Source organism: Pseudoalteromonas sp. McH1-42 (genome assembly GCF_022347845.1).
GTDB lineage: Bacteria > Pseudomonadota > Gammaproteobacteria > Enterobacterales > Alteromonadaceae > Pseudoalteromonas > Pseudoalteromonas rubra_D.
On the sequence record NZ_JAKRFU010000019.1, the window covers coordinates 115,343 to 167,262 of the forward strand.

44 protein-coding genes and 7 tRNA genes (1 of these 51 cut by a window edge) are annotated in these 51,920 nt (G+C 48.9%); 33 read left to right on the forward strand and 18 right to left on the reverse strand.

Annotation, left to right across the window (positions count from 1 at the left end):
• Positions 1-236, reverse strand: the 5' end (the start) of a protein-coding gene (locus tag MHN31_RS17310; protein WP_239444893.1) for a DUF5916 domain-containing protein. It extends 2,074 nt beyond the left edge of the window; 236 of the gene's 2,310 nt are visible here — the first part of the coding sequence; the start codon lies at positions 234-236; its stop codon lies off the left edge, out of view.
• A gap of 214 nt (positions 237-450) precedes the next feature.
• Between MHN31_RS17310 and MHN31_RS17315 the strand changes: the two genes are divergently transcribed.
• The 11 genes from MHN31_RS17315 (at position 451) to MHN31_RS17365 (ending at position 6,075) form a co-directional block, all read left to right on the forward strand.
• Positions 451-1,617, forward strand: coding sequence for a dicarboxylate/amino acid:cation symporter (locus tag MHN31_RS17315; protein ID WP_194866709.1), 1,167 nt, complete (start codon positions 451-453; stop codon positions 1,615-1,617).
• A 206-nt stretch (positions 1,618-1,823) separates the two neighbouring features.
• Positions 1,824-2,474 carry a UvrY/SirA/GacA family response regulator transcription factor gene (gene uvrY / locus MHN31_RS17320; protein ID WP_010385932.1) on the forward strand — a complete coding sequence of 217 codons (651 nt, stop codon included), beginning with the start codon at positions 1,824-1,826 and terminating at the stop codon, positions 2,472-2,474.
• Positions 2,475-2,512: 38 nt separating this feature from the next.
• Positions 2,513-4,336 carry an excinuclease ABC subunit UvrC gene (uvrC, locus tag MHN31_RS17325; RefSeq protein WP_239444894.1) on the forward strand — a complete coding sequence of 608 codons (1,824 nt, stop codon included), beginning with the start codon at positions 2,513-2,515 and terminating at the stop codon, positions 4,334-4,336.
• A 43-nt stretch (positions 4,337-4,379) separates the two neighbouring features.
• Positions 4,380-4,925 carry a CDP-diacylglycerol--glycerol-3-phosphate 3-phosphatidyltransferase gene (pgsA, locus tag MHN31_RS17330; RefSeq protein ID WP_125563265.1) on the forward strand — a complete coding sequence of 182 codons (546 nt, stop codon included), beginning with the start codon at positions 4,380-4,382 and terminating at the stop codon, positions 4,923-4,925.
• A gap of 264 nt (positions 4,926-5,189) precedes the next feature.
• Positions 5,190-5,265: transfer RNA gene (locus MHN31_RS17335), tRNA-Gly, on the forward strand.
• Positions 5,266-5,297: 32 nt separating this feature from the next.
• Positions 5,298-5,371 (forward strand) — tRNA-Cys (locus MHN31_RS17340).
• A gap of 36 nt (positions 5,372-5,407) precedes the next feature.
• Positions 5,408-5,494, forward strand: a tRNA-Leu gene (locus MHN31_RS17345).
• 21 nt (positions 5,495-5,515) lie between these two features.
• Positions 5,516-5,591: transfer RNA gene (locus MHN31_RS17350), tRNA-Gly, on the forward strand.
• A 32-nt stretch (positions 5,592-5,623) separates the two neighbouring features.
• Positions 5,624-5,710 (forward strand) — tRNA-Leu (locus MHN31_RS17355).
• 182 nt (positions 5,711-5,892) lie between these two features.
• Positions 5,893-5,968 (forward strand) — tRNA-Gly (locus MHN31_RS17360).
• 33 nt (positions 5,969-6,001) lie between these two features.
• Positions 6,002-6,075: transfer RNA gene (locus MHN31_RS17365), tRNA-Cys, on the forward strand.
• Positions 6,076-6,093: 18 nt separating this feature from the next.
• Here the strand turns inward: MHN31_RS17365 and MHN31_RS17370 are convergent.
• The 7 genes from MHN31_RS17370 to MHN31_RS17400 are packed head-to-tail and all read right to left on the reverse strand — an operon-like array spanning position 6,094 to position 14,502.
• Positions 6,094-7,191: a hypothetical protein gene (locus MHN31_RS17370; RefSeq protein WP_239444895.1), complete on the reverse strand. Its 1,098-nt coding sequence runs from the start codon at positions 7,189-7,191 to the stop codon at positions 6,094-6,096.
• Between the two features lie 17 nt (positions 7,192-7,208).
• On the reverse strand, positions 7,209-8,543 hold the full coding sequence (locus MHN31_RS17375; RefSeq protein WP_239444896.1) for an ATP-binding protein: 1,335 nt from the start codon (positions 8,541-8,543) through the stop codon (positions 7,209-7,211).
• On the reverse strand, positions 8,540-9,871 hold the full coding sequence (locus tag MHN31_RS17380; RefSeq protein WP_239444897.1) for a sigma-54 dependent transcriptional regulator: 1,332 nt from the start codon (positions 9,869-9,871) through the stop codon (positions 8,540-8,542). Before MHN31_RS17380 ends, MHN31_RS17375 begins: the two co-directional genes overlap by 4 nt.
• A 52-nt stretch (positions 9,872-9,923) precedes the next feature.
• On the reverse strand, positions 9,924-11,144 hold the full coding sequence (locus MHN31_RS17385; protein WP_239444898.1) for an FtsX-like permease family protein: 1,221 nt from the start codon (positions 11,142-11,144) through the stop codon (positions 9,924-9,926).
• Between the two features lie 4 nt (positions 11,145-11,148).
• On the reverse strand, positions 11,149-12,510 hold the full coding sequence (locus MHN31_RS17390) for an ABC transporter permease (RefSeq protein WP_239444899.1): 1,362 nt from the start codon (positions 12,508-12,510) through the stop codon (positions 11,149-11,151).
• A 9-nt stretch (positions 12,511-12,519) separates the two neighbouring features.
• On the reverse strand, positions 12,520-13,215 hold the full coding sequence (locus MHN31_RS17395; protein WP_010385947.1) for an ABC transporter ATP-binding protein: 696 nt from the start codon (positions 13,213-13,215) through the stop codon (positions 12,520-12,522).
• Positions 13,216-13,233: 18 nt separating this feature from the next.
• The gene (locus tag MHN31_RS17400) at positions 13,234-14,502 is read right to left on the reverse strand and encodes an efflux RND transporter periplasmic adaptor subunit (RefSeq protein ID WP_010385949.1); all 1,269 of its coding nucleotides are present in this window, start codon (positions 14,500-14,502) and stop codon (positions 13,234-13,236) included.
• Between the two features lie 278 nt (positions 14,503-14,780).
• On the opposite strand from MHN31_RS17400, the gene MHN31_RS17405 reads away from it, so the two are divergent.
• From MHN31_RS17405 to MHN31_RS17415, 3 genes are read left to right on the forward strand one after another with little or no spacing between them, the layout of a single operon-like run.
• Entirely contained in the window at positions 14,781-15,437 is a 657-nt protein-coding gene (locus tag MHN31_RS17405; protein ID WP_239444900.1) for an ABC transporter ATP-binding protein, read from the forward strand.
• Positions 15,430-17,844 (forward strand): ABC transporter permease, encoded by a 2,415-nt coding sequence (locus tag MHN31_RS17410; protein ID WP_239444901.1) that lies wholly within the window; start codon positions 15,430-15,432, stop codon positions 17,842-17,844. The genes MHN31_RS17405 and MHN31_RS17410 overlap by 8 nt, the downstream gene beginning before the upstream one ends.
• Before the next feature lie 10 nt (positions 17,845-17,854).
• Complete coding sequence (locus MHN31_RS17415; protein ID WP_239444902.1) at positions 17,855-18,931, forward strand: lipocalin-like domain-containing protein; 1,077 nt, start codon at positions 17,855-17,857, stop codon at positions 18,929-18,931.
• Between the two features lie 170 nt (positions 18,932-19,101).
• On the opposite strand, the gene MHN31_RS17420 is transcribed toward MHN31_RS17415, so the two are convergent.
• On the reverse strand, positions 19,102-20,034 hold the full coding sequence (locus tag MHN31_RS17420; protein ID WP_239444903.1) for an acetoacetate decarboxylase family protein: 933 nt from the start codon (positions 20,032-20,034) through the stop codon (positions 19,102-19,104).
• Positions 20,035-20,334: 300 nt separating this feature from the next.
• Between MHN31_RS17420 and MHN31_RS17425 the strand changes: the two genes are divergently transcribed.
• Together MHN31_RS17425 and MHN31_RS17430 are read left to right on the forward strand one after the other, a co-directional pair.
• Positions 20,335-20,706, forward strand: a complete 372-nt coding sequence (locus MHN31_RS17425; protein WP_125563240.1) for a hypothetical protein — start codon at positions 20,335-20,337, stop codon at positions 20,704-20,706.
• Positions 20,707-20,729: 23 nt separating this feature from the next.
• Positions 20,730-21,026, forward strand: coding sequence for a hypothetical protein (locus MHN31_RS17430; RefSeq protein ID WP_125563238.1), 297 nt, complete (start codon positions 20,730-20,732; stop codon positions 21,024-21,026).
• Between the two features lie 36 nt (positions 21,027-21,062).
• On the opposite strand, the gene feoB is transcribed toward MHN31_RS17430, so the two are convergent.
• Positions 21,063-23,147, reverse strand: coding sequence for a ferrous iron transport protein B (gene feoB, locus MHN31_RS17435; protein WP_239444904.1), 2,085 nt, complete (start codon positions 23,145-23,147; stop codon positions 21,063-21,065).
• Positions 23,148-23,166: 19 nt separating this feature from the next.
• Positions 23,167-23,391: a FeoA family protein gene (locus tag MHN31_RS17440; protein WP_125563233.1), complete on the reverse strand. Its 225-nt coding sequence runs from the start codon at positions 23,389-23,391 to the stop codon at positions 23,167-23,169.
• A 269-nt stretch (positions 23,392-23,660) separates the two neighbouring features.
• Here MHN31_RS17440 and MHN31_RS17445 point away from each other — a divergent pair, with 269 nt between their 5' ends.
• Positions 23,661-25,160: a YHYH protein gene (locus MHN31_RS17445; RefSeq protein ID WP_239444905.1), complete on the forward strand. Its 1,500-nt coding sequence runs from the start codon at positions 23,661-23,663 to the stop codon at positions 25,158-25,160.
• 10 nt (positions 25,161-25,170) lie between these two features.
• Entirely contained in the window at positions 25,171-25,656 is a 486-nt protein-coding gene (locus tag MHN31_RS17450; protein ID WP_239444906.1) for a hypothetical protein, read from the forward strand.
• Positions 25,657-25,690: 34 nt separating this feature from the next.
• On the opposite strand, the gene MHN31_RS17455 is transcribed toward MHN31_RS17450, so the two are convergent.
• The 3 genes from MHN31_RS17455 to MHN31_RS17465 form a co-directional block, all read right to left on the reverse strand.
• Positions 25,691-29,926: a DEAD/DEAH box helicase gene (locus MHN31_RS17455; RefSeq protein WP_239444907.1), complete on the reverse strand. Its 4,236-nt coding sequence runs from the start codon at positions 29,924-29,926 to the stop codon at positions 25,691-25,693.
• 87 nt (positions 29,927-30,013) lie between these two features.
• Positions 30,014-30,517 carry a GNAT family N-acetyltransferase gene (locus MHN31_RS17460; RefSeq protein WP_239444908.1) on the reverse strand — a complete coding sequence of 168 codons (504 nt, stop codon included), beginning with the start codon at positions 30,515-30,517 and terminating at the stop codon, positions 30,014-30,016.
• Positions 30,504-30,932 carry a hypothetical protein gene (locus MHN31_RS17465; protein ID WP_239444909.1) on the reverse strand — a complete coding sequence of 143 codons (429 nt, stop codon included), beginning with the start codon at positions 30,930-30,932 and terminating at the stop codon, positions 30,504-30,506. The genes MHN31_RS17460 and MHN31_RS17465 overlap by 14 nt, the downstream gene beginning before the upstream one ends.
• Before the next feature lie 122 nt (positions 30,933-31,054).
• Between MHN31_RS17465 and MHN31_RS17470 the strand changes: the two genes are divergently transcribed.
• Together MHN31_RS17470 and MHN31_RS17475 are read left to right on the forward strand one after the other, a co-directional pair.
• Positions 31,055-31,864 carry an AraC family transcriptional regulator gene (locus MHN31_RS17470; RefSeq protein WP_194866695.1) on the forward strand — a complete coding sequence of 270 codons (810 nt, stop codon included), beginning with the start codon at positions 31,055-31,057 and terminating at the stop codon, positions 31,862-31,864.
• Between the two features lie 215 nt (positions 31,865-32,079).
• Entirely contained in the window at positions 32,080-33,012 is a 933-nt protein-coding gene (locus tag MHN31_RS17475; RefSeq protein ID WP_125563219.1) for a diguanylate cyclase, read from the forward strand.
• 31 nt (positions 33,013-33,043) lie between these two features.
• Here the strand turns inward: MHN31_RS17475 and MHN31_RS17480 are convergent, their stop codons facing one another.
• A complete protein-coding gene (locus MHN31_RS17480) occupies positions 33,044-34,318 on the reverse strand; it encodes an aromatic amino acid transport family protein (protein WP_194866693.1) in 1,275 nt (424 codons plus the stop codon).
• Between the two features lie 324 nt (positions 34,319-34,642).
• Here MHN31_RS17480 and MHN31_RS17485 point away from each other — a divergent pair, with 324 nt between their 5' ends.
• The 3 genes from MHN31_RS17485 to MHN31_RS17495 all read left to right on the forward strand — a co-directional run bounded on the left by MHN31_RS17485 (position 34,643) and on the right by MHN31_RS17495 (position 36,912).
• Positions 34,643-35,113 carry a GNAT family N-acetyltransferase gene (locus MHN31_RS17485; RefSeq protein ID WP_194866692.1) on the forward strand — a complete coding sequence of 157 codons (471 nt, stop codon included), beginning with the start codon at positions 34,643-34,645 and terminating at the stop codon, positions 35,111-35,113.
• Positions 35,114-35,191: 78 nt separating this feature from the next.
• Entirely contained in the window at positions 35,192-36,415 is a 1,224-nt protein-coding gene (locus MHN31_RS17490; RefSeq protein WP_138537489.1) for a DEAD/DEAH box helicase, read from the forward strand.
• 41 nt (positions 36,416-36,456) lie between these two features.
• Positions 36,457-36,912 carry a GNAT family N-acetyltransferase gene (locus MHN31_RS17495; protein ID WP_239444910.1) on the forward strand — a complete coding sequence of 152 codons (456 nt, stop codon included), beginning with the start codon at positions 36,457-36,459 and terminating at the stop codon, positions 36,910-36,912.
• On the opposite strand, the gene MHN31_RS17500 is transcribed toward MHN31_RS17495, so the two are convergent.
• Positions 36,909-37,760 (reverse strand): EamA family transporter, encoded by an 852-nt coding sequence (locus MHN31_RS17500; RefSeq protein WP_239444911.1) that lies wholly within the window; start codon positions 37,758-37,760, stop codon positions 36,909-36,911. The two genes, MHN31_RS17495 and MHN31_RS17500, sit on opposite strands and share 4 nt — an antisense overlap.
• Positions 37,761-38,497: 737 nt before the next feature.
• On the opposite strand from MHN31_RS17500, the gene MHN31_RS17505 reads away from it, so the two are divergent.
• Both MHN31_RS17505 and MHN31_RS17510 read left to right on the forward strand, forming a co-directional pair.
• Complete coding sequence (locus tag MHN31_RS17505; RefSeq protein WP_010385986.1) at positions 38,498-39,061, forward strand: YSC84-related protein; 564 nt, start codon at positions 38,498-38,500, stop codon at positions 39,059-39,061.
• Positions 39,062-39,204: 143 nt separating this feature from the next.
• Positions 39,205-39,927 (forward strand): NAD(P)-binding oxidoreductase, encoded by a 723-nt coding sequence (locus MHN31_RS17510; RefSeq protein ID WP_239444912.1) that lies wholly within the window; start codon positions 39,205-39,207, stop codon positions 39,925-39,927.
• Here MHN31_RS17510 and MHN31_RS17515 read toward each other — a convergent pair.
• The gene (locus tag MHN31_RS17515; RefSeq protein ID WP_239444913.1) at positions 39,924-41,123 is read right to left on the reverse strand and encodes a porin; all 1,200 of its coding nucleotides are present in this window, start codon (positions 41,121-41,123) and stop codon (positions 39,924-39,926) included. The two genes, MHN31_RS17510 and MHN31_RS17515, sit on opposite strands and share 4 nt — an antisense overlap.
• A gap of 90 nt (positions 41,124-41,213) precedes the next feature.
• Between MHN31_RS17515 and MHN31_RS17520 the strand changes: the two genes are divergently transcribed.
• From MHN31_RS17520 to MHN31_RS17545, 6 genes are all read left to right on the forward strand, one after another.
• Entirely contained in the window at positions 41,214-43,097 is a 1,884-nt protein-coding gene (locus MHN31_RS17520; protein ID WP_010385991.1) for a methyl-accepting chemotaxis protein, read from the forward strand.
• 57 nt (positions 43,098-43,154) lie between these two features.
• Entirely contained in the window at positions 43,155-43,616 is a 462-nt protein-coding gene (locus tag MHN31_RS17525) for a YaiI/YqxD family protein (protein WP_228553093.1), read from the forward strand.
• A 228-nt stretch (positions 43,617-43,844) separates the two neighbouring features.
• Positions 43,845-44,327, forward strand: coding sequence for a GNAT family N-acetyltransferase (locus MHN31_RS17530; protein ID WP_239444914.1), 483 nt, complete (start codon positions 43,845-43,847; stop codon positions 44,325-44,327).
• 108 nt (positions 44,328-44,435) lie between these two features.
• On the forward strand, positions 44,436-44,789 hold the full coding sequence (locus MHN31_RS17535) for a hypothetical protein (RefSeq protein WP_239444915.1): 354 nt from the start codon (positions 44,436-44,438) through the stop codon (positions 44,787-44,789).
• A 178-nt stretch (positions 44,790-44,967) separates the two neighbouring features.
• Positions 44,968-46,134, forward strand: a complete 1,167-nt coding sequence (locus tag MHN31_RS17540) for an efflux RND transporter periplasmic adaptor subunit (protein WP_239444916.1) — start codon at positions 44,968-44,970, stop codon at positions 46,132-46,134.
• A gap of 11 nt (positions 46,135-46,145) precedes the next feature.
• On the forward strand, positions 46,146-49,289 hold the full coding sequence (locus MHN31_RS17545; protein WP_239444917.1) for a CusA/CzcA family heavy metal efflux RND transporter: 3,144 nt from the start codon (positions 46,146-46,148) through the stop codon (positions 49,287-49,289).
• A gap of 42 nt (positions 49,290-49,331) precedes the next feature.
• Here MHN31_RS17545 and MHN31_RS17550 read toward each other — a convergent pair whose 3' ends face one another.
• Complete coding sequence (locus MHN31_RS17550) at positions 49,332-50,255, reverse strand: DMT family transporter (protein WP_125563194.1); 924 nt, start codon at positions 50,253-50,255, stop codon at positions 49,332-49,334.
• A gap of 232 nt (positions 50,256-50,487) precedes the next feature.
• Here MHN31_RS17550 and MHN31_RS17555 point away from each other — a divergent pair, with 232 nt between their 5' ends.
• Both MHN31_RS17555 and MHN31_RS17560 read left to right on the forward strand, forming a co-directional pair.
• Positions 50,488-50,952 (forward strand): nuclear transport factor 2 family protein, encoded by a 465-nt coding sequence (locus MHN31_RS17555; RefSeq protein ID WP_125563192.1) that lies wholly within the window; start codon positions 50,488-50,490, stop codon positions 50,950-50,952.
• 94 nt (positions 50,953-51,046) lie between these two features.
• On the forward strand, positions 51,047-51,382 hold the full coding sequence (locus MHN31_RS17560) for a hypothetical protein (RefSeq protein ID WP_049865791.1): 336 nt from the start codon (positions 51,047-51,049) through the stop codon (positions 51,380-51,382).
• Positions 51,383-51,920: the final 538 nt, after the last annotated feature.

Sequence of the window (51,920 nt, forward strand, 5' to 3'; positions counted from 1 at the left end):
CCATTTTCGAACACACGTACGCTGGTTTGCACCGGGCTGGGTGTATTTTCGTACGGCCAGGTGACATTATTAATGGCAATCACTTTGGCTTGTTGCCAGATGCTCTCTTCTAGTTTCCCGTCGATGGTTACACTGGCGTTGATATGAGGAATAGCAGGCTCCGCTGCAAAGGCGGTGGCACTGAACCACAAAGAGGGAACAGCGAAGCACAGAGAACTTAAAACTTTATTTAACATTATTAGAGGGTTCGATAGCACAACTTTGATGGTGCATTAAATAACAGAGATACAGTGTGAACAATTGTTTATCGTTTAATAGCAAACTAGCGGGGTTAAGTGGTGTTTTATTTCTATTTTGTGAACAGTTAGTCAACTCGTATCGCACAACTATGTACCTGCATTGTCATTCCATGGTAAAAAGGCGCATCTGTTTTTTACTCAGGCGTGTTGTATGTCTCTTATTTTAAAACTTGTCGCTGGTATTTTCGCCGGTGTCCTGGCGGGCTTTTATCTGCCAATGCTGATGGTCGAACTGCTGTACACTGTAAAAGTGATTATTGGTCAGCTTATTTCCTTTACTATTCCGCTTATTATTTTGTTCTATATCGCGTCAGGTATTGCCGGCTTGCCGAAGGCATCAGGGCATTTACTTGGTAAAACAGTTGGCTTTGCCTACGGTTCTACTGTGATTGCAGGTACTTTGGCGGTGGTGCTGGTCAGTATGGTTGTGCCTATGTTTGATGGCAGTGTGGCTTATCAGGCCACAGAAGCAACAGAAATTGAGAGCCTTATTAAGCTTGAAGTACCGCCTCTGATGGGCGTGATGACAGCACTGGCGACTGCTTTTGTGTTTGGTATTGGGATCAGTCAGCTTCATCTGACGCAATTAAAGCAAGTTGTGGATCAGGGGCGTGATGTCATTGATGCATTACTTGCTAAGGTCATTATTCCTGCCTTGCCATTTTATATCGCTGGTGTGTTTGCAGAGATGGCGGTTGCGGGCACGGTGGCTGATACCCTGAGTACATTTGGCGTGGTGTTGCTTGCTGCAGTTGCAATGCACTGGCTGTGGTTGGCATTTTTGTATATTACTTCAGGTGTGTTGCTAAAGCGTAACCCCGTTGAATTGATTAAAAATATGCTGCCGGCTTATTTTACTGCAATCGGTACTATGTCCAGTGCAGCGACGATCCCGGTTTCCCTGCGAGCCAGCAAATCGAATAAAGTGAAAGAAGAGGTTGCTAACTTTACCGTACCTTTATGTGCAACTATCCACCTGTCTGGTTCTACAATTACCATCGTCACCTGTACTATGGCGGTGATGCTGCTGTCTCCGACGATGGCTTTGCCTTCGCTGGCTGAGATGCTGCCTTTCATCTTTATGCTGGGTATCGTCATGATTGCTGCACCGGGTGCGCCGGGTGGGGCGGTTATGTCTGCCCTTGGGTTACTCAGTACCATGCTGGGCTTCGATGAAAGCGCTGTTGCGCTAATGATCGCTTTGTATCTGGCACAGGACAGTTTCGGTACCGCTTGTAATGTAACGGGTGATGGTGTGATTGCTTTGTGGGTAGACCGTTTTTCGGAGCAAGATCTAAAATTGCACGGTAATTCTTAGTCTTACTATCATACTAAAGGCTGTTTTTACCTTAATTAGAAACTGGAATTGATTATGCTTTGCAATTTTCTGTGTTACTCTTGCAGAGCATAATCGCGTGCGGTCTGTGTGCAATAATGTGTGCATAATGCATTCATTATCAGACGATTATATAAATGACATTTGGCAGTTATTGCCATTACCAAGGCTAGTGTGAGGGTGACCCGTTGATTAACGTACTTTTAGTTGATGATCATGAACTTGTCAGAACCGGTATAAAGCGCATTCTGGATGACGTGCGCGGGTTTAAAGTGGTCGGAGAGGCTAAAACGGGTGAAGAGGCGGTCAGCTACTGTCGCCAAAGTGAACCTGATATCGTGCTAATGGATATGAATATGCCAGGTATTGGCGGTCTGGAAGCAACAAAGAAAATTTGTCGTTACTGCCCGGACGTGAAAGTGATTGTACTGACTGTGCATTGTGAAGATCCGTTTCCCAGCAAGGTCATGCAGATTGGTGCGCACGGTTATTTAACCAAAAGTGCAGGTCCGGATGAAATGATCAACGCGATCCGAGCTGTCAATGCGGGCCAGCGTTATATCGCCCCTGAGATTGCGCAGCAAATCGCGCTGGCGCAATTTAGTGGCAAAGTAGATGAAAACCCGTTTCAGTCTTTATCTGATCGCGAACTTCAAATCATGCTAATGATCACCAAAGGTGAAAAAGCGCAGGACATTGCGGACAGGCTCAACCTGAGCTCTAAAACGGTGAATAGCTATCGCTATCGTATGTTCGAGAAGCTGAACGTCAGTGGCGATGTTGAGCTAACACATCTGGCCATTCGCCATAAAATGATTGATATAGACAGCTCTCACTAAGTGAGTCAGTTGTTCTAAGTAAGAGACAAGTCTCAACCATGGCAGTGTTTGATAGTCAGGCGTTTCTCAGAACGCTGACCACGGAACCTGGTGTGTATCGTATGTATGACGAAGACCACCAGGTTATTTATGTCGGTAAAGCTAAAAACCTCAAAAAACGCGTCAGCAGCTACTTTCGCAGCAATATTCCAGATGCCAAGACTCGGGTCCTTGTGAGTAATATTCGTCATATCGAAGTGACCTTGACGAATACAGAGACCGAAGCATTATTGCTGGAAAATAACCTGATCAAAAAATATCAGCCCAGGTACAATATTCTCCTGCGCGATGACAAATCCTATCCATATATTTTACTGACCGATCATCGTCACCCTAGGCTTGCCTTTCATCGTGGCTCCAGAAAGAAAAAAGGCGAGTACTTTGGCCCTTTTCCCAGCAGTGCCGCAGTATCCGAAAGCTTACGTCTGATGCAGAAGATTTTTCCCGTCAGACAATGTGAAGATGCTTACTACCGGGCGCGCAGTCGTCCTTGTTTACAACATCAACTAAAGCGTTGTTCTGCGCCTTGCGTGGCAAAAGTCAGTGATGATGACTATGCTGAGCAGGTTGACATGGTGCGTCAGTTTCTTAGTGGTAAGTCACACCAGGTGATTGCTACTTTGGTCGGTAAAATGGAACAGGCGAGCATGGAACTCAACTTTGAAGCGGCAGCTAAGTATCGGGATCAAATTGCATTGTTACGGCAAATGCAGGAGCAGCAATCTGTGGCCGGTAACTTTGCCGAAATGGATGTGATAGGCTTTGCTCAATTGAATGGCTTATGTGCGGTTCATATGCTGATGATCCGGGAACATAAAGTTTTGGGGTCCAAAACGTTTTTCCCTAAAGTACCTAAAGACTCAGGGCGTGAAGAAATTCTAACCAGTTTTGTCGGCCAATATTACGTTTCCACGGGGAGTCACGGCCGGATTGCTAAAGACATTGTATTGCCGTTTGAGATTGCTGAGTTGGACGATTTGACCGCAGCGCTCACCCAGGTTGCCGAGCGTAAAGTACAATTGCGGGTAAACGTACGAGCCGAGCGTGCACAATATCTGGAACTGGCCAATAAAAATGCCCTAAACAGCATTATGGTCAAGCAAAATGCGCAGGATTCTATCGACAAACGATATGCCAGATTAAAAGCCGCGCTTGGCCTGTCGGATATCAATCGTATGGAATGTTTTGATATCAGTCATACCATGGGTGAAAACACCGTGGCATCCTGTGTGGTATTTGACGGTCAGGGGCCTAATAATCGTGAATATCGTCGCTATAATGTGACCGGGATTACACCGGGAGATGACTATGCGGCCATGGCGTTTGCACTGAACAAGCGCTACGGTAAAGTAACCGATCCTGATAAAGTGCCTGATATCATTTTCATTGACGGTGGTAAAGGCCAGCTCTCTAGAGCAGAATCTTTCTTCGAATCCTGGACGTTGGATAAGTTGCCTATGTTGATCGGCGTTGCGAAGGGCACCAGTCGTAAGCCCGGTTTGGAAACCTTACTCATCGATGGCGGCCGCAAAACCATTAACCTGGACAGCGACTCACCAGCATTGCATCTGATCCAGCATATCCGCGATGAATCTCATCGTTTTGCTATTGCGGGACACAGAAGCAAGCGTCAGAAACAACGTACTCAATCGGTTCTGGAAGAAATAGAAGGCGTTGGCCTGAAGCGACGCCAGGCACTACTTAAATACCTTGGAGGAATGCAGGGCGTAAAAGCCGCCAATATACAACAACTAAAACAAGTGCCCGGGATCAGCCCTCAGCTGGCTGAAAAGATATTTAACCATTTGCATGACAAAGCTTAAGCGTTCATGCGAACATAGTAAAAAAGAGTCTCTCTTAGTAGTTATGTGGAACATTCCAAACACGCTCACAACATTTAGGTTGTTACTTATTCCTGTTTTTGCAGTGATCTTTTACTTGCCTTATTCATGGGCTTTTTTTGCTGCCGCTTTTATCTTTTGGCTGGCATCAGTGACTGACATTCTCGATGGTTATCTGGCACGTAAGCTGGAGCAATCAACCCCATTTGGCGCTTTTCTGGATCCTGTGGCTGACAAAGTGATGGTCAGTGTGGCACTGGTCGTATTAGCAACGCATTATCAGAACATGTTTATGACGGTAGCCACCATTGTCATAATTAGTCGTGAAATTGTTATCTCTGCTTTGAGAGAATGGATGGCAGAGCAGGGCAAGCGAGGTCATGTGGCTGTATCTTCTTTAGGTAAGTTTAAAACGGCAGCACAAATGTTGGCCATTATTGGTCTGATCTGGCAGTTTGCTCCCTGGATGGTGACATTGAGTTATGCATTGTTAGCCATTGCAACTTTGCTAACTGTGGTGTCTATGGTGCAATATTTCTATGCTGCCCGTACGGAATTGATTAAATCTTAGTAAAGGTTGGCTGAATACGAAGCGTTTTAGATAAAAAATAAGCAAACGATTAAAAAGCTTCATTTTTTATGTTGACGCCTCCCGGAACTTCTGTAGAATGCGTCCGTGTTGAGAGGCAACAGCCTAACAAAAAGAGAAGTTCAAAACGCTTCAATTTACTGAAAGTATTGAACTTGTACGGAACGCGAGTATAACTCAGCTGGATTAAAGAATAGACGCAACCTTGCATCTTACCTATTCACTAAGTTAAAAAGCTTCTGGAGTGCGAGTATAGCTCAGCTGGTAGAGCGCAACCTTGCCAAGGTTGAGGTCACGAGTTCGAACCTCGTTACTCGCTCCAAATTCTCTTTTCTGACTTAGTCAGGTTAGTGCGGCGGAATGGCAGAGTGGCCATGCAGCGGATTGCAAATCCGTCTACCTCGGTTCGACTCCGGGTTCCGCCTCCATTTCTCAACAAACTCCACATGCGAAAGCAGCCCGATGCCCGGGTGGTGGAATTGGTAGACACAAGGGATTTAAAATCCCTCGCTGGTAACAGCGTGCCGGTTCAAGTCCGGCCCCGGGCACCATTGTTTAAAGCAATATGGAACGCGAGTATAGCTCAGCTGGTAGAGCGCAACCTTGCCAAGGTTGAGGTCACGAGTTCGAACCTCGTTACTCGCTCCAATTTAAACAATGAATGCTCTAGCAAACCCGATGCCCGGGTGGTGGAATTGGTAGACACAAGGGATTTAAAATCCCTCGCTGGTAACAGCGTGCCGGTTCAAGTCCGGCCCCGGGCACCATCGTTACTCACAGCTTAATCGCTTGATATGACAGTAAGATTAAGTTAAAGTAGCGAAAGTAAAATGTGTTTTTATTTTCTATAAAACACAATATGGAAGGCGAGTATAGCTCAGCTGGATGAAGAAAAAGACGCAACCTTGCTTCTTACATTTATCCACTAAGTTAAAAAGCAATATGGAACGCGAGTATAGCTCAGCTGGTAGAGCGCAACCTTGCCAAGGTTGAGGTCACGAGTTCGAACCTCGTTACTCGCTCCAATCTTTCTGATACACTAAGTATCAATACAATGCGGCGGAATGGCAGAGTGGCCATGCAGCGGATTGCAAATCCGTCTACCTCGGTTCGACTCCGGGTTCCGCCTCCATTCCCTTATCAATTATTCTTAATTCGTTATTTCCAATAACCAGACATAAATCACCGGCACATCATTTTTGTACTGAATTTTTAGGTCAATCAACTCACCGCTGACATGTTCGTTAATGGTAAACTCGCTGCTTTCGAGCAGGTAATGGCCTTTGTGTTGTGTTACTTCAACCTGTGTCTCTATCGTGATCCCTTTGTTCTTTGCAAGCTCGATCAACGCATCCTGAATGGCGAGTCTGATGGCTGTGCTGAGCAGGTTATCTGAGGTCATAGTGCCATCTTCACCAAAGGCCCCCAATACAAGCTTGCCCTGTTGCGTCATGTCGTTAATATCTGGCAGCACTGGCGCATTGAGTACAGCCTGGTCTACGGGCTTATACTGGCCTATCAGCGTTGAGCCATACTGACAGCTTTGATGTAAAGCCAGGTGCGTGGGCGTGCCCAGGGCATCGACTTCACCGCTGCGATTGTAGTTCACTTCATGATGTACGTTACCTTCATCACGGCTGACAGCCCGCTGTTTTAGGTATTCTGTGGCATTGACCTGGGCCTGTGTCAGAAAACTCGCGACGGTCATTGCGTTACGCTCACTCATCTGGAGCTGCTCATGCGGCGATGCGGTATAGTAACTGACACCCAGGACCTGTCTGTGTGTATCATTGTCGCACAGCCAGGCAGGCTTACACTGGACAAAATCGCATTGGCGAACAGCACAGGAGGCACTGGTTTTCAACGGCTCAAAGCTGACGTAACTGTATTGTGTATCTTCGGTGTTAAAGGGCGTTGAGTAATAAACAGTGTGGCCTGAGGATAATATCTGAGTAGATTGATCATGTGTGACGTTTTGCATGTCACGGCGCTGTAATTTGATATTGTGATAGGTCGCGAGTTTCTTCAGTGCCCGGGTGCGGCTGGCCAGCTCCGAGCCATTAGGGATAGCACTAAATGGAGCTGCGGTGCCAACAAAGCCAAGTTGATTGGCTTGTTTTGGAGACTGAACCCAGCAAGGCAAGGTGCTTACTTTCGGAGCTTGAGGTATCTGAGAGCGCGTTTTACAGCCACTGAGTATCAGGGTGCCAAGCAGCAGGCTACAAAGCAGAGGTGAGTGAACAGTCATTCCTTGTCCTATTTCAGTTAGTGGGTGTTTTCCCTTAAAGGTAAATCGAATTCTACCATCAGGCCACCTTTTTCTCGGTTGCGCAACCTTAACTGACCCTGGTGGGCCGTGATGATGTCATGACACAGGCTTAAACCCAGCCCGGTTCCCTGTGCTTTGGTTGAGTAAAAAGGCTGCAGTGCCTGATGTAAATTACCAGGCAGGATCCCAGAGCCTCGATCCACAACGGCAAACCTCAGGCGGGTTTGGGATTGGACTACTCTCACGGAGATATCGGCCCTGTCACTCCCTGATTCATGGGCATTTTTGAGCAAATTCAGTAAAACCTGTTCAACTTGCGCAACATCGAAGTAGCCGGTGTCCGCAGGGACCGTTCCCAGCAAAGTAAAAGGGTACAGAGCCTGCAGACGTTCGAGTAGCGGTGCAATCGCATGAGCAGCGCAACTGGGCGCAGGCAAGCGCGCATATTCGGCATAACGCTGAATAAATTCGCTGAGATTATGAGCGCGTTGTGACACGGTATCCAGCATGTCTGGGAGCAGCTCAAGGTGCTTGTGCTGGTTTAACATGGTTTGTGCCGAGCTGGTCAGTGACTGGATCGGTGCCAGCGAGTTATTTAATTCATGGCTGATCAGACGAATGGCATTTTTCCATAGCATGATCTCTTCGCGGTTCTGTTCTGCAGAGACGTTTTTGCAAATGATCAGGCTATGTGGTTGGTAATTCAACGTGACAGGTTCCACTCCGAGATAATAGGTATGTTTTTGTTCTTGTTGCTCGAAACTCAGCATCCCTGTATATCCGCTATTGAGTGCCTGAGCTAGCGCTGCCGGTAAGGTATCGCACGCGACTTCCAGTGAGCTGCCTGTGAGCGCACCTGGTTGTTTGTGCAACAACTGCCGAGCAGCGGCATTGTGATAAACAATGTGATGCTGTTTATCAAGTAACAAGGTCGCCATAGGGGAGGCCTGCACTATGCTGTCCAGTACCAGTTCTTTTTGATTCAGCTTTTGTTTTTGCTGTTTGAGGTTTGTGGTGAGCTGGTTATATAAGTCAATCAGCCTGGCCAAATCAGGATCCGGAGTCGGTGAAATTCGCAGCGACAGATCACCATCCTTAATACTTTTTATTCCATCTTCCAGCGTGGCCAGTATGCGTTGACGACGTCTGGTATAGTGGCCCAGCAGCAAAAACAACATCATCAATGACACCAACAGGATCACTGAGCAGGCAAAGAACACCGGAACCTGATGGTGCAGCGCAATGGCCAGTGCAATCAGTGCACACGTAAGTACACAGCCACTGCTTAGCAATATTCTGCCTGAAAAAGACCAATGTGAGGACGTGCTCATCGCTTGATCCCGAACTTGTCCATACGGCGGTACATGGCCTGACGACTCAACCCCAGGCTTTTTGCTGCATGGGTGACGTTACCCTGGTGTTTGTCCAGCGCCTGGGTTATATCTTCGATGCTAAATTCGTGATTGACCATGGTTGAGGCCGAAGTGCTCAGGCCCAGATCTGCGGCTTCAATCTGTTTTCCACTGGCAAGCAGCTCTGCCCGACCTATGACATTTTGCAGCTCGCGAACGTTGCCCGGCCAGCTGTAGCGCTTGAGCAAACGCTGGGCGCCCTCACTGAGTACTTTATCTGCGGCCAAAAAGTGTTGGGCAAGTGGAATGATGTCGTCAGGGCGCTCTGCCAGTGGCGGTAAACGTAGTTCAATCATATTGAGCCGATAGTACAAATCTTGTCTGAATGTACCTCGTGCTATGGCCTCATTGAGGTTGGCATTGGTTGCGCTGATCACTCTGACTTTAACCCGCTGGGTTTTACTGCTGCCAACGGCTTCGAACTCGCCGGTTTGCAGCACCCTGAGCAGTTTTTGCTGGCCTGTCAGTGGCAAATTACCAATTTCATCAAGGAACAGAGTGCCCCCATCGGCGGCGGCAAACCGGCCTTCACGACTTTTAGTAGCTCCGGTATATGCGCCACTGACAACACCAAACAGCTCAGCTTCAATCAGTTCAGCAGGCAGTGCACCAGCATTGACGCGGATAAAGGGCTTGTCCCGGTAGGCACTGTTAGCAACCAGGAGTTCTGCAATTTTCTCTTTACCCGCACCGTTGGGACCTGTGATTAACACTTGCGCGTCGGAGTAGGCCACCTGTGTTGCCGTTTCAAGCAGTGACAGCATAGCCAGATCGGCAAAGATCAGACCGCTGAGATCGTAGTGTGCGCTCAGCTTATCTCGTTTGAGCTTGAACTGCTTGTTGCTGCGTGTTTGGGACTGTTGCAGCTGATACATCTCTAGCAGGTTATTGACCGAACTGAGCAATTTATCATCCTGCCAGGGCTTGGCGATATAATCTGCGGCACCATGCTTAATTAACTCCACCGCCATTTCCAGCTGGGCCCAGGCGGTCAGCAGGATAATGGGCAGATCCGGGTTGAGTGTTCGGATCTGGTGGTACAGGGCCTTGCCCTCTTCGCCAGAGGTGGTGTCACTGGTAAAGTTCATATCCTGGATCACTAAGTCGTAATCCTGGGATTGCAGCATTGCCAGCCCTTGTTCAGGCGAACTGGCACCTTCGCAGTCGATGTCATTTATTAAAAAAAGAATCTTGAGCGCTTTTATGACATCTGTATTGTCATCAATGACGAGAATTTTATGTTGCATCGTGTTTTTATCGTTATTGTTGTAAATATGAAAGGGCTTTGCAGCCCTTATTTTAATTGGTTTTGGTAACCCTGGCAGGGGCTATATTAGCGGCTTTACGGACAGGAATATAGACCGCAGCGGCGCTGAGTAGCCAGACTGACAGCGCAACCAGCAGGGCGAGCCAGGGTTCAACCAGGCCTTGTGCGCGTAAATGGGTGACAAAATAATTGTTTAACCACAGGGCCGCGAAACTACCCAATAGAATGCCTGCCAGTGCCAGCAGGGCGTTTTCCATCAGCAGCGCCTTGAGCACAGTATGCTGACTGGCACCCAGTGCACGCAGAATCCCAATGTCTTTTTTACGGATAGAGACCGAAAAGGAAACCAATCCAATAATACCAAATCCGGTCACAACAATGGCGATAACGCTGATCCCTATCATGATGAATGCAAAGGTACTGCGGCCATCCCATAAGCGTTTTTTCGCTCTGGCAGCAAACTCAACCCGCTCTACGATCCGTCCGTGTTGCAGATACAATTGATCTTCAACCTCCTGAAGAATGGCTTCGCTGGTGCCTTTTTTGACTCTGAGTAAGTAGTTTACATCTGTGCTGCCAAAGTGCGCCTGAGGCACTATGGTAGAGTGGTACCAGTGTTGTTCATAAACAGCACCTTCTCCCAGCATCTTATCGGCATACACTCCGACCACCTGGTAGGGGCGACGGGCTCGTTGTAAGTAGATGGTCTGACCCAGCGCACTTTGCTCGCCAAACAGCGTTTTGGCCAGGGCTTCACTGATCAACACCACACTGGCGTAACGATTTTGTGAGGCAGCGGCATAAACAAACTCATTAGGGTAGAAGTCGCGTCCTTGTGTGATGTTTAATCCCAGCGTGGCTACCCCTTGAGAGGTTACGTCAAATTGCGCGTTTTCAAAGCCTGCTTCATCTTCCCGGATGGTTTTATAAACCAGGTTGCTGCCCGCGACGGTGGCCAGTACCAGCTCATTGCTGGCATAGGTCACCTGAGTCACGTCAGGCAAGGCGCTGAGGTTAGTTAAATCCCGTTGGATCATGGCCGATTTATCCACCTGGTTGTCGAATACTTTGGTGTAAACGTTGAGTATCTCCACTTCGTCCAGGTGGGAGGGGATCAGCCAGTTTTTGAGCGTTCCGTAGCTGATAAAACTGGCATTGCCGACAATAGTCACCGCAATGGCAATTTGGATCAGGATCATCAAAGAGATATTGCGGTGCTTGAAGATGATTTTGATTATATGTTTCAAAGACATAGTTTTATCCTCTTAACTGTGCTGCGGGCGCGGTGCGGCTGGCTTTCACTATGGGGTAAAGCCCGGTGGTAAATATCGCCACAAAAATACCCACGGCAGCTTGCAGCGCAAAGGGGATGTCCATGCTGTACATACGGCGTACCTGCTCTGCGTCGGCCAGGTAATCGGCCTGATACAAAGCCAAATGGAACATCGCAATCAAGCCAAACTGTGCCAGCAACAACCCCAGTATAATGGCAGCACTGCTAAGCATACTGAGTTCCAGCAGTTGGATTTTAAGGATATAAAGCTTGTTTGCACCCAGCGCCCGGTACAGAGACACCAGTTTTGCCCGGCTTTGGTTTTTTGCCAGCAGAATCCCAATGGTGTTGATCAAGCAGATAGAAAAGAGCAGGTAGGCGAACTTAAGATAAATTTGCTCCCAGTACAGGTTGTCACTCATTCTGTCATTGAGGCTGGCCAGCTGCGTCAGGTAGTAGGGCTCGACGTGGCTGAAGCGACCCAGCGAGGTCTGTTGCTGTGCATAATTACGTGCCCATAAGGTCAGCTCTGCATGACTATTGTCGAGTTGCATGGGGTCCAGCATTGCCCAGCCATGCAGATACCCACATTCAGCGTTTTTGAGCCCCTGCGCATCTTCGCGACGATAACGTGTTCGTGCGGCTTCTTCCTTAGTTCGGCATGGCATATAGCCAGTGCGAGGCAGGTTGTTAGCATGCGCGTACCCTAATGGTACAACTGCCATATCATTAGCCCGGCCTTGAAAACGCATGTTCTGAAAACGACGCAGATAAGCTGAAATGTCCATGACGCCAACCACTTCTAGCTGACGGTTGTTGATAACCACCTGTTTGCCAACCGAGTTTTCTCCACCGAATAATAAGTCATTGGCTTTTTTATCCAGTACGATCACAGCGTCATCTTGCATCTCCTCGCGCCACGGGGCGCCATAAATAAATGGCACCTGGAGCAATTCAAAATAATTTGCATCAGCAGCAGAGGCCTCCGCGGTAACCGGTCTGACGCTTTTATCCGGCAAGTCAAGTACAAACGAAGTGGTGTAATTAAGTGACAAGCGGATCATTGGGTTTGAATTAAAGGCCTCGGAAACGGCTTCTGCGTCCCGGTAGGTCAGCGGCGGCGAGCGAAACGCCGTACGTCGTTCAAACTCCGGGTCCATAAAGTTAAGGCTGACGTGATATATCCGCTCGGCTCTTTCGTCGATAGGGGAGTGTCCGCTGCGTGTCACTATAGTACCCATAGTTAACAGCAGGGTGATCCCGATAGCCAGATTGAGTACCATTAGCAAGGTCAGTTTGCGTTTTTGTTTCAGCCCGCGCCAGGCCAGTTGCATTAAATCCTTCATCGCAGTCACCTAAGAGATCAGTTCGACCAGTTCATTCTTATTGATATCTCGCAGTTGACCGTCGAGAATTTGAATATTGCGATGTGCCCGCTGTGCCAGCTCATGATCATGGGTAACCATCAGCAAAGTGGTGCCCTGACGGTTTATCTCCTCCAATAGATCCATCACCTGTCTGGCCATCATAGTGTCCAGATTACCGGTTGGCTCATCGGCGAGTAAAAATCGTGGTTTACCCGCAAGCGCCCGGGCAATTGCAACCCGCTGCTGCTGACCACCACTGAGCTGGGCAGGAAAGTGGCTGGCACGACCGCCCAGGCCCACTAATTCCAGACTTTCCTCGATGCGTTGTTTGCGGGCTTTGGCTGACAGACCCCGGAAAATCAGGGGGACCTCGATGTTGTCATAGAGGTTGAGATCGCCAATCAGGTTAAACCCCTGGAAAATAAAGCCAATTTTTTCATTGCGAAGCTGAGACAGCTGTTTATCGCCCAGGGTGCTGACGTCTTCTCCATCCAGCTCATATGTTCCTTGCTCGAAGCTTTCGAGTAATCCGGTGATATTCAGAAAGGTGGTTTTACCTGAGCCTGAAGGGCCCGTAACGGCAATAAACTCACCTTCTTCAACGGTAAAGTTAACGTCTGACAGGGCGTGTGTTTCGACCAGCTCGGTACGGTAGATTTTACTGATATTTTTCATACGTAACATGGGATGTTCCTTTTATTATTATTCGCTGAGGATCACGTGCTGAGATTGCCCGAAAGCTGCCAGACTTGAGATGATGATTGTATCACCAGGTTGCAGCCCCTGGGTAATTTCCACTTCTCGGACACTTTTGACACCCAATGAAATTGGGGTTCTGAGCGCGGAGTTTTGTTCAATTTTGTAGGCAGTGCGGGATGCACCGGTTTCCACAAAGGCACCGCGTTCGACTTTTAATACGTTTTGCTTTTGGGCAATGATGATCTGTGCATTCACTCTTTGGTTCTGACGTAAATTGCCAGGTTGCTCGCTAAAGCGAATACGGCCGCGTACCTGACCTTGTTCAACTTCAGGAGAAATGGCAACTAGGGTTGCGCTGTATTGCTCGTTGTTGATTTGTACGTTAGCGTGCAGACCGATCCCCAGCTCATCCGCCAGATTTTCCGGAATGTAGGCCTCAACTTCCAGCTCATTGAGGTTAACCAGCGACATTAATGGGGTATCGCGTTGCACATGTTGTTTTTGCTGTACATTCAGCGTGCCGACAATACCGGATAAAGGTGAATGCAGTGTCAGTGCCTCAACCTGACGACGCAGTTCTTCGGTGAGGTGACGCTGACGGGTCAAGTTCAGCTCACTACTTTTTAATTCAAAACTCAGGCGTTCCTGCGCCAGTTGCAGACTCGCGATGGCGTGACGCTCGTTAAGTTCAGCGCGCTTGAGGGCCACCTGGGTCTGTTCCAGTTCTTCCTTTGAGATGATTTGTTTTTCAATACTGGTGCGGGCACGGGCCATTTCACTTTGCGCGGCTTCCAGCTCGACTTTGGCCAGTTCCATTTGCTGGGTGTTGTCCAGCTGCTGTTGTTTTATTGCTATTTTCTGGCGACTTACGTCCATCTCCAGACGTGCCAGTGTCGCTTCTTCCTGAAGGAGTTGGTTGCGAAGCTCCGGGCTGTCAATGGTTAGCAGGGCCTGACCTGCTTCAATCTCGTCGCCCGCCTTGACAAACAAAGTGACTGTTCCGGCTGCAATGGCATACAGGGAGGGGCTGTCTGCGGCCATAGTACGGCCTTCAACACGCAGGTCCTGAACCATGTCGCCTCTTACAACGGTAGCGGTACGCAGTGTTTGTAAGGACACCACCTGATCGGCGCTGAGTAGCTGATCAAAACTGCTGTATGAAGCAGTGGCGGCACCGATGAGTCCGACTGCGGCGGCTGCACCTATCCACCAGCGCGGTAATCTGCGCGTTTGTGGGATTGCTTTATCTTGTTGTTTGGTATCTCGGATCATGCCTAGTACGGCTCCTTGTTTACTCGATTACAAGTACTTATTACAAAATTGGTGCCAAAACTTAACCTATTGAAATTATGGGTTTATTTGTTTTTTGTGTTGCGCGCCGTAACAGCAACGGACGGACAGCGGACAGTACGCGGACAGTGGCTGAGTGTCCGGACAGTATGCCACTCACAGGGGGGTTGGTATCTCAGAATGCACTGGCTTTGCCGATTCGATCCTGTACCATGAAGATTATACTAAGTTGCTGTTAAGTAAGTGGTAATGGAGGTGCGATGATCCGGTTAGATGAGATAACGTTCAGACGTCGAGATGGCGCTGGATATCGGAATGTGCTGGACGGCCTGAGCTGGTCGGTATCGGGGGCTGAGCAGGTTGCGCTCACTGGCGACAGTGGCTCTGGCAAAACGACCTTGCTCAACATACTGGCCGGGTTGCTTAGCCCAGACTCCGGCACAGTACATATCAATGAGCAGGCAATACATACCTATAATGTCAAGCAGCTGGCTTTGTATCGTCGTACGATTGGCATGATCTTTCAGCATTACCAGTTACTTAGTCCGCTTAATGTGGCGGATAACATGGCTTTTCAGGCACGCCTCAACGGCCGCGCCATAAGTCACAAAGAAATTACCATAATGGCAGAGCGCCTGGGGCTGGGTGACAAGCTCGATGTTTATCCTGCGCAGTTAAGCGGGGGCGAGCAACAGCGTGTCGGGATTGCCCGAGCCTTGCTTAATCGGCCCAGCGTACTGCTTGCTGATGAGCCCACGGGGAATCTGGACAGCATGCGCAGTCAGGAAGTACTGGAACTGTTGATGACCTTATGTCAGGAGCAAAGGGTAAATTTGATCATGGTTACCCACAGCCGTGCCCTGGCTGCACAGTTGCCCCGTCAGGTGGCGTTACGCGATGGGCGTTTACATGAGTGAACTGAGACTCATCCTGCTGACTTATGCCCAGTATTATCGGCGCCATAGAGGGCTGCTGGTGTTGTTTTTGATCGGTCTGAGTCTGGGCAGCGCCTTGCTCAGTGCTACACTGGGTTTAAACCAGGAAGCCTCAAAGCGCTATCAAACCAGTACGGCGTTATTAGCGCAGCCAGTAAGTCACTTTATTCGTCCGCCATTGGGAAAAACAGGCTTGCCTTTTGCTGTGTGGCAACGGCTTTCTGCGGCTGGGTTTGAGCAGGCTCACCCTGTACTGGAGGGGCGGATCAGGAGTGACGACGACAAGCTGGTCGCCATCCGGGGTATCAATTTATTGCAATGGCAAACGGCTGGTGCTGCAAAGCCGGTATCAGGCGACGCTGCTCAACCTCACAGCGACTCCCCCTTGTTCGACACATTGTTTATGTCACCTGAACTGACGACCAGATTGCAACTTGGAAAGTCTGTATTGCGTTTTGAGGGAGACAGCTATCCGGTCAGCCCATTGGAGGGCACTGGTCACTATGCACTGATGGATATCAGTCTGGCAGACCGATTATTGAAGGCGCAGGGGCAGATCAGCTATTTTGAAGTGACGGGTCTGAATGCGCTTCAGCGACAGCAGCTGGTGGACATGCTTGGCAGTGCCGCACGACTGGAGTCTGCTGAGGCACAAACTTTCGACGCCCTGTCAGGGGCCTTTTTCTTTAACCTACAGGCTCTGGCTTTACTGGGCTATGTGGTGGGCGCATTTTTAAGCCTCAATGCCATTAAACTTGCTTATCAAAGCCGTTTGTCCTTGCAGCAGCAAATGGCCACGCTTGGGTGCCGGCAGAGCCAGTTACTTAAGGCGCTGTGTCTGGAAGTTGCGATATTGAGTGTGCTGGCAGCGACATTGGGTAATCTGCTTGGGGTGCTGATGGCCAATGCCATGATGGGTGACATCAGCACGGTATTGAGCAGTTTTTATCAGTTGGATCGGGCTTTGACAGTGCGCTTGGATGCCGTACTCGTGCTTGTCGGCAGTGTGCTGAACTTGGTGATACTGGCTGGCTTTGTGGTGTTGCAAACGCGTCTCGCGCAGCAATTGGCGAAATGGCTGACCCTGGCGCTACTATCTCTGGCCTGTGTCGGAGGGGGGGTATTATTGCACCTGGCACAGACCAAGTGGCAAGCCTTGTTACTGTGTGTTTGTGTGTTGCTAGTGTTTTTCGCGTTGACACCGCCACTGGTGCGTCTGGTGTTTCAGGTGCGCTGGCCAACCCGGGCGCCGTTGCTCGGCTGGCTCAGGGCCGATAGTCTGACGCAATTACCAGCGCTGCTGAGTTCGGTGTTAGCCATTTTGATGGCAATGGGCGCAGCTATTGGCATGCAGGTGATGGTGGGCAGTTTCAGCAGCGCATTGGATACCCACTTACAAACCCGCCTGAATGCCGATCTATATGTCAGGCCGGATAATCCGACTGCGCAGATGCGTCAGGCTTTGGCAGATATGCAAGCAGTTAAGCAGGTGGGGATTTACTGGTCGGCACAAAGTGAGGTCATGGTGACCAATGAGACGGTGCCTGTGACACTGATGAGCTTCGGTGAAGACTTTCGTTATCATCAGCATCTGACTTTGCTGAACAAACAGCCTCTGGAGGCTGTTCACCTTAACCTGAGCAATGATAGCATCCCTTGTCTTGTCAACGAGCCGGGTATGCGCCGCTATGGCCTGATCGTTGGCAGTCAGCTTGAAGTGAAGCAGGGACCGCACTCTTTTCACTGTCAGATCACCGGTGTATTTTATGATTACGGCGAGCCCGGCATGAGCCTGGTAGTCAGCAATTCAGTCATTGCACAGCAGGCATTTTTGTATGAAGCGGTCGGTTTTATGTTAACGCTTCACGAGGGAGTTGACTCAGAGCAACTGGCGGATGTCATTAGCCAGCGTTGGTCACTGACCGGACACCAGTTGATCCACAATCAAGTGTTTAAGCGTTTTGCAAAGCAATTATTTAGTCAAACTTTTCTGGTAACCCATGCACTGAATCTCTGCATTATGTTGATTGCGTTATTTGGCGTTTGGGTGAGCTTTTTAACGCTTGGACGACAGCAGTTGCAGCCGATGGCCGTATTACAAACGTTAGGGGTGACTCAGGGCCAATTATTGGTGCTGAAACTCTCTCAGGCCGGACTTATTCTCGGTCTGACCTTGTTACTGGCGGTGCCGCTGGGGATCTTGTTGGGCTGGGTATTATTAGCCTATGTGATGCCCATCGCTTTTGGCTGGAGCATGGCAATGGTACTTAGCTGGAGCGATATTTGGGGGTTCTGCGCTGTGGTGCTGTTGTTGGCGTTGGTGGTCAGTGCGATCCCTTTATTAACACTGATCAGGCGCAATGTGGCCGATAATGTCGCACAGTTATAAGGAACCCACTATGCATTGCATCAAATTACATTGGCTTTTATTCCTGCTGATGGTAACGGGGTGTCAGCCTGCTGCGCCTGAAACAGACAATAACAATGTGGCGATGGCGGTGCTCGGTCAGACGCTGGGCACACCCGTGGATGCCGCTCAGACACTGACTTTTCCGCGCGACCACGGTGCCCATCCAGAACAAGGAGTGGAGTGGTGGTATGTTACTGGCAACTTGACGGCACAAGACGGCGCTCAGTTTGGGGTGCAATGGACGTTGTTTCGGATCCGCGACCCGGGGTTTTCGGCCTTTCAGTCTTCTCCCTGGTGGGATGGACAGCTTTACTTTGCCCATTTTGCTATACAAAACGGTCAGACACATCATGCGTTTGAGCGCTATGGCAGAGCCGGGCAGGTTGACGTACAGGCCAGTCCTTTTATCGCCCGTTTGGGTGATTGGCAGCTGGCCAGTCAAGAGGCGTCGTTTTTACCTTTACGATTGCAAAGTAAGGAGGCCGATTTTGGCCTGGATATTACGCTGGCAAACAGCCCACTGGTCTTGCATGGCAAGCAGGGGTACAGTCAGAAAACTCAGCAAGGTCATGCTTCCTTTTACTACAGTTATCCCTTTTTACAAGTGACAGGCACGCTGACCTATGCAGGCAGATCACATGAAGTCTCTGGCCGGGCCTGGTTAGACAGGGAATGGTCATCAGGTCTGATTGATAGTCAGCACGGTGGCTGGGATTGGTTCAGTTTACAAGGCGAGAACCCCGGGCAAGGTGCTTTGATGGCATTTTGTACTCGAGATGCAACACAAGCCTATGCCTATTGCAGTGCCTCAGAGATATCTCCATCTGGCAAGGTTACGGCCTACCCGCACGAGCAGGTCAGTTTAACAGTACTTAACAGGGCGCAAACTCGCAATGTAACGCATCCGATAAGCTGGCAGTTGCAGGTACCAGGCAAAGAAGTCGTGATCATTGATGTATTGCAGCGCGATTCTTTTAATCGCCTGAGTGTACCTTACTGGGAGGGGCGGATACGCAGCCGCGGTGGATTTGTTGCAACGGGTTATGGTGAATTGTTTGGCTATTGAACAATACGTCCTCGCCTTGGCCTCGGCGCATAAAAGTTGAGTAGGTGGGCAATCTTGTGCTCAGGGCTGTGATGATAAAGAGATACAGCTTCAGTATTTCATTCACACAGCCCTTGCCACGCCAGTGCATCTAATCAGTAATTAATTATGTGGCCTGGCGGGGTCAGAGGTTATTCCCGGTCGTACAGGGGCAGGGCAACGCCTGAGACGTCAGGAAATTCTAGCACCGCGATAGGGGTAAAGTCGCTTTCCGCGAGGAAAAACGTTGTAAGACTGGCACGGGAGTGGATGGTAAACTCTCCCACAAATGGCATCATCCAGCCACTGTCGCTCGATAATACGCCGCTTAATTGAGGCACTTTGCCAAAATCAGGTAGCAGATAGTCTGGGAGTACGTTGTCGCCGACAGAATGGAGTGGCAGGTTGACCCCGATATGGCGCGTGTAGGAGACATCCAGCATAGCTTTTCCGGTATATTGGTTTGCCAGAGTCAATGTATGTTGGTGTGGCGTGATATCTATCGACACATCCGCTGCTTGCTTGGGGTAACCCCAAATTTCGCGACCTGCTTTGATTGCAATGGGGTTGTCCAGCATCAGGTGCTGGTTGTAAAGGGCATAGTTATGTGGTTTTCCGGCCGCTTGTTGTTCTGCGTTTGCTGCTGCCAATGCAGCCAGCACTTTACCGGTGAAATCCAGCTGTGCACTGGCAAGGGTCATATCTCCCGGACAGGGCAAAACCGGGCCTGCGCTGCCACGGCGTTTAACATAAAAGCTTGATATCGTCTCGTTATACGCGCCGGCAGGGCTGCTGGTAATTTTTTGTGTATACAGTGCACCTATGCCTTTTGAGGCTGCTCCTTCACAATGCAGGCGGACAGGTTCCCATTGCCAGTTCCACAAAAAGAACTGTGCAACATTGGCATCTATTAAGCCAACGACGGCACTGGTGGCTTCACCCTTAACATGAAAAGGCATGCTAACAGCGGTGCCATCAGACAGATAAGTGGTGCTGGTTACCGGATAGGTTTCGCTAAGATCAGTGGCATAGCCGGTATTGCTCAATACCAGCATGGCACTGAGCAGGAGGGGTTTCATATTCATATTTGGTCCTTTTTTAGCTAGGGTTTTCCTTGCATGGAAACTGCTGATGCGCATTGCTTTAATTGTTAGGGCGCAAAAGCGGGACTAGGCTAACATGCTTTGGTGAAAAGTAAATGGAAGAGGTGAGTTAAAGGAGAGCACTGTACAAAATGTATAAGAGTGTAAACCAACTATTCTTTCTTTATTTGCAATATTGTACACTACGCGACCATTTACATGGACAGGCAGAGCATAGCCATTTGTTGTGTCACTATTTAGCGTAATCCGGCTCGCTCCTGAGTCGATAAAAAGTAGGTATTTATGATCCCTTTTGTGGTGTTGATCACCGTGTTGGTGTGTTTTGTCGGCTATGGCCTTTGGCCGCTAGCCACTTCTGTATTGGGGTACCTGATATCTGAGCAGGCGTCGGAAGCCATGATCCTGATGCTGTTCTGGCTAACTATGGTTTTTATCCAGTTTGTGGCGATGTGGCATATAGCAAAGAAAAAGCCCAGCGGACGTAAGTTCTTTTTTTATACCGTATGGATTTGTGTCTTTGTGCAGGGGGCCGACTTGCTGCTTGCAGCCGAGGAAGAGGTACCCCTGTGGGCGCTGGCGGATTTGTTTATCTATCCCGCGTTAGCGATGTGGGTGTTGTACGCCAGTGACGCAAAACAGTACTTTGAACAGTAAAACCTAATACACAGAGTAATAGTATGAGTAAATGTGGTAAATGTGACAGCGATATTTCTTTTATGTCGGTATTGAATACCCCGAATCCATTCAAGTTAAAATGCGGTAGCTGCAAAGCACCGATTGCACTGAGTCTGGTGAGTGCGGGACTTGTTGCGGGTATCCTGTTGGCAGTGATCAGTGCTATTTTGTGGTACTTTTACGGGTCAGAAGGTTACTGGGTCAAGGTGGTGTTACCGACTGTCCTGGCTGCAGAAGGCCTTTACTTTGCGGCCATACGTTTAGGGTTGGTGAAAGTCAAACCAGAACAAGCAGAGTAAACAACGGGAGCCAGTGGCTCCCGTTTTATTTCAACCTTAGCTCAATTCAATCTTATAAGTCGGAACAGCATGAAGATGTTTGCTCAGGCGTCCGAGTATCAGCCACCAGGCAAACAAGGCCGCCAGCATCAGGACTATCCACATCATTGCCGACGCCCCGTTTGTGCCAAGTTGCCCGATTTGATAGACCAGTGTCGCCAGAATATAGGCAATGGAGGTTGTCCAGCCGATGACGACCCACATCCACACACTGCCCGATTCACGCTTAATGGCCCCCAATACCGCCACGCACGGGGTATAAAGTAAGATCAGTACCAGATAGGCAAATGCACCAAGCTGGCCATTGAATTGAGCAGTCATGGCACTGAGCAACTTGTTCCCTGCGTCGCCGCCTTCTTCAACGGCACTCAGGCCCAGCGGATCGCCCAGGTTGTTGAGTAAATCAACGGAATTATCCCACAAGGTCATGACCGCTTCACTTGTAGCATCTTTGAGAGACCACTCACCGGTTTGTTCCTGTGCGCCCACATACAAGGCATCCATTGTGCCCACAATGGCCTCTTTGGCGAACAGGCCCGTGACTATCCCAACCGTTGCTGGCCAGTTATCTTCTGCGATACCCAGCGGTGCGAACACAGGTGTTACAACCTGCGCGGCTTTAGACAGTAAAGATGCCTCGCTGTTTTCATGCCCAAAGCTGCCATCTGTGCCGATGGAATTGATCATGCTTAGCAGAGTAACCACAAACACGATGGTTTTCCCGGCACGGGTGATAAAGCTACGTAAACGCTGCCAGGTGGTCATAACCAGGTTACGCCAGACGGGCAGATGATAGGCTGGCATTTCAACAAAAGAGGGGACTTTTTCTTGTTTAAACACGCGTTTTCTGAACAGGTAACCGGTACCCACAGCCACTAAAATGCCAAACACATACAAGGCAAATACGATGTTGGCACCGTTCACCGGGAAAAAGGCCGCAGCAAATAAGGCGTACACGGTTAATCGTGCGCCACAGGACATAAAGGGCGCCATGATGACCGTGAGCAGGCGATCCGACTCCCGGCTCATGGTGCGGGCACTCATGACCGCTGGGACGTTACAGCCGAAACCTACAATCAGAGGGACAAATGCGTTGCCGGGCAATCCGATGGAGGACATCAGGCGGTCGATCACAAAGGCGGCACGTGATAGATAACCACTGTCTTCAAGGATCGACAAACAAAAATACAAGACGGCGATAACAGGAATAAAGGTCGCAACCAGCTGTAAGCCTGCCCCAAAGCCGTCCCCTAACAGGACGCCCAACCATTGGGGGGCACCGAGATTGGCCAGCAGCAGCTTAGTCCCGTCAATAAAAATAGCGCCGACCAGAATGTCAAAGAAATCAATAAAGACGGCCCCGAAGTTGACCGCTATCGTGAACATCAGGTACATCATAAACAGGAAAATCGGCACCCCAAGCCAGCGGTTCAGCACCAGTTTATCAAGCGAGGTGGTGAAGTTAGAGCGCGTTTTCGACATGATACTGACGCCATTACTGAGCGTTTTGACGTTTTGGAAGCGCTTAACGGTGTCTTCATCGCTGAGATTAGGATTAGGAGTTTGTTGAATGCGCTTTTGCGGGGGCTTGCCTTTGCAGTGCTCACTCAATGCTTCTGTTAGTTGAGCGAGCCCCTGACCAGTCGAGCCGACCATGGCGATGACAGGTACACCAAGACGCTGTGCTAACAGGCCCAGATCCAGCTCCTTGCCTTGCTGGTGTGCCACATCGGTCATGTTGGCAACCACGATAAGAGGGGTACCTGTTTCCTGCATTTGTGTCGTCAGAACCAGGTTGCGTTCGAGGTTAGCACAGTCGATCACGTTGATGATCAGATCGGCATCCTGAGCGCGAATATAGTCAATGGCAATTTGTTCATCCTGACCCGGTTCAATTTGGGCCATGCTGTACAGGCCCGGTAAATCAATCAACTCAACTTGCTGACCTGGTAAACTTAGCTCGCCACTTTTGCGCTCTACAGTGACGCCGGGCCAGTTGCCGACTTTTTGTCTGGCACCCGTAAGGCGGTTAAACAGTGTGGTTTTACCACAGTTGGGGTTGCCAACGAGGGCGATTCTCACGTTATCTTACTCCTTGAAATTAGCGGCTTAGCTGGATAAAACGCGCATCAGTTTTACGGATACTGATATAGGTATTGCCAACCTGAGTCTGAATGGGACAGCCCAGCGGCGCGACATTTAAGACCGTGATCACTTCTCCGGGGATCAGGCCCAGTGCCATTATGCGGCTGATCAGGGCTGCATCAGGGTGAACAATGCCTGCAATAATCGCTGTATCGTTTGGTTGTAAATCTGCAAGTGTCATAGAGGGTAATGCAAACCTAGATAGGAATTATTTATTATTAGGTTTGCATGGTACCGCAACTTAAATGTCATAAACAAGCGAGTGCGGCAAAAGACATGCGTTATTTCTTAGATTGATAAATCTATATATTTTATATGGTTACGTGTATTAAGTGAATGTCACCAGAGTGTTGGAGGGCACTTCATACTCTTTGCACATTGTTTGCCATCTGTTTGCACATTGTCTCGCTAGGCTGATGATCACAGGCCTAACAGCAATGGAGAGAGACAATGGGATCAACGAGCACAATAAAACAACCCGGCGCACTGAATATACTGACCGTGATTATCACTGCCACGCTGCTTGGTGCATGCGGATCAGGAGGTTCAGAGACGACTATGGGCACCAGTCAGAATACTCAATCAACCGCGGTCGATGAGACAAACTCCAGTCAGTCAAATGCGCATGCTGATACGGCTTCGGACAATTCGGACTCAGATACAGACAACGCCGACGGCGACACGGGCTCGACAGCAGGTGAGGGGGATACAGCGCCTGCTCCAGGGGATGAGGATGATTCGGATACAGAGCCTGACGATGATGAGGGCGGCAGTGAGGAAACACCGGATAGCCCGGACCAAAATGACACGCTGGCTGGCTGGATCCTTAACTCAGATGGTGCTACTGCCGCCATTATGCTGGATGAGGCTGGGCAGCTTGCTCAGGTCAATGTACAGGCGGTGAGTGCGCTGGAGCAATCCGGGCAACAGTATACGGTGGTGACTGCATCAGGCATGCCGGATTATCAGGTGGTGGTCGATGAAGAAATGCTGTCAAGCTTATCCTCCCGGCCCAGAGCTGCATCAGATTTTGCCACAGGTTCGCCGCAAGTCGCGATTGGTGATGTGGTCGAGTTCGGCCAGGATATTGGCTATAACAGCAACAGCAGCTGTGCACTGGATGCCGGCCAGGGTTACTGGCCGCCCGGACCGGTCTGTCCAGAAGTGATGGATAGAACCGGTACGTTTCCCAATCAGCCCACACAGAATACAGACGCTTGTGAAACGGGGTTAGGGACGGTCGGCTTCTGGGTTAACGGGACCTCAGTATATAACTGGGGTGATGGTCAGAGTTACAACAACGAAAGGATATGGCAAACGTTGGCACCGGTTGCTGAGCAATATGACGTGGATGTGTGCGGCGGCCATGCTGCACAAGGTGACTATCATCACCATTATTATTCTTCGTGTCTGGCTGAGATGGTTGGTGATACAGGTTCGGGACACTCTCCTGTTTATGGATATGCCGCAGATGGTTACGCCATATATGGTCCCTGGGAATCGCAAGGGGAGTTGGCTATCAGTAGCTGGGAAGTTCGCGATTATCGCGCCAGTGCGCCGACCGGGTGTAGCGATGGTGCACGAAGCTGTGTGCTGAATGACCAATATGATGTCAGTCAGGGAACACGCAATGTTTCCAGTGGGCCAGGCTTTGACACTGTGGTACGCACCTTATCACGAAATGAGCTGGTTGCCGAAAATGGCTACTTCAAAGAAGACTTTTACTGGAACAGCACACTGACTGAACAGGGCGGCAATTATCTTGATCAGTATAATGGTCATTATGATGAGCATCGGGGTTATCACTATCATGTGACTGCCCGGGATGATAACGGCAAGCTCATTCCTACATTTCCATACACCATAGGTGACAGGTTTGCTGGTGAATTACAAAGTAACGCACTGACCAGTTGTGGTGGCATAAGGCCTGGTGGTCCGGGTCGTGAATAGGAGTAATATAATGAAAATAATAGCGATATTAATTGCTGCGAATATGTTTTTCATCACTATGACGGCCCAGGCTGACAAAGCCATTCACCAGCACAAAAGCCTGGAGATCAAGCAACAAAGCCTGTTGCCTCGGGTTGCGCTGACCCTGGTACGGGATGAAACCGACGGTCTCAACCTGACAATTGACATTGCCAACTATGCGCTGAATTCGCCCGCCGTTGTGGAGAGTGCACAACAGCGCCTGACAGGTCATGCCCATTTGTTCATTAATGGTGAGAAAAAAATGCGTGTTTATGGCCAATATGTGCATCTGCCTGCCAGCTGGTTTAAGGCTGGTGTCAACCAGATTGCGGTATCATTGAACAGCCATCAACATGAGAACTGGACCTGGAAAGGTAATACCGTGATGGGGTCGGTGTTTGTCGACCTGGCTGAGCCTCAGCTGGTATTGCATCAGTTTTCTTCTCAGCCGTTGCTTAGTCACCATCACCATTGATACCGGACGCTGGCCACATTATTGTGGCCAGCGTTTAAAAGGTTTCTTTGAGTAAGTTAAGCATGTCCTCAACCGACAGCTTGTTGGCCTGTTCGTTGCCAGCCAGTAATTGGTCAGCCAAATCTCGCTTGTGTTGGTGTAGTGCGACGATTTTTTCTTCTATGGTGTTCTTGGCAATCAGTCGATAAATGGTCACCGGGCGCTGCTGGCCCATTCGGTGGGCCCTATCTGATGCCTGTGCTTCAACTGCCGGGTTCCACCACGGATCCATATGGATCACATAGTCTGCTGCGGTGAGGTTCAAACCTGATCCACCGGCTTTGAGACTGATCAAAAACACTTCGCCATTGCCATGCTGAAAGGCGTTAACACGTTCCTGACGTTGTGCAGCAGGGGTACTGCCATCCAGGTACTGATATGGCACGTTACTTTGCTCAAGGAGATTTTTAATAATCTGTAAGTGGCCCACAAATTGGCTGAAGATAAGTGCTTTATGATTGTTTTGCCGTAATTCATTAAGTAGCTCACTGAGTGCTTCCAGCTTGCTGCTTGGCAATGTGCTTTCAGCCATGACCAATTGCGGGTGGCAGCAGGCCTGACGTAACTTGGTGAGCTCCGCCAGCATTCTGATGCGTTGCTCTGCCGCTGAACTGGTACTGGAAGATTCCATGATTTGGTCAATGGCATGCTGTCGCAGTGCTTCATAAAAAGTCATCTCGTCCTCACTGAGCGAAACGGTGAGGTTGATTTCCGTTTTCTCTGGCAGTTCGGTGAGAACCTGGCTTTTCAGGCGACGCAGAATAAAGGGTTTCACCAGTTGTTTGAGGCTTTGACGTGCTTTATGAGCCGCCAGCTTGTCTTGCTCAGCATTTTCCATCGGCTGAGCAAAGCGGGCATTAAAGCGTTTCAGGTTGCCTAGTAAACCCGGGTTGACGAAACGGAACAGCGACCACAATTCGGTCAGATTGTTTTCTATTGGTGTGCCCGTGGTGATCATTTTAAACTCGCCTTTAAGTGCACAGGCGGCCACGGTGCGCTTAGCCAGCGGGTTTTTAAGCGCTTGCGCTTCATCGGCGATAATGGTGTGCCAGTGTTTTGTTTTTAGCAGCTCAGCCTGGCGTTGCAGCAGGCCATAACTGATCACCACACAATCAAACGGGCCAGCTTGAGTTAATAGCTGTTCGCGCTCTTGCGCACTGCTGTGATCGCTGAACAAGGTCATGGTTAATGCCGGTGCAAATTTGCTCGCTTCCTGCTGCCAGTTAAAGCACACAGAGGTCGGTGCGATGATAAGCGTAGGCCCTTTACTGGCACGTGCTAAGATCACAGCCAGCGCCTGTAGAGTTTTTCCCAGCCCCATGTCATCAGCCAGGCAAGCGCCGCCGCCCCAGTGGGCTAGTCGCATTGCCCAGTCAAACCCCGCGAGCTGATAATCGCGTAATTGCGCCTGTAAGGTCGCCGGCACAGTGAGTGTTAGCGCATTAGCCTGGTACATTTTTTTGCTTTGCTCTTCCCAGGCGGGCAAGGTTTTCATACGCATGCCCGTTGTCGCTTCTGCGACCTGACCACTGGCAAGCGGATGAAACTGGCCCTGATCGGTTACCGTATCAAGCTGGGCGAGTTGATTACGTAAGTCTTGTGACAGTGCCAGAATTTGTTCACCGTCGAGGCTGACAAAGCGGCCATGGCTGGTGGCCATCAGGCTCAGTAATTTTTTCAACTCTATGACTTGTGTATCATCGACCTGAAGTTCACCCGTGACGTCAAACCACTGATTTTGCTTACTCATGGCCAGAGCCAGATGCTGGGACTCAAGGGGTTTGCTGAGACGGAATTTCTTCCCACGTGGCCAGCGCAGCCTTAAGGCGAAGCCCGGTATATCGGATACAACACACCTTTCAATTTGCTCAAGTGCCTCGAGCGCCATTGCCAGGTCGTCCAGTTGCAAACGATTATCAGACATCGCCAGAAATGCCGGACAGTGTTCATCCAGTAACTCCAGCCAGCGTTGTTCTTGGGCTAAATCACGTTGGGTGGCCACCCGCTTATGCTCAATTTCTGTGGTCAGATTGGGGCTGCCAATGCCCGGGTGCAACATGGGGCCCTTATCGCCAAAGGGCATACTCACACAGTGAAACTCCAGGCCACCCTGATAGGGAGTGATGTTGATGACCAGTTCATTATCAGGTTTGACTGTGGTCAACCCGGTTTCAAGGCCGTCCAGGTCGGACTGTATATTCAGCAGTGGCGCGATGGCAGTAATACTCTCAAGCAGTTTGGGCTTGGCGGCTTTGGGCACGATAAGACCACTTTCCCCAATGATCTCTGCAACCTGCAAATGCTGACGCGTGAACAGGGTAAACCCATAGCAATAGTCCTGAAGCGGGAAAAAGGCGTACTCACTCTGCCCTGCACGCTCTTCGAGTTGCAAGCGGTAGTCTATGCCTTGTGGCAGGTTGGGTATCGACATCATTAGCTCATCGCCGTTGTCACGGATCTGAAGTTCGGCCGGATATTCTGTCAGTTCTATTTCGCGACTGAAATCATCGCCCAGGTAGAGGTTATGAGCACCAGATGCGGCACTCAGGGCGTTTGCTCCTTCCAGTTCAAAGGTGCGTCCACCATAATAGCCGTGGTTTTCATACACCCGAATAGCAGCAATAATTGCTTTATCTTTATCGCTTAGGTAATCAAAGCTCTCACGCTCATCGACCAAACGCTTCAGGGCCACATTGCGACCTTTACTCCAACCTTGTTTACCCAGTTTTTGTTCTCTGGGCTTGAGTGTGAGTTCAAACCGAGATTGCTCAAGTTGCCAGACAAGCCGGTGGGTTTGCGACGATTTATCTGCATTGGATGGTGGCGTGGATGCCAGGCTTTGCAGTTTTTCCAGTGCCAGCTCCCAGTCACTTTTTTGTTCTACCAGTTTGGCAAAGTTAACCACCAGGCGCTGTGGCAGTGGTGGCACAGGGGCTTGATGGAGCACCAGCAGATCAGCACCCATACAGGCAAACAAAGGTTGCTGTATTGCACTGAAGGTATTGCAGGCCTCACTAAGACGAGTTAATTGTTGGGCCTGTAACTGGCCCCCGGTCCAGTGCGTAGCCAGAGCAGTCAGTATTTGCAGCAGTGCATAGTCGTAGGGCTTCGCTTTACCAAATGCTTCATACTCTTGATATTGATTAACGAATGTCTGGCCACCACTGAGGCACTCTGCAAGATATTCAAACAGGCTCAAAAGGACATAATTTAACCCTGGCGCTTTCTTGTCAGCGGACTCTGCCTGGACCAGTTGACGCACTGATTTAAACAGTTGAGGCTGTCCCTGACTGGCCTGCACCAGCGTCGTCAATTTATGAAACAAGCCGGGCAGGCCACCCAGATATTGCTGCTTACGTCGGGCAAGTTTGTTTTTAGCGACAATTGCCTGTTCAAATAATGCGTAAGCGCTTTGGTGTTCGCCAGAGCACATTGCAACCATGGCACGTAACTGCAGTGCATAGCAGCTGCTATCATTGCTCAGTACGGCGACACTTTGATCCAGTTGCGCCCGATAAAGATATTGTTCGGCCAGTAAACAATGCAGCGTGTGATTATTCGGCTGACGTTCGCACAGCTGTTTAATAAGCTGAAATGCGGCAAAATTGTTCTGACAGTCACTTTTTAAGGTATGGATTAATGTCGAGCATGCCTGATACAGCAATTGTGGTGGCAGCTCAGCCAGATGATCAACGTCTGCCGGAAAGAACAGGGTATTGACCAGTACCTGATTGGTGTGGTGGTCAAGGTGTTGCGGATTTTTATGAAATGACAGCAAAGCAGTGGCTTTATCGTATTGGCCCAGGATAAGCAAATCGCGGATAAAGCGTTGCTCATCAGAGAAATCGCGTTCCCACTCATATAAATTGACCACAGGCACGACTTGTTCGGCACAATTAAGTGTACTGATAAAACGATCCTGACGAAGCGCATTGTGGCACAGTGAAATCTCAATTAGCGGCTGAACCCTGAGGCCTTTTTGGTTACTGATTAATAGCCCGGCTTCGACCAGTGCGGTTCTCTGTTCGGGCACCATACCCTGACTGAGCGCGGGAATGCCGTGGATCTGGGCTTCAACCAGCAACTTCAGTAAGCGTTTTAATCTACTTATCGCAACCGGCTTGCCGATTAGTGCCAGTACTTCCAGCATGATCTGTTGTTCAGCGGGCAGCTGTGCGTAGCGTGTCAGGAGTTCGGTGATGTGTGTCTGGCTGAAAGGCGTAAAGTGCATGCTGATAGACCGTTTCGGGCCTTGCTCCGCGAATTATTATTGATTGCGGAGCAAAGTAGCAGAAGCGCGGTGTGTGCTCAAGTCAAACTATTCTGTTGGCAGGGTGTAATACAGTTGTGAGCTGGTATTGTCCGGCTCAGACGGGCAGCGCACAAAGCCAGCTTTTTTCAGTACTTTGATAGAAGCCGGGTTGTCTGCTGCAACGCCCGCATTGAGTGTGATATTGGGCTGAACTGTGCGCAGATGCGCGACTAAGCCCTGCAGCAGCTCACTGGCATAGCCTTGTCCCCATTGTGTTTCGCCTATCAGGTAGCCAAGCTGAACCGTATTTTCGGCTGCATACAGCATAACCAGGCCCAGAATGTGTGTCTGCTTGTCCTGTACCAGTAGCAGCTCACAGCGTGTTAGTTTGTCCGATATCCAGTCGGTTAGTTGGTCAGCAGTGTGCGGACACTGCTGCCAGTCATCGGGCAAAAAATGCAGTGTGCCTGGTGTCAGCAAATCGAGTAGCTGTTGTACGTGTGCAGTGCTGAGAGCCGGTGTTGCAGGCATTATTTCTAATCTTGCCGTACTGAACTTATGCATTGTCATGGGTGTGTTCCTGTGATGATTTTGCCTGTGTTTCAGACAAGCCAGTTTTAAATGCCATGGTTAATTCGTGACCCTTGATGGCCGGTAATGCAAGCGCCTTTAGTGCCAGGCTGCCAACCATGATCAACAGGGCGGTAGCCAGGGCATCGAGACTCATGCTGAGCACTGTGCCAATTGCGCCGAATGTGGCTGTCAGGGACGACAGTTCAGGTAAAGTATAGATACCCGTAAGCTGTTGCAGTAGCAGGACTATCCAGAACCCAAAACAGTATGGGCAGCGCCATGCCGTGTATAAATAGGCGAGGGGGGCCGGTAAACGTGCTACTAAAGTGTTAAACCAGGTGCCCCAGTCGGGTAATTTTTCCCATAATAGTACGTGGATCGATAACCCCATTAAAACGAGTGAAAAAGTCATAGGTCTCTCCTGTAAATCGGTGTATTGTTTTGTCGATGTCTATTATTCTCAATAAAGCCGTATCGCGTTATTGTCTGCTTTTTGATTTAATCGGCTTATTTTAAGGTTGTGGGTGAAATAGAATGACCAATCATGTTGCCGCCTGTGGCCAGATGAAAGTAGCGACACTGGAACAGGAGCCTCACGGCACGCACAGCGAAAGTGTGTTGAGCTTTATTCGTTCAGGCTCGCTGGATATGTTACATGGCGAGACGTTTACAGCCACACAGGGCATGTTTGTGTTGGTACCCGGTGGCATGCCTCATACCTTGTTGTCCGGGTCTGACTTGCATGTGCACTGGATGAGTTTTTGCCCGGATTGTCTTGGGCTCACGCCCGAATCCAGCTTGTTGCAACCCTTTCAGCAGGTACGCTTAGGTGCGTTACCCGCATTGGCGCTATCTGGGGAGCGCGTCGATTTTGTGCAGACTTTGTATCAGGAGTTTGAAGCCGCATTGCAGCATGCTTTGCCGCTCGACGTGATGAAGAGCTTTGTTTTCTTGCTGTTGCATGAGGTGTCACTGGCACAACAGCCGGTGAGCTGGCGCGCAGGTATGCACCCTAAAGTTGTCGCGGCACTTTCCTATATTGAGAGTCAGGGCTTAAAGCCGGTTTCTTTGCAGGATGTGGCGAGTGCGGTATTTGTTAGTGCCCCTTATCTGGCGACTTTGTTTAAACGCGAAACTGGCTACTCCGTAGGGCAGTGGCTCACCAAAAAGCGCCTGGGTGAGGCCTGTAATCGATTGCTGCACACACATACACCGATTGCAGCGTTAGTTGAAGAACTGGGATGGTCAGATACAACGCACTTTATCCGTCAGTTTAAAGCGGCTTATGGCGTTACGCCTGCGCTGTGGCGCAGACAGCACAGTCAGGCGGCAGAAAGTCGTTAATAATCTGTGCTACCTGAGTCGCTAAATTCAGGGATGCTTGGCGCGTTAAATCACTGATCTGAAGTCCCTAATCCCTTTCTCAGGTTAAAGGGACATGGTAAGTTAGTCGTATAATGTTAACGGGTATTTATTTGCGTGCCTGCTATAATTGCAATCAAGACCGAAAAAAACCGGTCTATGTCGAGCCGAAGAATCACTGTAATAGGTAATATACTTTGTTTAAGGAAATTGAAGACCTGAGCGAGAGTCTGGTGCTGATTGTTGAAGACTCAATGCTGACACAAAAAGTCATCTCTTGCTTTTTAGAGGGGATTTGTTCGGTCCATATGGTGACATCCGGAGAAAAAGCCATCGAGTTTTGCCGTGCAACCCCACCGGATCTGATCCTGATGGATTGGGTGTTGGAGGGGATGTCTGGGGTAGAGGCTTGTAAACAGTTGCAGGAAATGGAAGGTCTGTCTGATATCCCTATCATTTTTGTGACCTCCAACATCAGCGAGCAACAGCAGGATTTGTGCTGGGATGCGGGCGCGGTTGACTTTATTCCTAAACCTATCGTGGCGAAGACCCTGATGAACAGGGTTAAAACTCACCTCAAATACAAACAGCAAGCGGATACGCTCAAGCGCTACTCATACTACGACGGGCTGACAAAAGTGTTCAATCGGCGCTTTTTTGATATGGAAGGAGCGCGTCAGTTTAAGCAGAGTATTCGTCAGCAACATACCTGCTCTGTGGTGATGCTGGATATCGATCACTTTAAGAAGTTTAATGACCGTTATGGTCATCTTAATGGGGATGATGCTCTTAAAGCTGTTGCCAGTGCCATAGATGGCCAGATACGCAGACCTATGGATGGGGTATATCGCTATGGTGGCGAGGAATTTGCAATTTTATTGCCAGACACAGAGCCTGATGGGGCGAAGCAGCTGGCTAACCAGTTTGTTGATGCAGTAAAAGCATTGGCCATTGTGCATGAAGACTCGGAATTTGGTGTGGTTACCATCAGTGCGGGTGTTGCAAGCAATGATGGCGGTGAGCATTACCAGGATTTGGCTCAGCTAATTGCGGCGGCAGATGAAGCCTTATACAACGCAAAGCATCAGGGTCGTAATCAAGCGTGTGTGGCAGAAAAAAAGGGCGCTTAGGCCCTTTTTAATCATTCCACCCGAAGGTTGCTTAACCTGCCATGTTATATAGCAATGCCGAGACGGCTAAAATACCAACCAGCAGAATAAAGTAGGTGCCAACATGATGGCGGTACTTTTGTAGTGCCGGTACTTTGAAAATGGCGATGGTTGGCATGATAAACAGGATCATGGCAATGATCGGTCCAGAAATGGCACCCATCATATCCAGAATACTCGGGTTCATCACAGCACACACCCAGATTGCGATAAACATCAGGCCCACACCCAGTTTATCAATCAAGCCTGCCGACAGAGATGACTGCTTGCTGAGCAGACCATTGAAGCTCTCTCGTGCGCCCAGAAAGTGCCCAAGGAAAGAAGATGTAATGGCAATGAAGGCGACCAGCGGACCCAGCATGGCAATAAATGGATTGTCGTACACATTAGCAAGGTAAGACAGTACAGAAACGTTGGCCTCTTTGGCTTCGAGCATTTGCTCCGGGCTGAGAGACAGCACACATGAAAATACAAATAACAGCACAAAAACGATCAGCATTAGTGAGGTATTGCGCAAAATTGCCTCAGCTTTATGTGTCGCACGGTCAGCATAATGGCGGCGTTGAGCATTGGCAAAGCTGGAGATAGCGGCAGCGTGGCTAAATGAAAAGACAATAATTGGCACGGATAGCCACAGTGTCTCACTCAGACCTGCCATATCCGGCGTTGCCACAACTGGTGCTTGCCAGTGTGGGATTAAATATAGTGACAGCATCAGCAAGATCCCAACTAGCGGGTAAACCAGCAGCGCGAACGCACGCAGTAGTAACTTTTCTCCACCCATCATAATTGCAATCATGCCTGCAACCAGCAGCCCGGAAAGGAGTACCCGAGGTGGGGCGGTCATGTCTAACTGGTTAACCATGAAGCTGTCCACGGTATTGGTGAGGCCTACACCATAAATCAACAGAATAGGGAAGATCGAAAAGAAGTACAGTAGGGAAATTAAGCGACCTGCGGTGGCACCAAAATGTTCTTCAACGACATCGGTAAAGTCACTGTCACTGTGTTTAGAGGACAACACAAAACGTGCCAGCCCTCGATGAGCCAGGTAGGTCATTGGAAAGGCCAATACAGCCATAATCACCAGAGGCCAGAACCCGCCAATACCGATATTGATAGGCAGAAACAAAATACCGGCGCCCACAGCGGTACCAAACAGGCTAAGCACCCAATTGGTATCGTGTTGTGTCCAGCGTCCCCGACTGCTGTGGGTAGTCTCTGTGGCAAAAGCCTCTGTAGAGAGCCCTTCAGGGGTATTACTCATACTTGTTGTCCTATGATTAGAATTATATCCGCGCGGATAATATAAAAAATGTGGCACATATGCATGCTTTCGTCGGTAATCAATGTAAAAGTGGATGAATATTCGACAGCGCTGGGTGTATTTTAATCATTTAACCAAGTGGATTGTAGAAATCTCATTGTGATGTTTGACTTTGTGACTTTAAAAGGTACGATTGAGCTCAGAAAATAAGCTAGTATCATATCAAAGAACATAGTATTTTAGTCTCTATATCATGCCCGGTCTTCGTAAATTGACATGCGTCGTGTCGTGAAGCTGACAGGGTAAGCAAGGTAATATCACGTTATGGAAATAATTAATCTTGACCCGCATCACCCGGAAGTGTCGCAGTTACTGAGAGACATCGATGAGTTGATGAATACACTCTACCCACCGAGCAGTAATCAGCTGATCCCGGCGGATGAGCTGGCTGCGTCTGACGTCTATTTTGTTGGTGCCCGCACTGAATCTGTGTTGATGGGGTGTGGTGCCCTGGTGCCAAAAACGGATGAGGCAGACAGCCTGACACCTTACGCCGAGCTAAAGCGGGTTTATGTACAACCACCATATAGGGGCCTGGGTGTGTCGAGACACATTATGCAAACTTTAATTGATCATGCACGTCAGGTTGGCTTCAGTGTATTACGGCTGGAAACAGGGATCCGGCAAACTGAAGCAATTGGGTTGTATACGTCTTTGGGGTTTGTGCAGCGAGAAGCATTTGGCAACTACGAACCCGACCCTTTGAGTGTCTATATGGAATTGGCGTTGTCATAAAGAGGTCATATCTTTGCGGGCGATACTTGGCATTTTTGTTATAATCCCGCTACCTAATTTTTGAGTTATACAAAAAACATGTCCTTTGAATCTCTTGCCTTAGCACCTGCCCTGTTAGAAGGGTTACAGGTGCTTGACTTTACTGAGCCAACAGCTATTCAAGCGCAAAGCATTCCCGAGATCCTGGCAGGTCACGATTTGCTGGCGTGTGCGCAGACAGGTACCGGTAAAACAGCCGCATTTATGCTTCCTATCATGACTCAGTTACTCAGCAAGCCGGGCTCAGGTGCTCGTGCCCTGATCCTGGCGCCGACCCGAGAATTGGCTCAGCAAGTAGCGCAGCACGCGAATGCCTATGCCGCTCATTGTGAGCTGAAAACAGTGTGTTTGCATGGTGGAGCAAATATTGGACCTCAGGAAAAAGCACTTCGTGAAGGAGCAGATATAGTGGTCGCCACGCCAGGCCGTTTGCTCGATCATTTAATCAAAGGCACATTGAATTTGTCAGCGGTAGAATACTTAGTGTTCGATGAAGCCGACCGTATGCTGGATATGGGCTTTATGGGTGAAATACGTCGTATTATGCGCAAAATGCCATCTGATCGGCAAACCTTGTTATTTTCTGCTACCGTAGATGAAGCGGTCTTTAATCAGGTAAAAGACTGGTTGAAAGAGCCAAAACGGATTGGCATTGAAGCACAGAATCAGGCTGCCGCAAAGGTTGAGCAGCTCTTTTATGCCGTGGATGAAGAGCGCAAACGGGAGCTGATCGCTCACCTGATCGGCAAACAAAACTGGCATCAGGTGTTGATTTTCACCCGCACAAAGAAACAAGCTGATGACTATGCCAAGGAGCTCAATAAAGACGGTCTTAAAACTGCGGCTATTCATGGTGACAAATCTCAAGGGGCACGAAACAAGGCACTGGCGCAATTTAAGGACGGTGAAATTCGTGTCTTAGTTGCTACTGATGTCGCGGCACGTGGTATTGATATTCAACAATTGAATTATGTGATTAACGCTGAGTTGCCTTATGTCGCGGAAGATTATGTGCACCGTATTGGCCGAACAGGCCGGGCAGGTGAAGCCGGGACTGCTATTTCGTTGGTGAGTATTGATGAGCAATGGTTACTGGAAGAGATTGAAGTCTTGTTGGATGAACGCCTCACCCCGCAATGGTTGAGTGGCTATGAGCCAGATCTGACCCGCGAGCCTAAAAATGATCGTCAAAATTCGGCTAAATCTCGTCGTCAGCGTGATAAAAAGCGCGTGCTGGGCCAGCGTTCTAAGCGCAGGCGCTAACGCACATAGTGGCTTCTAACAACGAATTGATAGGTCAGGCGATGACGAAAGTACAATGGCACATTCATCAGGGGAGTATTGAAGAGGTACTCTCTGTAGAGCAGCAGATCCCGGAATTTTCTCAGCCCAAGACGCAAGCAGATATCCTTCAGAGATTATCAGGGCGCACTTACCTGGCGTTGATAGCCAGTTGTGAAGGTCATCCTGTTGCATATAAGCTGGGATATGAGCAGGCCCCACAGCAGTTTTACAGCTGGATTGGGGCCGTCATGCCGGCCTATCGGGGTAGAGGGCTGGCACGAGCGTTATTGCTCGAGCAGGAGCGTTGGTGCCGTGAGCAGGGGTTCAGTCATATTGAAGTAAAAACAATGAACCGCTTTAAAACCATGATGCAGATGCTCGTCAGTCATGATTATCATATTGCGGAACTGACACAGCCAGCAGCGTCGTCGCAGACCTTATTGGATATGCAGATCCGATTTCGCAAGGCGCTTTAACGTGAACGTGCGTCAAAGTACTGATTGACGCCCAGGGCTAAAAAGATAATCGCGCTGCCAAGCCCCAGACTGACTAAATCGGCGGTGCGATTCCAGATCAGGATATTCACCAGGATCCCGGTAGGGATCAGCACATTGTTCATGACTGCCAGTGCTCCTACTGAAACCAGAGTGACGCCTTTATTCCAGATAAAATAACCAAGGGCAGAGGCAATGAGGCCTAAATAAATTAAGATCCCCCATTGTAGCTGCGTCGAAGGGAGTCGGTTCAAATCACCAAAAAGAGCAAAACTTAACGAGGACACGGCCAGCGCGCCGATAAAGAAAAAGCCAAAGCACTGATGGTGGACTAAGGCATGCTGCTCAGCCAGTCGTTTATATAAAACCTGCCCCAGAGCAAAACACAGATTGGCACCCTGAACTACCATAAAGCCAAGCCAGAAGTCCGGATTCGGTGTTGTCAGACGAATGACGACAGCGCCCAGTGTTGCGATTAATGCGACCAGTAAATAGCGCGCATTAAAGTGCTTTGCGAACAGGTCATTAAGCAAAGTGATGTATACCGGTGTCATCACGGTAAACAGCAGGACTTCCGGTACAGTTAAAAACACAAAGGCATGGTAATAGAAACCATACATAGCACCTATCTGTATTGCACCTATTGTCATTAATCTGAACATCACGGGGCGGGCTGTTTGCTGCCAGCGAATGAATGGCAAGAAAACCAGGGTTGCCAGCATAATACGACTCAGGGCGGCGAACCAAAGGTCAACCGAGCCGGCGAGGTAAACGCCGATCAGGCTGAATGAAAATGCCCATAATAGGGTGACAAAAATCAGATGATGCATATCAGGTCAGTTAAAATGGTGTGCAAGGATAGTCGCGATGATACCTCAGAGTGGCTTGATTTAACTAACAAAATAACAGCTGCATTGAAGAGTCAGGCATTGCCATTTGCCGAACTTTGCTAAGCGGATGAGCAAACATAAACGAGGAAAAACTATTCATCGAAAATGCCGAATAAAAAGCGCGTTATAATATGATTTTATTTTATAGCGACCGAGTTACAATGACCTTGTTTTCACATTTATCCCTTCATGATTACCCATGATGTGTGTTAAGGCCGCTTTATGCGGCCTTTTTTTGTCTGAATTTTCTGCTGTACTGGACCCAAAGTATCAGATTTTGTTGCGGGTCGTCTCTTCTCTTCTCTTCACTGCCTTTTTCAGCAGGGCAATATAACTCCATAAAAAACAACAAGGGCATCGATGACAAAGACATTGCCAGTAATGCCACTATATTAAGGAGTAGGCAAATAGGAATGAGGAAAGTAACTCATCGAAAATACCGAGCTAAAGAAACGTTTTAATATGATTTTATTTTATAACGGCCGAGTTACAATAATCTTGTTTTCACATTTATCCCTTCATGATTACCCATGATGTGTGTTAAGGCCGCTTTAATGCGGCCTTTTTTTTTGCCTGCGTTTTCTGTTCAGCTGCGCCTAACCTGCCTACCCTTAAGATGATGTTTTTCTGCGGGCAGTGATTCAACTGCCTGCTTCTAACTGTAAAAGGAAAAAGGTATGCGTACAATTCCCTTACTGATGTCGGTTGTTTTGTCTGTGTTACTGAGTGCTTGTGCGTCTATGGGGCCGGGTGATGCTGTCCAAAAGCGTTCCGAAATTCAGAAGATGAAACGAGATACTTTAACCAAGCTCTATAGTAAAAAGCCGGATGTTCGCGCCCAGCTGAGCAATGCGCCTGGATATGCGGTGTTTTCTAATGCGAATCTGAATATCATTTTTGTTGCCGCAGGCACTGGCTATGGTGTCGTAGAAAATAACACCACAGGTCAGTCAACTTACATGAATATGGCCGAAGGTGGTGTCGGACTGGGTCTGGGTGCAAAGGATTATCGTATCGTGATGGTGTTTCATACCCAGGCGGCGATGAAACAATTTGTGGAGTCCGGCTGGACATTTGGCGGAAATGCCGATGCTGCTGCAAGGGCAGCTGATAAAGGGGCCTCTATTGAAGGCGAAGTCTACTATGGGGATGTAACAGTGTATACATTTACCGAAAGTGGCCTGGCATTGCAGGCGACAGTCAAAGGAACGAAATTCTGGCAAGACAAGGAATTAAACTAATTCCATTTGCCCCTGGCAACGACACTTAGCCGGCCTGTTGGGCCGGCTGGAAAGTCTACTTACCATTTGTCACATTTTTGTGCCTGTTTTAATCCACTCCCTTCACGTTACACTCCCGATAAATGACAGCCAAAGGATGCGTTATGATTTTAGTGATTGGAGCAAGCGGGGCGACGGGCAGGCTGGTTGTTGAGCAGTTGATGTTGGCACAGGTGCAAGTCAGAGTCCTTGTCCGGCAAAGTAGTGCACAACTGGAAACGCTCAAAGCCAACCCGCAACTGGATGTCAGGGTAGGCAATATTGCCGAGTTGAGCACCCGGGAACTCGAAGCGTTAGTGGCGGACGTGAAAACGGTTATTTGTTGTCTGGGACATCGGGCAACGTTTCAGGGTATTTATGGTCATCCCCGCCGCCTGGTGCGTGATGCAGTGCAAAGTGTGTGTCAGGCAATTGCAAACAAAGATGGCGGGAGCCCTGCTAAGTTTATCTTAATGAACAGTGCTGGGTGCACCTGTGAGTCTTTGCATGAGCGGCCACCTCTGGCACATCGTGCCGTGGTGGCGTTATTACGTTTATGTCTGCCACCTCTTCCTGATAATGAGGCTGCGGCGAAGCTCTTACGTGCCAGCTCCCCCGCAAAGGAGGGGGTTGAGTGGGTCGTGGTTAGGCCAGATTCGTTGACAAATGATGCTCAGGTCACAGCTTATGACGTTCATCCATCTCCAATACGTGACGCCATTTTTGATGCGGGAAAAACAAGCCGGATCAATGTCGCTCATTTTATGAGTCAGTTAGCGCTTGACCCGGCACTGTGGCAGCAATGGCAGGGCTGCTCTCCTGTACTGTATAATCAGGACCAGGGTTAATACTCAACCGTGGTTTTGTAGTCATACCTGAAGCCGATAGAAATGGAGTCGAAGTCATCGCCATTGACGAACGACTTGTTAAGGTACTCAAGGTGAATTCTGAGTACTTTAATAGGGCTCCACTCTAATGTCAGGTTGTAGCCATCAAAGCCGCCTGCGGCCGGATCTGAATCCAGGTATCCGTCATCAAAATCAAAGTAGCCTGCTTTCAGTTTGTAGGCTTTGGCCAGTTGGTAAGCAAAGGATAAATCGAAGGTGTGCCCACTGCGGTCAGCACCTGCAGCATCTCTGTTGTAATCTTTATCCTGATAAGCGACGGCGGCATAGAAGCGAGGTGTAAATTGATAGGCCAGCGAGGTTGCCCAGAGGCTGTTATCGCCAAGCTGGACATCATCGGCATAAACGTCGTTTTGCTGGTAGGTGACAGCAGCATGCAAATCGTTAGCATCATAACTCAAACCAACATTGACCAAATCATCTGAGTTACTGCCCGACTCGCCATTAAACTGTGCAACTGCAACAAAAGTAAAAGGCCCAGGTGTAAGCCGGTAACTGATCAGATTGTCGACGAAGAAGAGGCTCTCAGGGTCATACGCAAACGGGCTGTTGGCATGATTAAATATATCAACATACTCGGCAATAAAAAGATATTGTGCCGGCCGTTGCTTGCCTATGCCAAAGCGGCCGACAGGGGTGTTCAGTGCGGTGTAGGCCCGCCGGGAGCGACCAAAGTTGCCCTCATTAGCAACGTCAATACTCCACTCTCCATGCAGCTCTGCGCTCCAGTCTTTGTCAAATTCGTGGGTAACCTTGAGTCCGGCATGGGACAGGGCGTCACGCACGTCCCAATTATCCTCACCGTTGGTCTCCAGGCGACCGTATGTCGGGCGCATGGTCGCGTATACGTCCAGCTTGCGCTTTTCTTCAGTCGGCGCTGATTTAGCTGAACTGGCAGAGGAAGCGGCTTTTGCATCTGCAGCAGCTGCTTTGTTAGTTGTGGGTTTAGCGTTTTGTGTTGTTTGAGCGGCGGTTGGGTTTTGCCTTTCAAAGCGGGCCTTGAGTGCTTTGAGCTGAGCTTCGAGCGCTTCGATGTCAGCCATAGTGACGGCGCGTTCGGTGTTAGCTTGAGCACAGGTGAGCGGCACACAAAGTGCAACCAGGATGGCTTTAGCCACAGAAGAGATCGCGTTTTTCATAGCAAATTACCAAATTTGTTGCGTTAGTTGCGATAACTGGAATTATAGACAACACTTTGGCAAAGGGTGATTTTATTTGGCCTAAAAAATATGAAGATTCGCAGCAAGTTCTCTTTGGCATCGGCGTTACTCATCTTTATGATCATTTTGGTGATCAGTACGACAACCTATTGGCTGGTCAATGCCTCTATGAAAAAGAAAACCACTGCATATGTCAGTGATTCCGCACAATTGCTGGCACTGGGTATTGATAATTGGTTGGCAGAAAAAGCAGCTTTAATTCGATTACTGCGCAGTCAGATTGAGGCTGACTTTAGCCCCGAGCAGTTTCAAAAGGGGCTCGAATCACCTTATTTTAAAGACGCCTTTTTATTGTCATTTGGTACCTTGAGCACAGAGAGAATCTTGCGTTCGAACAATCCCAACAGGCAAAACCCGCCAGATGTGGATTTTAGGGAACGAGGCTGGTATCGCTTGGCCAGAGACAAAGGTAAAACGGTGTTTACTAGCCCTTATACCGACGCAGCAACCGGTGAATTGTTGCTCTCTGTGGTTGCGCCTATTAATTCAGGCGGGCAATTTCGCGGCGCGATTGGGGGCGATCTTAGCTTAGATACCATAGCCAAAAGTGTGAATGCGGTGAACTTTGATGGCACGGGCTATGCGTTTTTAGTCGACAGTAAAGGGATTATTGTCTCTCACCAAAATGCCAAATTGAATGGCAAACCGCTCAGTAGTTTGTCGCCACAACTGAATAAATCAGCTGAAAAGACGCTATTAGAAGTGACGGTTAAAGGGGAAGCCAAGCTGCTCTATTTTTATCCGTTATCGCAGCAGTATGGGACTGATTGGTATTTGGCCGTGTTGCTGGATGAAGCCCTGGTTTTCAGTGATTTAAGAGAGCTTTCAATGAGCACATTGATGTTGGCAGTGGTGGCCATATTGCTCGGAGCCTTTTTGAGTCGGGCTTTGGCAATTCAGTTATTGAGACCGCTGAAAGATCTCAATGATGCGATCACCAATATTGCGTCGGGGAGTGGTGATCTTACTCAGCGAGTGCGAATAAAGCATGAAGATGAATGCGGCAAGGTCGCGCAGGAATTCAATCAATTTCTGGGGTCATTACATAGCCTGGTGACAGATGTGAAGCAACGTGCTGATCTGGTGGTGGCCAGTTGTGACGAAGCGAGTACGCTGGCGAATCAGTCTAGCAGTCAGCTCAATGAACAGGTACAACTGATTGAAGGGCTGGCAACGGCGATGCATGAGATGAGCACGACTTCCAGTGAGATTGCTGGTAGTGCCCAAAATGCCGCGACATCGATCACCTCGGTCAATGAAAGGGCGGCAGAAGGGCAACAGGTATTTCAGAAAACCCGTGGTGAGATCAGCGCACTGGCCGATGAAATAAATATCTCACACGAGATGAGTACACAGCTGGCGGAATACAGTCAGAGTATTGAAAATATTTTATCTGTTATAAACGGCATTGCGGAGCAAACCAATCTCTTGGCGCTGAATGCCGCCATTGAAGCTGCCCGGGCTGGTGAGCAGGGCCGGGGCTTTGCAGTGGTTGCCGATGAAGTTCGTTCTTTGGCAACCAAAACGCAAGAATCGACCACTGAAATCAAATCAATGATTGAACAGATCCAGGCATCCTCTATTCAGGTCCAAAGTGCGATGGGCAGCAGTCGTGACAAAACGTTGCTGTGTGTCGAGCAGACTGAGCAGGCTACAGGCATGTTGAATGAGATTTCAGAAGCGGTGAAAGACATCATGGACCGCAACATCCAGATCGCAACCGCGATTGAAGAGCAGAGCGTGGTGATTGAGGAAATCAATAAAAATACCTCAAATATCAATGATATTAGTGTCGAAGTGGGGAGCTTTGCCGTTCGCCAGTTTGAGTCAAGTAAAGTGCTGACGCAACATGCCCATGAACAAGAAGGGTTATTATCGAAATTCACGCTTTAGCTACGCTTCGGCAAGTTGTACACTTGCCGCATAGCAAACCGAATTAATGAGCCAGTTTTGGACAATAAGAAAAATATATGGGTGGACGCAGATGCGTGTCCTGTGGTGATCCGTGAAATCTTGTTTCGTGCCGCAGTCAGAACCCAGATCCCAGTGACATTCGTCGCCAATCAATATATTAAAACGCCGCCTTCTCCGCATATCCATAAGCTACAGGTGAGTAGTGGTTTTGATGTGGCTGACAATGAGATTGTGCGCCGTATGTGTGCCGGCGATCTGGTGATCACCAGTGACATACCATTGGCAGCTGAAGCCATTGAAAAAGGCGGGTTGGCACTGAGCACACGTGGAGAAGAGTTCACCAGAGAAAACATTCGATCGCGGCTAAATATTCGCGATTTTATGGATACCATGCGAAGCAGTGGCATGGTCAGTGGTGGTCCCCCTCCCTTAGGACAGGCTGAAAAGCAACAGTTCGCCAACAGCTTAGACCGCTGGCTACAGCAAAATAAAGGTTAATATTTGGCACCGCGCTATGGTGCCTCTCTTTGTTTAAAAATGACATCCTCTGGATTATAAATAAGCTGATACTCGGCAACCTTGATTGCGCGTTGAAAATACCATTGGATAAAAGCCGCTAAGTGACCGGCGTTTGATATCGTATTGCTAATGCCTGTGGGAATACGCAGATGACAGGAACGGTTCTTAACGACTGCGTTTTGTCTGTAATGCTGAATTGGAGAAACCATGATAAGAATAATGACACAAAGCGACTTTCAACATTTCTGGCCAACTTTTAAAGAAATCATTGAGCAACAAGAGACTTATGCATTTGACCCGGATATGTCACAACAGCAAGCTTATGCGCTGTGGTGTCAAAAAGTAGACAATGCGTATGTCATGGTCGAAGGGGATGAGATCCTGGGAAGTTATTACCTTAAGGCCAATGCCATGGGCCCCAGCAACCATATTTGCAATTGTGGCTATATGGTTGCCCCTCAGGCAAGGGGTAAAGGCATTGCTCGTACATTGTGTGAACACTCTCAAAGTGAAGCAATTAAGCTGGGATATCGTGCGATGCAGTTTAATTCGGTGGTCGCCAGTAATCAGGTGGCGGTACAGTTATGGCAAAGGTTGGGGTATCAGATTATTGGTACGATTCCAAAGGCTTACCGTCATCCCAGTTTGGGTTTTGTTGACAGTCATATTATGTATAAATGGCTTCAGTAACATTAATAATGTTATTTCATATCAATATGATAGGGTGATTTGAGGCATTGACATCTAAGCCTTGTCAGCATATATTGCTGGCAACTTTATCGACAGTCAGAGGGTAAGTTGCGCTTACTACAGGGTCTGCTCACATTAATAATGGTATTACTGATTGGTTTACAATCGGTGACTGCTGTGATCGATCCCGGCAACTTTCATCAGCCCACCAAAGCACATTTGCAAACCAATCATGTCCATGAAGAACGATATCCGGCCTCGCAAAGCGTGATCTTTGACGAGCAGGGTCACGTGATTTCTGACTGTCATCATTGTGGCCATTGCAGTGGTAGCCATACAATCTGGATGTCAGTTCGCTTGTCTCCGATTTCTGGATTGATGAAACCCGACATCCCTTTTTCATCTGCCGATACTCAGGTTCGCCGGCGTATTGAATCTCAGTTTAAACCTCCCATCGCTTAACTCTGTTTCCTCCAAACTTTTTTAGTTCTTGTTATTTTTCCGTTTGACGGATCGCTTCAATGTGCCTGTTTTAATGCAATTCAGGACAGTGCGATTGGTCATGTCGATTTTTGCCTGAAACAGACAGGCAGTGGAGTGTGGTACGTCACGCGCCACAAATGAAGAGGTTCACACTATCATGAACAAGCGTATTTTAAGTTACGCAGCGGGGCTTTTACTGATATCGCTGAAAGCCAGCGCCATCTCAAGCACAGAACCAGGTCATAATCATGATTCTGATGTTTCTTTCCAGACAGAATTACCCCATCAGCAAAGCGTGTTGCTCAGTCAAGCCCAGCAGTCACAGATCAACCTCAAGCTGATGACACTTCAGGCTCAATATGCGCAAACACCGGTTTATGCGCCGGGCGAGCTTAAAGCAAACCGTTATACCAGTTATATGGTGACGCCGCGGGTTGATTCTGTGGTAGAGCGTCGTCATGCGAGTTTAGGTCAGGTTGTCAGACCCGGGGATAAATTGGTCACATTATTTAGCCAGGATATGGCCCAGGCGCAGGCGGACTATATGATCGCAGCCAGTGAATGGAAGCGAGTTGAACGATTGAGCGATGCGAGCTTGAGCGAAAACCAGAAGCTGGTAGCCAGAGCAAAATATAAAGCGGCGCTGGGTACGTTATTGGCGATGGGTATGAGCCACTCTGCCGTTAACCGCTTAGAAGCGGGACAAACTCAGTCTCTGGGCACTTATACTCTGTCTGCCCAACGTGAAGGGATTGTGCTGGAGGACGGCTTTGTACAAGGACAGCGCTTTGGTTCAGGTGAAGCCATTATGAAACTCGGTGACGAATCGACATTGTGGGTTGAAGTCAGATTGGCCGCTACGCAGCAGCGTTTGATTAATACCGATACACCCGTTGAGATTGAGCATAATCAGCGCAGATACCCGGCAAAGGTGCTCCGGCAGGGACATACATTGGACCCATTAACGCGCACGCGGGTGGTCCGGCTTGAGGTTGATAATCGGGGCGATACATTACATGCCGGTATGTTTGTCAGTGCGTACTTTTTGTTTTCGACGGCTCAGCCCGTGATTGCCGTACCTGAATCAGCGCTGGTGCGCGATGCGGATGGCGGGTGGCAAGTGTTTGTGGAAGATGAGCAGGGTGAGTACGTTGCCACGCCCGTAAAACGGGTTGCACCGACAAAAGACGGGGTGATTATTGAACCTGTGCCGCTACAGGAAGGGACAAAGGCGATTCAATCTGGCACCCGGGTAGTGGCTCAGGGAGCATTCTTTATTGCGTCTGAAATGGCAAAAAGTGGCTTTGATCCACATAACCACTGAGGGCGAACAGGATGTTAGAGAAAATCATAAAAGGTGCAATCGCGCACCGTGTTGTGGTGCTGTTTGCAACACTGCTAGTCTTGATCGCGGCAATTTGGCAAGTACCGCGTTTGAATCTTGACGCTTTTCCGGACGTGACCAACATCCAGGTGACAGTGAATACTGAAGCCCCCGGACTCGCGGCACAAGAAGTCGAGCAGCTCATCACGTATCCCATTGAGGCACTTATGTACGCGCTGCCGGATGTTGAGCAAGTGCGTTCTATCTCCAAAACCGGGTTGTCCGGGGTGACAGTAGTCTTTAAAGAAGGGACTGATGTCTATTTTGCAAGACAATTGGTATTTGAACGCCTACAAACAGCCCGCTCTCTGATCCCGGATTCAGTCGGGATGCCGGATATGGGTCCGAATACCTCTGGGCTGGGACAAGTCTACCAATATTTGCTGGTGGCTGATCCCGATTCGGGAGTTGACGAAATGACGCTACGCAGTATCAACGACTGGCTGGTTAAACTCCTGTTGATGCCGATAGAGGGGGTGACTGAAGTGCTGTCATTTGGCGGCCAGGTCAAACAATATCAGGTGGACTTGGACCCTACGCGTTTGCTGGCATACAAATTAACTCAGTCGCAGGTACAGCGTGCCTTATCGGACAATAACCGTAATGCAGGCGGCTGGTATCTTGACCGTGCTCAGGAGCAGCTCGTGATCCGAGGTGTGGGTTGGTTTAGCAGTGGCGCACCGGGCTTAGAGCAAATTCGTCAGGTGCCCATTAAGACAATTGATGGCACCGTAGTGAGAGTGGCTGACGTCGCTCAGGTCAAACTTGGCGGTGAGATACGTCAGGGGGCGGTAACTCTGACCTTGCGAGATGCCTCTGGCCAGATAAGTTCTCGAGGTGAGGTCGTCAGTGGCATTGTACTAAAACGGATGGGTGCAAACACGAAAGCAACGATCGACGGGATAAAAAGCAAAGTGGCGCAAATCAATCGGGCGTTGCCCTCTGGGGTCGAATTCGTACCCATTTATGATCAAAGTATGCTGATTGATAAGGCCATCACTACGGTGGCTGATGCCTTGCTGCTAGCGTTTGTATTTATTGCTGTGGTGCTCTTGCTGTTCCTGCTTAATCTGAGAGCTGCCGTACTGGTGATACTCTCTGTGCCCGTTGCCATTACTCTGGCCCTGGGTTTGATGTCTTTGATGGGGATGCCTGCAAATCTGATGTCCCTTGGCGGGCTGGCTGTGGCTATTGGCATGCTGGTCGATGGCTCAGTGGTGATGGTTGAGCGGATCTTACAACAACAGGCAGCCCGGGGGGCCACGAACACCAGCACAGAGTCTTTTTCTGAGCTTGTTAGTCTGGCAGCGAAAGACGTCGCACGACCTATCTTCTTCGCGTCTGCCATTATCTTATTGGTTTTTTTGCCACTGTTTTCTTTTGAAGGGGTCGAGGCCAAATTGTTCACGCCAATGGCCAGCAGTATTATGCTGGCTGTGGTTTGTGCGGTTGTGATTGCGTTGTTGGTAATACCAGCTTTGGCTTGTTATCTGTTGAATAGTCATAGGCCATTACAGCGTCACGCTGTTTTAGAAAAAGCAGAAGGGATTTACCGGCAATCTTTGGAACTCGCGCAGCGAAACAGCAAAGCGCTACTAGTGGGAGTTTCGGCTTTGTTTGCTATGGCTGTGTATACATTGACCCAAATTGGCAGTGAATTTGTCCCTGAACTTGAAGAAGGGACGCTCAACTTGCGCGTAACACTGGCACCGTCTGCCAGTCTTGAAACCAGTTTATCCATTGCTCCTAAGCTGGAAGAAACAATACTGGGCTTTGAGGAAGTGACTTATGCACTGAGCCGCATAGGCCGGCCTGAGGTTGGCGGTGATCCTGAGCCGGTGAATAACATTGAGATCTATATCGGGCTTCGACCAGTAGAACAGTGGAAAAATGCCCGCACTCGGGATGAGTTACAAGGCAAGATTGCGTCGGCATTATCTGTCCACCCTGGCTTATTGCTGAATTTCTCTCAGCCGATAGCAACTCGGGTGGATGAATTGTTGTCAGGCGTTAAAGCCCAGCTGGCAATTAAATTACTGGGACCTGAGTTGCCGGTACTGATGCAAAAGGGGGAAGAGCTTGAACGTCTGGTCAAAGCCTTACCCGGTACCACGGATGTCGCTTTAGAGCAGCAAAGTGGTGAGGCTCAGTTGGTGATAACGCCTAAACGGGACGCATTATCCCGCGTCGGGCTATCTGTAAACGATGTCATGGACCTTGTCAGTGGAGGACTAGGAGGTAATGTAGCCGGGCAAATAGTCCAGGGTAACGAAAGATACGATATCTACGTCAGGCTGGAGGAGTCGTTCAGACGCGATCCGGCGGCAATCGAGGCGTTAATGCTCATGTCTCCAAGCGGCGCCTGGGTCAGCTTAAATGAGGTGGCTAAGGTTGAATTTGCTTCTGGTCCGGTACAGATCCGTCGTGATGATGTACAGCGTCGGATCGTTGTGCAGGCAAATGTATCTGGCAGAGACATGGGCAGCGTAGTGGCCGATATAAAAGCCAAAATTGACAGCACACTGTCGCTACCACCCGGTTATAGCATTGAATTTGGTGGGCAGTTTGAAAGTCAGCAACGTGCACAACAGCGATTGGCGATTGTGATTCCTGGTTCACTGATGCTGATGGCGGTCTTGCTGGTGCTGACCTTTAGATCGGTTTCTCAGGCGGTGCTAGTTCTGAGCTGTATTCCTTTGGGTGTTATCGGTGGCGTCTTTTCGCACTATCTGTCCGGACAGTATCTATCTGTGCCAGCTTCGGTCGGCTTTATCACCTTGTTTGGTGTTGCTGTACTGAACGCTGTGGTATTGGTAGAGAGCATTAATCAGCGGATTGCTGCGGGAGTGGAGATAACCAAGGCAATTAGAGAAGGAGCGACTTCGCGGTTGCGTCCGGTATTAATGACTGCGCTTACCTCCGCATTAGGTCTGATCCCGATCCTTTTGTCGACTGGTGTAGGATCTGAGATCCAAAAGCCGCTGGCCAGTGTTGTGATAGGTGGGTTATTTACCTCAACCTTGCTTACTTTGTTTGTGTTGCCCATTCTATTTGAGCGATTCTGCGCACGACGTCTCGCAAAGCGTCGGATTTAGTAAAAAATCAGGAAAGCCGGGCTGTGACCCGGCTTTTGCACATTACCCAGATTTAGCCGTTTTTTTATTGAGCAGGTAAACTGCGCACAGTGCACAGGCACCACCGACAGCCACGCCCAAACTCAGTCGCTCTGCGAAGTACCAGGCTGAAAGCCCCATGGCCGTCACCGGGACCACAAAGACAAAAGAGCTGGAACGATTGGGGCCCAGTTTCTGGGTTGCCAGAAAGAACACACTGGTGGCAATACTGACCACGAAAATCGATAAAAAGAGTAAATGATGCCAATAATATGCTGGGTATTGTGCTGCATCGATAAATGGATCATATCGGTAGGCAAATAAATAGCTTAGTAAAGAGGCCCAGACATACATTAGAGTACTAAAAGTAATGAAGTCTGCGTAACGAGTACCGCGTTGACTGATTAAAGTAAGAAACGCCCAGGTGAGTGATGCGAGTATAAAGTAGGCGTTGCCTGAAGCTAGTATCTGATCCAGATTGAAATGCCACACTTCTATCATTAATAGCCCGCCACCCAAGCCCAGTGCGAGTCCCACTCCCTGGAGCCTGTTGATCGCTTGACCCAATAAAACGGCACTTAGAATAAAGGTAAATACAGGATTAGAAGTGGTGACCAGCATCCCGCCTTTACCGGGCAGGCCATCGGCCAGGCCCATAAAAAACAACTGATTATAAGCTGCGAGTAAAATGCCTGCGGGTAATGACCAGAACAGAGCACGTGCATTGTAGTTCAGACTGAGCAGCTTAAATTTATGCAGTATCCACATGATTGGTAGCATGCTGATAGCCGCAAGGAACAGTCGATAGAATACGGTAACCTGGGCTGGGGCTATGTCAGCGATGATTTTTCCTGAGATCCAACTCATTCCCCAAAAAAGCATGGCTGATACGAGTGCCAGGACGATTGGCGTATCATTGGGCTGATCATTGCAAGTGGTCGTCGACATGGTGATCCTTCGATTAAAGTCAGTATGGCAGGAGGCGATAGCGTAACAAATTTAATCAAGGGTCAGTAAATGAATTATGAACATTCCCCTATATTTCTGAACTGCAAGGTTTTATTTATGCACTTTAGAGATTCAGAAAACCTTAAGTTGAGCATTCAACCTGAAGAGATAGGATTTGCGATACGGTCGTTATATCGAACCGCAGCAATATTATTATTGAAAGGAGCCAAGTATGGTGTCGTTTATCCGGTTGATTTTAATCTGGTATGTTTTATTGCCAGCACATAGCTATGCAAATTTGAATTTGGATCGGCATGCAATAGAGCAAGTAGCTAAAAGTTATTTGATTGCGCAAATCGAAGTGAGGCCAAAATTGATGGCACAAATAGCCGATGATGAGTTGGTAAAAAGAACATACTGGCGGGGCAAAACGGATGGGGAATTTGTCATGTCCATGGACAAAGCTGGGTTGGTTAAGCTTGCAGCAGAATATAACGTGTCAGGTGACCGTTTTGCAAAGCGGCCAAAGATGGAAGTGAACGTGCTGGATCTTGATGAACGAATAGCGTCAGTAAAGCTGACCACAGATGAATGGGTTGATTATATGCATTTATATAAAAATGCATCGGGGGAATGGCAGATCCTGAATGTATTGTGGCAGTTCCATCAAGTTGCAAGGCACCGTAGTGGTGGGTAACGTGCAAGAAGTCAAACTGTAATGGCCCGTAATTGCTTTTATCTGACAGAAATCTATAGTTTGCACATAGATTATTCAGTCAGGGAATGCCGCCGTGATTACCAATGTTGCAGTTACATACGAAAACAAAACATCAAAGCCAATTTTTGCCTTTTTATGTCAAAAAGGAGAGATCAAAGCGCTCACTCTAACGCAGATCTTTCCTGGCTCTACCTACAAGTTGTCTGTCGAATTTGAGGATCTAAATGATCTGGAAGTTGGCTTCGGTGACTCTTGGTCTAACCCTAAACTGGTCATGCCATTGACCGCTGTTACCGGGTGCAGTGAATTTCAGGTTTGCCTCGATGACAATAATATGATGGAAATTGAGCAATCGGGTGTTTCAGTAAAAAAGCACAAGCGCTACTTTTATGATGCGGTTTGCGTATAACTTTAAACAGAGAGTTTGTTTTGTCGTTATGGACCACTTTTTAGTGTAATTCCGTCGGCGTTTCTCTGGGGATTAATCGCTTTACAGATTCAACCGGGTTAATAAAGGGGATTATTAATACAGGAGTTTGCTTATTTTGATTCCAATCTGTATTAATTTTAACCGACTTGGTTTTATTTTGTTCGGTTGGGTGCTTTTTTTCACTTTTCCTCAAAAAAAGGGTTGTGCTGGGTTTCGTTTTCCCTATAATGCGCATCCACCGACACGGGGCACAACGCTGAAAAGCAACGAGCCAACGAGTTGGGAGTCAAATAAAACTGGGTTGTTTTGAAAAATAAATCAAACACAGCAAAGTATTGACATAAAATGGGAAGTGATTAGAATGCACAACCCTCGGCGCTAACAGCGCGGCGACATTAAGTCGCACCGGGTAACCGGATTATGTTCTTTAAAAATATGAAGCAATCATCTGTGTGGGCACTCGTACAGATTGAGTTCTAACAGCGAATTTCAGTTTACTGAATGACGCACAAAAATT

What these genes read in the sequence shown, in the direction of transcription:
- MHN31_RS17315 (WP_194866709.1), top strand. Translation starts at nt 451, where the DNA reads ATGTCTCTTATTTTAAAACTTGTCGCTGGTATTTTCGCCGGTGTCCTG.
- uvrC (WP_239444894.1), top strand. Translation starts at nt 2,513, where the DNA reads ATGGCAGTGTTTGATAGTCAGGCGTTTCTCAGAACGCTGACCACGGAA.
- pgsA (WP_125563265.1), top strand. Translation starts at nt 4,380, where the DNA reads ATGTGGAACATTCCAAACACGCTCACAACATTTAGGTTGTTACTTATT.
- MHN31_RS17370 (WP_239444895.1), bottom strand. Translation starts at nt 7,191, where the DNA reads ATGACTGTTCACTCACCTCTGCTTTGTAGCCTGCTGCTTGGCACCCTG.
- MHN31_RS17375 (WP_239444896.1), bottom strand. Translation starts at nt 8,543, where the DNA reads ATGAGCACGTCCTCACATTGGTCTTTTTCAGGCAGAATATTGCTAAGC.
- MHN31_RS17380 (WP_239444897.1), bottom strand. Translation starts at nt 9,871, where the DNA reads ATGCAACATAAAATTCTCGTCATTGATGACAATACAGATGTCATAAAA.
- MHN31_RS17385 (WP_239444898.1), bottom strand. Translation starts at nt 11,144, where the DNA reads ATGTCTTTGAAACATATAATCAAAATCATCTTCAAGCACCGCAATATC.
- MHN31_RS17390 (WP_239444899.1), bottom strand. Translation starts at nt 12,510, where the DNA reads ATGAAGGATTTAATGCAACTGGCCTGGCGCGGGCTGAAACAAAAACGC.
- MHN31_RS17395 (WP_010385947.1), bottom strand. Translation starts at nt 13,215, where the DNA reads ATGTTACGTATGAAAAATATCAGTAAAATCTACCGTACCGAGCTGGTC.
- MHN31_RS17400 (WP_010385949.1), bottom strand. Translation starts at nt 14,502, where the DNA reads ATGATCCGAGATACCAAACAACAAGATAAAGCAATCCCACAAACGCGC.
- MHN31_RS17405 (WP_239444900.1), top strand. Translation starts at nt 14,781, where the DNA reads ATGATCCGGTTAGATGAGATAACGTTCAGACGTCGAGATGGCGCTGGA.
- MHN31_RS17410 (WP_239444901.1), top strand. Translation starts at nt 15,430, where the DNA reads ATGAGTGAACTGAGACTCATCCTGCTGACTTATGCCCAGTATTATCGG.
- MHN31_RS17415 (WP_239444902.1), top strand. Translation starts at nt 17,855, where the DNA reads ATGCATTGCATCAAATTACATTGGCTTTTATTCCTGCTGATGGTAACG.
- MHN31_RS17420 (WP_239444903.1), bottom strand. Translation starts at nt 20,034, where the DNA reads ATGAATATGAAACCCCTCCTGCTCAGTGCCATGCTGGTATTGAGCAAT.
- MHN31_RS17425 (WP_125563240.1), top strand. Translation starts at nt 20,335, where the DNA reads ATGATCCCTTTTGTGGTGTTGATCACCGTGTTGGTGTGTTTTGTCGGC.
- MHN31_RS17430 (WP_125563238.1), top strand. Translation starts at nt 20,730, where the DNA reads ATGAGTAAATGTGGTAAATGTGACAGCGATATTTCTTTTATGTCGGTA.
- MHN31_RS17440 (WP_125563233.1), bottom strand. Translation starts at nt 23,391, where the DNA reads ATGACACTTGCAGATTTACAACCAAACGATACAGCGATTATTGCAGGC.
- MHN31_RS17445 (WP_239444905.1), top strand. Translation starts at nt 23,661, where the DNA reads ATGGGATCAACGAGCACAATAAAACAACCCGGCGCACTGAATATACTG.
- MHN31_RS17450 (WP_239444906.1), top strand. Translation starts at nt 25,171, where the DNA reads ATGAAAATAATAGCGATATTAATTGCTGCGAATATGTTTTTCATCACT.
- MHN31_RS17455 (WP_239444907.1), bottom strand. Translation starts at nt 29,926, where the DNA reads ATGCACTTTACGCCTTTCAGCCAGACACACATCACCGAACTCCTGACA.
- MHN31_RS17460 (WP_239444908.1), bottom strand. Translation starts at nt 30,517, where the DNA reads ATGACAATGCATAAGTTCAGTACGGCAAGATTAGAAATAATGCCTGCA.
- MHN31_RS17465 (WP_239444909.1), bottom strand. Translation starts at nt 30,932, where the DNA reads ATGACTTTTTCACTCGTTTTAATGGGGTTATCGATCCACGTACTATTA.
- MHN31_RS17470 (WP_194866695.1), top strand. Translation starts at nt 31,055, where the DNA reads ATGACCAATCATGTTGCCGCCTGTGGCCAGATGAAAGTAGCGACACTG.
- MHN31_RS17480 (WP_194866693.1), bottom strand. Translation starts at nt 34,318, where the DNA reads ATGAGTAATACCCCTGAAGGGCTCTCTACAGAGGCTTTTGCCACAGAG.
- MHN31_RS17485 (WP_194866692.1), top strand. Translation starts at nt 34,643, where the DNA reads ATGGAAATAATTAATCTTGACCCGCATCACCCGGAAGTGTCGCAGTTA.
- MHN31_RS17490 (WP_138537489.1), top strand. Translation starts at nt 35,192, where the DNA reads ATGTCCTTTGAATCTCTTGCCTTAGCACCTGCCCTGTTAGAAGGGTTA.
- MHN31_RS17495 (WP_239444910.1), top strand. Translation starts at nt 36,457, where the DNA reads ATGACGAAAGTACAATGGCACATTCATCAGGGGAGTATTGAAGAGGTA.
- MHN31_RS17500 (WP_239444911.1), bottom strand. Translation starts at nt 37,760, where the DNA reads ATGCATCATCTGATTTTTGTCACCCTATTATGGGCATTTTCATTCAGC.
- MHN31_RS17505 (WP_010385986.1), top strand. Translation starts at nt 38,498, where the DNA reads ATGCGTACAATTCCCTTACTGATGTCGGTTGTTTTGTCTGTGTTACTG.
- MHN31_RS17510 (WP_239444912.1), top strand. Translation starts at nt 39,205, where the DNA reads ATGATTTTAGTGATTGGAGCAAGCGGGGCGACGGGCAGGCTGGTTGTT.
- MHN31_RS17515 (WP_239444913.1), bottom strand. Translation starts at nt 41,123, where the DNA reads ATGAAAAACGCGATCTCTTCTGTGGCTAAAGCCATCCTGGTTGCACTT.
- MHN31_RS17520 (WP_010385991.1), top strand. Translation starts at nt 41,214, where the DNA reads ATGAAGATTCGCAGCAAGTTCTCTTTGGCATCGGCGTTACTCATCTTT.
- MHN31_RS17530 (WP_239444914.1), top strand. Translation starts at nt 43,845, where the DNA reads ATGATAAGAATAATGACACAAAGCGACTTTCAACATTTCTGGCCAACT.
- MHN31_RS17540 (WP_239444916.1), top strand. Translation starts at nt 44,968, where the DNA reads ATGAACAAGCGTATTTTAAGTTACGCAGCGGGGCTTTTACTGATATCG.
- MHN31_RS17545 (WP_239444917.1), top strand. Translation starts at nt 46,146, where the DNA reads ATGTTAGAGAAAATCATAAAAGGTGCAATCGCGCACCGTGTTGTGGTG.
- MHN31_RS17550 (WP_125563194.1), bottom strand. Translation starts at nt 50,255, where the DNA reads ATGTCGACGACCACTTGCAATGATCAGCCCAATGATACGCCAATCGTC.
- MHN31_RS17555 (WP_125563192.1), top strand. Translation starts at nt 50,488, where the DNA reads ATGGTGTCGTTTATCCGGTTGATTTTAATCTGGTATGTTTTATTGCCA.